This window comes from Lactobacillus sp. PSON, assembly GCF_052615405.1.
This window is the reverse complement of sequence record NZ_JBQXFW010000008.1, coordinates 115343-169169: the sequence shown is the minus strand read 5'-3', so window position 1 is coordinate 169169 and position 53827 is coordinate 115343. Positions and strand designations below refer to the sequence as shown.

Here is a 53827-nt window from a genome sequence, read left to right as displayed (position 1 = left end):
CCATTATAACGACGTTCTTCCTTGTACTGCACGCTTTAACGTGATTGAATTTGCATATTCAATATCACTACCAACAGCAAGTCCTGCAGCTAAGCGAGTTACTTTAATACCAGCTGGCTTAATAAGCTTACTAATATACATCGCTGTTGCTTCTCCTTCTGGAGTGGAATTAAGCGCTAAAATTATTTCTTTAACTTGATCTTGTTTTTGTAAACGAGTAATTAAAGACTTAATATTAACTTCTTCTGGTCCTATTCCATCCATTGGAGATAACACACCATGCAAAACATGATAAAGCCCGCTATACTCTCCCATTTCTTCAAAAGCCATCACATCTTTAGGTTGTTCAACTACCATAATAGTTGTTTGATCACGCTCCGAACTTGCACAAATATCACAAATTTCTTTTTCTGTAATATTGCCACAAATTTTACATTGATGAATATCTTCCTTAACTTCTTTTAATGATTTAGAAAAATCTTCTACATCTTGCTGAGGCATATCTAGAGTATAAAAGGCTAATCTAGTTGCAGTTTTTTCACCAATTCCTGGCAGTTTCATGTATGAATCAATCAAACGAGCAATTGGTAATGGATATTGCAAATTACATCAAACCTTTCGTATATTTACCCAAGCTTGCTTGAGTTGCTTCATCAATTTGAGATAATCCCTTATTGACAGCATCAATAATTAAGTCTTGTAACATATCTGGATCTTCTGGATCAATTGCTTCTTCATTGATTTTAATATCTTTTAACTTACGGTCACCACTAAAGGTTGCAACTACTAAGTCATCTGCAGATTTTCCAGTAAAAGTTTGTGCAGTGATATTTTCTTGTTCTTCTGCCATTTGAGCTTGAAGCTTCTTTGCTTGCTTCATCATTTGTTGCATATTCATGCCGCCCATACCACCAAAATTAGGTCTTCTACTCATAATATCTTTCTCCTTTAATCTTTAATTTTAACTGCATCCCCAAAAAGTGCTTTTGCTTTTTCAACAACTTCTTTATCTTCTTGAGAATCAGCTTCAATTTCATTTTTAGCTAGTTCAAGTTTTTTCTTCTTCTTTGCAAGAAGTTCTTCTTTATGACTTTTTACAAATTCTTTTCTAACTTGAAGCCAATCATTATCTGGTACTAATACAATACCATAAGATTGCTTTGTAAACTTTTCAATATTATCTTTAACTTTAACTATAAATTCGCTGTCAGTAGTATTTTCAAACCACAGCATGTACTTGCATTTTAACACTACTTTATCAGAACTGGCAGCAACTGGTTCCAATACATCTAAAATTGCCCTTTCTGACACTTCTAGAATAGAACGTAAATCTGGCCAGACATCCTTGACGGTTTGTAAGTCTTTTCTTGTAGCATTTTCTAGAACTTGATATACTTCTTTGCGATTTTTTTCTTCAGATTGTTTAACTTTTTTAGCAGGTTTACTTTTAACTGCATTTTCTGGTTTAGATTTAGTTGTCTTTTTTGAGATAAACTTAACATCATCAATTGAATTATTTGAAGCTTTTACCTGCTGAGTTGGTAAATTATTAAGCCTTTCAGTTAACTGCACAACTTGTTGACGCAAGTCTTTCACTTCTTTATCTAAATCAGAATTTACTGGCGACTTCGTTACTTCATCTTCTGTAGACAACGTACATGCTTCAACCAAAAATACTTCAAGTGGTATTTGTTGCTGATTGGTATAACGTAAATCTTTTAAAGCAGTATTGGCAAGATTAATCAAATCAAAATATCTTTTTTCTGGAATATTTTTAATTTGTTCAACAAAATCCTCAGTCAAAAAGTTACTTTCATTTTTTTCATTCGTCTTGATTATCATCAAGGCATTTGTAGTCATATCAATTAATTCATCTAAAATATTTTTAGAACTAGCTCCATCTTGAAGAGATAGTCTTGCTTCAGATAAAGCTTGAGCTACATTTTTAGATAAAATTGCTAAAAGAATTTTTTCAATTCTTTCTTTTGCAGCGAATCCTGTAATTTGCAAAGCATCTTCATAATTTATTTTACCTTTTTCATAACTTAAAAGCTGGTCTAAAATACTGAGAGAATCTCTCATTCCCCCATCAGCTACTTGAGCAATTACAGAAAGGGCTTTTTCTTCATATGAAATATTTTCTTCATTAAGAATAAACTCCATCCTTTGCTCTAAGTCATGCTTAGAAATTCGCTTAAAATTATATCTTTGAGTTCTTGAAATAATCGTAGCTGGGACTTTTTGCAATTCTGTAGTCGCCAAAATAAAGACCACATGTTCAGGCGGCTCTTCTAAAGTTTTAAGAAGCGCATTAAATGCACCCATTGAAAGCATATGGACTTCATCAATTATATAAACTTTATACTTTCCTTGGGTTGGAGCATATTTTACTTTATCGCGAATATCACGAATTTCATCAACACCATTGTTAGAAGCAGCGTCAATTTCCATAATATCAGGCATTGAACCATTATCTGCTGCTAAGCAATTTTCACATTTATTACATGGTTCCCCATCTTGCAAATTTGTACAATTTAATGCCTTTGCAAAAATCTTAGCACAAGAAGTTTTTCCTGTTCCTCGAGGTCCTGCAAATAAAAAGGCATGTGAAATAGTTCCACGTTTAATTGCATTTTTAAGAGTATCGGTGATAGCTTCTTGACCAACAACACTATCAAAGGTATTTGGTCGCCACTTCCGATATAACGCTTGATAAGCCATTAATTCTCTTTCCTTATAAAAAATCTAACAAAAAAAGGCACATGCCTGAACAACCTTAGTGCTGCTACCTTCCGGTCCTGACACAATTCAGAGGTCAAACATTGCCCAACAAATATAATAACGTATTTTAAACAATAATACCAGTAGAAAATAATAAAAAACTATTTTTCTTTACTTTCTTCTTTTTTTAATTGTTTAGCTAATTTTTGCTTATGTCTGATTTCTCTAAAAAAGTTCTTTAACATTTGACTAGCTTGTTCACGAAATAAACCACGAATTACATGTGGATGATGGTTAAATTTTTCTACACTAAATAAATCAACAACACTACCACATGCTCCTGCTTTTGGATCAAGAGCTCCAAAATAAACATCCTTAATTCTGGAATTAATAATTGCTCCTGCACACATTGGACAAGGTTCTAGTGTTACAAAAAGACTACAATCTATCAAACGCCACATACCTAAGTTCTTGCAAGCTTCACGAATAGCAATCATTTCTGCATGTTGCGTTGCATCTTGATCAAGCTCACGTCGATTATAACCACGACCTATTACATTACCTTCAGGATCAACAATAATAGCACCAATGGGAACTTCATCTTGATTTTCTGCTTTTTTTGCCTCTTCAAAAGCTAACTCCATGTATTTTTTCTTCTCTTCTCCTGTCACAAATTTTTCTCCTTAAATTATTATTTATTATTGTAACAAAAAAGAAGCACCTTTGTGCTTCTTTAATTATAAAGGACCTATATTGGGATTTCTGAAATAATGATAGAAAAATATTCCTTCAATTATCATATATAGACAAGTTAAACCAAATGGAGTACAAGTTTCATTATCTCCAAAAATCCAGCCAAGCATATAAACTCCACCTAAAATGAATAATACTGCAAATAAATATTTTATAAATTTTATCATGATAAACGCCTTCTTTTTGTGAATTCGTTTTCATTATATAATATTATTTACTTATCTGACACCATTTTAACTTTAATCTAATTATGCCTTTTTGACAGCTTTTAAAATGTAGTATCCCTTATCTCTAGTTACTATTTCACAATTACCATAAACTTCTTTCATGAGTTTACGGGCACTTGGTTCACCTTGTTTTTTCTGGATTACAACTAACAAAACACCACCATTGGTTAAATAGTTATTCGCATCAGCAATAATTGACGAAACTACTTTTTTACCTGCTCTAATTGGGGGATTAGTGATAATCAAACCGAAATTCTTACCATGTATATTTGAATAAACATCTGAAGAGTGGATATCTACATTAGTTATCTGATTGGTTTCAGCATTTCTTTTAGCTAAAGCAAGACCACGTTCATTAACATCTACCATTTCTACTTGTTGATTAGGCCAAAATTTTGCAGCAAATAATCCCAGTGGTCCATAACCAGTTCCTACATCAAGAATATTTTCTTTTGGAAAATTTAAGTCTCTCATAGCTTTAATCAAAACCCCTGAGCCATAATCAACTCTCATTTTTGAAAAAACACCAGCATCAGTTGTAAATTTTAAATTAATTCCATCAACATGATAATCAACTAAATGCTCATCATGTTTAGCATTTGGATCTACTGCAAAGTACATTTGATTTTTTTCACCCATTATCGTTTCCTCCTTTCCAACACATTAACACTTATCACAATCTATTTTACCTTAAAATAATTATTGCTTTTTATTTTTTTCTAGCCAATTTTTGAATTTTTGCCACTCAGTTGAATTTTGCTTATTTTTTAAACTATTGATTTGAAATTGCATTTCTTTATTTTGCTTAGCAAGTTCATCATTTTGTTTTTCAAGCTTTTCAAGCTTTCTCAAGATTAATTGTAAATCATTCTTGCTTTCATTAGTAGTCGGCCATGAACTTCGTCGCATGAAATAAGCAGTAAGCGAACTTGTAATCATTCCCATTACTCCTACTCCAATCAAAATCATCACTAAGATGACACCTTTTCCAATTAAAGAATGCGGTGAAATGGTATATGTTGAAATATCGCCATATCCTACTGTACTTGCTGTAGTAATTGCCCACCAAAAAGCTCTATCAAGTGATACATGTTCTGTAATAGAAATTGCAATTGAGCCTAACATCAAAAAAGTAATCATGAAATAAATCACATATAAAATTCCATTAGTATGTAATATTTCACGTAATTTTCCTACTAAGCCAGCTAATCTAACTAAGCGAATTAATCTAAAATATAGTGCCATATTGGCAATTTGAGCTTCTAACATCCAAAATGAGATAACACTCACGGGAATAATTGCTAGAAGATCAAAGATATGAGTTTTAAAATATTGCTTTCTATCAGTTGACTTATACAAATGATAGAAATAGTCATATGCTAATAAAATTAAAATACAATTATTTATCCAAAACCATTTATTATTTGGACTATTAATATTAATTATTGCAGCAAAATCTAAAATTATTAAAATAATGGAAATAATTGCTAAACTAGCAATAATCCATTTATATGTTTTTTTTCGATTAAATTTTTCCATAATTAATCACTGTTAAAAAAATAGGGCTCTGAAATTCAGAGTCCTATTTTTATATAATAGTTGCCCAGTTGGGCGGTAACTATTTAAGGGTTACAGTTGCACCAACTTCTTCAAGCTTAGCCTTGATGTCGTTAGCTTCGTCTTCTGAAACGCCTTCCTTAACGTTCTTAGGAGCACCATCAACGAGGTCCTTTGAGTCCTTAAGGCCAAGACCAGTGATGTCACGTACAACCTTAATAACCTTAACCTTTTCTTGACCTGCTTCAGTCAATTCAACATCGAATTCTGACTTAGCAGCACCTGCGTCTGCAGCACCTGCAGCAGCAACTGGAGCAGCAGCAGTAACGTCAAATTCATCTTCGATAGCCTTTACAAGGTCGTTTAATTCAAGGATAGTAGCACCCTTTAATTCTTCAATAATCTTATCAGTATCTAAAGCCATTTATATATCCTCCGAAAATTTAGAATTTAGATATTAGTTATGATAATTACTTATCAATAATTATTCAGCTGATTCGTCCTTTGATTCAGCAACAGCTTTAACAGCATATGCGAAGTCGCGTACTGGAGCTTGCAATACAGAAACAAGCATTGAAAGCAAACCTTCGCGACCTGGGATAGAAGCAAGTTCCTTGATTTCTTCCTTTGAAGTCAACTTACCTTCAAGCATACCACCCTTGATTTCAATAACGTCGAAATCATCTTCGTACTTAGAAACAATACGAGCAGGTTCAGTAATGTCGTCAGCGTTATCAGTGTAGATAACAGCAGTTGGACCAACAAAAGTATCTTCAAGACCTTCGATACCAGCCTTAGCAGCAGCACGTCTTAAGTAGGTGTTCTTGATAACCTTCATCTTAACGTCGTTGTCACGAAGTTCCTTACGCATAGCAGTAACTTCTTCAACAGTTAAACCTAAGTAGTTAATTACCAAAATAGCCTTAGCATTCTTAAGTTCTTCAGCAAATGCGTTAACGAGCTTTTCCTTTTCAGCAATAGCAGCTTTACTCAATCGAATTCACCTCCACGAAAACTTTAATAAATTCTATAAGGCCTAATTAAAAAATCTCCATGCCATAAGAGACACAGAGAGTTGAAATTCATCATCATCTTCTGGCCTCGGCGGGATTTTGAGGCGTCATGCCACCCGAGTCTTAGGTAGAATTTACTTTAATTAGTATAGCAGGCTGGTACAATTCATGCAAGAACTAATTTACATTTTTTCTAAAAATCTGTATCATTAATGACAGAAGTGAGGGTTGCATAATGACTAATCAAGATAGAAAAAAACAAATTCTAAATCGTTTAAGGGCTATTATTTACCTTGTATTAGGAATTACGGTTTTATTTTTAAGCATTCAAAGTATTGCTCAGTCTAACGGAAAACTTGGAACTATTTTTATTAATTTTATTTGGTTGTTTTTAAGTTTGATTATAATTATCGAAAGTGGATTCGTTATTAAGAATATACTCTTAGAAATCAATCCCAAAAAGCGTCTTTTCCAGTTGAGCGATTGGTGCATTATTATCGCAGGAATCATTATTACAAATGCCGGTTACATAAATAATAGCAAAACCTTTTTATTAATTGGAATTGTAATTTTTATAGCTGGTTGTATTCCTATCAAAGAAATTCCTATAAAAAAATAAATAGTAGATTCAAGTAAAAATCTTGAATCTACTATTTTTTAAATTGTTTGATTTTCTGTAGGATTAGTTAATTCACTTAACTCTCCAGTAGTTTTGTATACGACCCACATTGCCAAGTTAACAATATGGTCTCCAATTCTTTCAAGCAAACGCGTTACTACAAAGTAACTAGAAGATGCCATAGCAGCGCTTGGATCTTGTTCAATGCCATCTACAATCAATTGGCGTGCTTTTACATAAGCTTTATCAATCTCTTCATCACGACTAGCTACATCTTTAGCCATTTTTTCATCATCTTGCACATAAGCTGTCAAAACTTGAATAAGCATATGACGAACACTATGAGTCATTTCACCAATAATTTTTTCTACTTCCGGAATTCTAGGATTTCCTTTAACTCGAACTGTTTCTAAAGCAATACTCATTGCATTTTCACCAATTCGTTCAAGATCAGTAGTAGCCTTTAAAATGCTAATCACTACTCTAAAGTCGGTAGCTACAGGCTGTTGCAACGCCATTAGTTTTAATGCCTTTTTCTGAATATCAAGAGATTCTTCGGGAATCTTTTCTTCATTATCAACCATGGATTGGGCAGTTTTTTTATCATGATCTACGAAAGCGCGTGTTGCATGGTCAATTTGATCATTTACAAAAACACCCATCTCCATAAACTGCGTATTTAATTTTTTTAATTCATCTAAAAATATTTCGTGCATCTTTTTACCTCACAATTAACCAAAACGACCATTAAGGTAATCACTAGTGATTTGCTTTTTAGGTGCTAAGAACATTTCTTCAGTTGGACCAGCTTCAATTAAATTACCATTCATTAAAAATGCAGTTTGATCAGAAATTCGACCAGCTTGTTGCAGATTATGTGTAACCATAATAAATGTATACTTACGCTTTAATTCCATCAAAGTTTCTTCAATTTCACTACTTGAAATTGGATCAAGTGCACTGGTTGGTTCATCTAATAAAACAACCTTTGGTCTAATTGCTAAAGCTCGTGCAATACAAATACGTTGTTGCTGACCACCCGAAAAAGCTTGAGCATTTCTATTTAAACTATCTTTAGTTTCTTTCCAAATTGCGGCTTGTTTTAAACTTTCTTCAACGCGCTGATCTATTAATTCTTTATCTTTAACCCCAGCAATTTTTAATCCATAAGCTACATTATTATAAACTGAAAAAGGAAATGGTGTTGGCTGTTGAAATACCATTCCAACTTCTTTTCTGAGCTTTACCAAGTCCATCTTCGGACTATAGATATTTTGTCCTTCAAAATCAATTTCACCAGTGATTTTAATATTATCAATATCGTCATTCATTCTATTTAGACAACGTAAGAATGTCGACTTTCCACAACCCGATGGACCAATTAATGCAGTCAATTCTTTTTCATGAAAATTCAAACTAATTCCATGAAGAGCTTCATAATCACCATAGCTCAATTTAACATCTTTGGCAGTAATAATTTCTTTCATACTTTTTCCTTTAACCAAAACTACCTTGAATATACTCTTCTGTAATTTTTCCTTTAGGATTAGTAAAAATATTTGCAGTTGTATCATATTCCATTACATGACCTAAATGGAAAAATGCTGTATAATCGCTAATTCTAGATGCCTGTTGCATATTATGTGTAACCATAATCATCGTATATTCGCTTCTGAGCTGCTTTAAAGTATCTTCAAGCTTAGATGTTGAAACTGGATCCAACGCACTTGCTGGTTCATCTAGAAGCAATATTTCGGGCTTTACCGCTAAAGCTCTAGCAATACATAATCTTTGCTGCTGACCACCAGAAAGTGCCAAAGCACTTTTATCAAGCTTATCTTTAACCTCATCCCAAAGAGCTGCAGCGCGTAAACTTTCTTCAACGATTCTATCTAATTTTTTTGTATCTTTTTCACCATCAGCTTTTAAAGCATAGGTAATATTTTCTCTAATAGACTTTGGAAATGGATTCGGACGCTGAAACACCATTCCGATATTTTTACGTAATTCATAAACATTAATGTTTGCTTGGTTAACATCTAAGCCATGAAACATAATCTTACCATTAATTGTAGCAACTCGGTCATTCATGCGGTTAAGAGAACGTAAAAATGTTGACTTTCCAGATCCTGATGCTCCAATCAAAGCAGTTATTGTATTCTTTTTAAAACCCAAACTTGCATCAAAGAGTTTTTGAACTGTTCCTCCATATAAGACACTAAGATCATTAGTTGAAAGAGCTAACTCATCTTTAGGAAAAGTTTTAATAAAACTTGGCTGATTTAAATTTTCCATAAAACCACCTTACTTAGCTGCTGTAAGTTTCTTGTATAATTTATTACCCAAGAAACGCGCACTAAGGTTGAATATAATTACTACAATTACCAAAAGAGCAGAAGTTGCAGCAGATACAATAGTTGCATCAGAAACTATTCCTTCAGTATTTACTTTCCAGATATGAACAGCTAACGTTTCTGCAGGGCGCATTACATTTAAAAAACTAGTTGGACTTAAAGGATTCCAATTTGAATAATCAATCGTTGAACCACTTTGACCAGCTGTATAAATAAGAGCGGCTGCTTCACCAAAAATTCTCCCTGCACTTAAAATAAGTCCAGTTAAAATTCCAGGTAGTGCAGCTGGTAAAACAATACCACGAATTGTTTTCCAATTTGATAAACCTAGTGCAAGCCCTGCTTCGCGTTGAGATTGAGGAACACCTTTTAAAGCTTGTTCAATATTACTAGTTAAAATTGGCAAATTGAAAAAAGTGAGTGCTAATGCACCTGAAATAATCGAAAAACCAAAACCAAATTGAACTACAAATAACAAGTACCCAAACAAACCAACAACAATTGATGGAAGCGAACTTAAAATTTCAATAGTGGTTCTAATCAAGTTAGTAATCCAATTATCTTTAGCATATTCAGCTAAATAAATTGCAGCTCCTAAAGCAATAGGTAAAGAAATAATAGTTGTTAAAACTAATAGATATAATGAATTAAATAGCTGATCTCGAACTCCTCCGCCAGCTTTATATGATGAAGCTTCAGAAGTTAAAAAGCGCCATGATAAATGCGGAACACCTGTAATTAAGATATTTCCTAAGATTCCGACAAGAATTAAAACTACAATTGCTACCAAAATATGAATAATTATTGTAGCAATTTTATCGTTTCTTTTTGCTTTCATCTATTTTTGCCCTTTCTTTCCAACTAAACGCACTAAGAAATTAAATACTAATGACATTATCAAAAGTAGTAATGCCAAAGACCATAATGCATTATTAGGCAATGTTCCCATAACTGTATTTCCCATTTGACTAGTTAATTGACTAGTTAGAGTTGCAGATGGACTGACTAAGTTATAAGGCATTAATACAGCATTACCAATAACCATTTGAACTGCTAATGCTTCACCAAAAGCTCGCGCCATACCAAAAATTACTGCAGTTAAAATTCTTGGTGTAGCAACTGGTAATATAACCTTGGAAATTGTTTGCCAATGCGTAGCTCCTAAAGCTGAAGAAGCTTTTCTAAAGTGTTGAGGAACTGCATTTAAACTATCAACTGTTAATGAAGTTATGGTTGGTAATACCATTACAAATAACACTAAAGTTGCTGCTAGGATACCAAATCCTGTTCCACCAAAAATATTTCTAATTACCGGAACAATTATTGTTAATCCCAAAAAACCATACACTACAGAAGGAATCCCAACCAAAAGTTCCATAACAGATTGTAAAAATTTAGCACCTTTTTTAGAAGTATATTCTGTCATAAAAAGTGCTACTGAAATTGCAAACGGAGTTGCTACTAAAGCAGACAAAATGGTAACAGCAAATGAAGTTACAATCATAGCTGCAGCACCGACGTGATTTTTACCATCACTTGGATCCCAATCAGTAGAAGTTAAAAAGTGAAAAACATTAACATGATCACTAAAGAACGTTGCTAAACCATGAACTCCTACAAATCCAATAATAGAAACTACTAAAACAATAATTAATCCAATTGCAAAATATGTTAGACCTTTGCCCCAATATTCTTGCCTTGTTTCTTTTGATGGCTTAGTTAATTTATCAATATCGACATTAGCTGGTTCCATTTTTTTAAGTTTAACATGTGGAACCTCTTGATCAGCAATTGCTTGGTTAACGATATCTTTTAACCTATCTTTTCTTTTGCTCATTAATTCTTCCTTATTGTTGAAACTCTGTTATTACTATCGCGAACTACTTTCATATCGTTAATACTCAAGTAGCCTATTTCAGGAACTAAATCTTCTTGAACTTTTTTACCTAACATATACTTAATAAACTTAGTTGTTGCTTGATTAGGCTTACCTTTAGTATACATATGTTCATAAGACCATAATTGCCATTTATTAGTCGTTATATTTTTATTTGTAGCTTGAACATGATCAATACTTAACTTTTGAATATGCTTGTCATTAGCATATGGAAGTGAGATATAGCTAATAGTACCTGGAGTTGAACTAACGATTTTCTTAACTGTACCATTAGAATCTTGTTCTTGAGATTTAACTGCCTTTTTATTTTTTAGGACAATATCTTCAAAAGTAGTTCTAGTTCCACTCCCCTTGGATCTATTAATTACTGTAATATTTTCATCTTTTCCACCAACTTGTTTCCAGTTAGTTATTTTACCTGTAAAAATATCACTTAACTGTTTCATTGAAAGATTTTTAACACCAACATTTTTATTGGCAATTGGAACGATACCAACTACTGCAATAGGATAATTTTGTAATTTTTTGGCATCTATTCCCTTTTGGGTCTCAGCATAAACATCAGAAGTACCAATTTCAACGGCTCCTGCTTGAACTTGACTAAGACCTGTACCAGATCCTCCACCCTGAACAACAATATTGCTATTTGGATGGGCTAAACGATAATCATTGCCAGCTTGCTCAGCCAAAAGTTGCATTGCACTTGAGCCAACAATTGTAATTTTAGAACTATTATTATTTCTACACCCTGTTAAAAATAATAGAACAAACAACAACGGAAATAATATCCTTTTCAAGAGATGTTTATGCATACCCTTTCTCCTTATAGTGCTTAAATCACCTAATGATAACACATAAAAAAAAGCGTCTCGCAACATTGCGAGGCGCTTTGTTAAGTCTAATTTATAAATTAGTCCAAGTTTAATGGATCAAGCTTGATCCCTGGGCCAAATGTTGCAGCAACGGCAACACTCTTAATGTATTGACCCTTAGCTGATGCAGGACGTGCACGTAAAATTACGTCACGTAAAGCGTCAAAGTTTTCAGTTAATTGTTCTTCAGTAAATGATACCTTACCGATAGCAGTGTGAATAGCTGCTTGACGGTCAACACGGTATTCTACTTGACCAGCCTTAACGTTCTTAACAGCCTTTTCGATGTCCATAGTTACAGTACCGGTCTTAGGGTTTGGCATCAAGCCCTTAGGTCCAAGAATACGACCCAAACGACCAACCTTAGCCATCATCATAGGGGTTGCAACAACAACGTCAAAGTCCAAGTAACCGTTTTGAACTTTTTCTACTAATTCGTCTGAACCAACTTCGTCAGCACCTGCTGCCTTAGCTTGTTCTGCTTGAGGACCTTCAGCAAATACGATAACCTTTTGGGTCTTACCAGTACCGTTAGGTAAAACAAGTGAACCACGAATTTGTTGGTCAGCTTGCTTAGGGTCAACACTCAAGTTGTATGATACTTCAACTGAAGCATCAAAGTTTGCATATGAAGTTTCCTTTACAAGTTCCATAGCTTCTTTTACTGAGTAAAACTTGTTTGGATCTACTTTCTTAGCAGCTTCTAAATATTTCTTACCATGCTTTGGCATGTGATTTCCTCCTTATACCTGTGGTCAAACGAGCTTTCTCTGTAGCTCTCCCACCTAATATTGTTAAAAATAACAGGATTAGTCTTCGACTTCGATACCCATACTTCTAGCGGTACCTTCAACCATGCGCATAGCAGCTTCAATATCAGCAGCGTTAAGGTCCTTCATTTTAGTCTCGGCAATTTCCTTAACTTGGTCTTTGGTTACCTTACCAACCTTCTTGGTGTTAGGTTCACCAGAAGCCTTTTGAATCTTAGCAGCTTGCTTAAGAAGCACTGGAGCTGGTGGAGTCTTAGTAATGAATTCGAATGAACGATCTTCATATACAGTAATGACTACAGGAATAATCATACCCTTTTGGTCAGCAGTTCTAGCATTGAAGTCCTTAGTAAAGCCTACAATGTTAATTCCTGCTTGACCCAAAGCTGGACCAACTGGAGGTGCAGGGGTTGCAGCACCAGCTGGGATTTGTAATTTAACTACGTTAATAACTTTTTTTGCCACGGTCAAAACCTCCTTGATTCCGTGATGCGGTTAAAATGGAGAAGCTACCTACTTCTCCTCCCACAATAATAAGTACTTTATGTATGTTACCATCATTTAACCGCAATTACAATATTTTTTATTAGTTTTCGAATTTCTTAACTTGATCGTAATCAAGCTCAGTAGTAGTTGCTCTACCAAACATATCTACTGAAACATAAAGCTTATGCTTATCTGGTTGAACATCAGTGATCTTACCAACCATATCTTCAAATGGACCATCAGTAATTGTCACAGTTTCATCAATTTCGTAATCTGGCAAATCTTCTTTTGCAGGTTGACCTTGACTCTTCAATAAACGATTAACTTCTTCTTCAAGAAGTGGAGATGGCTTAGAGCCACCACCATGTGAACCAACAAATCCAGTTACGTTAGGAGTGTTTCTTACAATGAACCAACTTTCATCAGTCATTACCATTTCTACTAAAACATAACCTGGGAAGATTTTTTCTTCTACTTCTTGCTTTTTACCGCGAACAGTTTCCACTTTTTCTTCTTCTGGAACCATCACACGGAAGATATAATCTTGCATCCCCATACTTTGTGCACGTGATAAAAGGTCTGACTTTACCTTATCTTCGTATCCAGAATAAGTATGCAAAACGTACCATTTCTTTTGTGTAGTTTCGACCATAATAAAAAATTCTCCTTAAAAATTGGCAAACAAAAAAACCTCACTCGAGGTCTTTCTCTTCTTCATGATTCAAGTATACCACGCTTAGGCAGTATTTGCTATCAATATTACATAACTACTTGAGTTAAAGCACTGAATGCCCAATCAAGTGCGCCTAAATATGCAGCGAACAAGACTGAAGATATGATAACAATACCTGTATCATGGCGATTTTGTTTAGCGGTTGGCCAAGTTACTTCCTTCATTTCTTGGACAACGCCTTTAAAAAACTTGATCATCTGCTTTTACCTCGTTTCCTTATGCAAAGTCATTTTACCGCAATGTTTACAAAACTTTTTCAATTCAAGTCGCTGAGTGCGATTCTTGTTTGCGGTGATTGAATAATTGCGTGACCCGCATACGCTGCAGGCTAATGCTGCTTTTTTCACTGCCATAATCTCACTTCCAAACTCCCGCTATTGTACCAAAAAAGCTTCTTTTATGCAATAAAAGACAGCTACTGGAGAAGCAGCTGTCTTCTGGTGGTCAAACATGCGTGACCACTGTGCGTAGAACATCGTTTTTTAGTCGGAAATTACTTCTTAAGATTTTCGTCGACAAAGGCTTCGATCTTTTCATCAGAATCCTTCAAAAATGGAAGCATATCTTCCTCCGTCTTCATGGTATCTCTACCATTCTTTTCCATAAAGTAGTCCCAAAGGGCATCTCTAACTGGCATATCTGAATCACTCCAGTCAAAAACTTCCTTCATGTGACGGTCCAACAATGCAGTTTTAATAACTTCTGCCATCTTAAATTACCTCCTAAAATATTCTACAATTCATATTATACCGCAAAATAAAGCGGTTAACTAATTTTTTATTCTAAGATAGACTTACGAATTTTTTGAAAAGCTCTAAATCTTGCTCTACTTATTGTTTTGGAAGTTACACCTAAACTTGTTTTGACGTATTCTTCATCAACTTTACCTAAATTAATCAATAAAGAAGCTAATTCTAAATCAGATAATTCTGCCAGCCATTCTTCATAACTAGCGGAAGTTGGTAGATTGAAGTCAATGCTTTTAGGCTCTTGAACCATATTACTTCCATCAAATAATATTTTTTCCCAAGAAACAGAATTATTATTAATTATTCTTTTAGCAGAAAGCTGTTTACGTAAAATACTAATCGCATGATTATTTAAGCATCGTTTAAAATAACTACCAAATCTACCTCTTTTAGTAGAGAAATCTAAAGCTGACTGATAACAAACAATCATTGCTTCTTGCTCCCAATCTTGTTCATCATAAAGTCTTAAATAATATTTTCTTTTTACTGTGTTAATCATTGGTTGATAAATTTTACACAACTTTTTTATTGCTAATCCGTCAGATTCTTTTTGGATTCTCTTAATTAATTCTAGTTCATAATTAGGATCTGATTTATTCATCATTTTTTCTCCTCAATGGTGAATTTTTAACAATGAATAAGATATGAACTTTCTTTACAACTGAAAAGAGAATTTTTATTTTATTTAACTAAAAAGAGATTTTAATCCAGTTTTTATAACTGTTAAAATCTCTTTTGCTTAATTAAGTGGATTACGACTATTCATCATTTGATAAAGCATAATTCCTGTCGCAACACTGGCGTTTAATGATTGTACATGTCCTACCATAGGAAGGGTTAATGTTTGATCCATTTGTTTTTTCAGAAGTGGGGCAATGCCTTTTCCTTCATTTCCAATTACTAAGACAGTCTTACCATTAGCATTCCATTTACGATAATCAGTACCTTTCATATCAGTACCAAAAATCCAATAACCGCGCTTTTTTAGCATTTTAGTTGTTTGGACTAAATTGTTTACTCGAGCAACTGGTACATAATCAATTGCTCCTGTTGAAGTCTTTGCAACAACTGAAGTAAGACCAGTTGCATGACGCTTAGGAATAATAATTGCATCTACTCCTGTAGCATCTGCAGAACGTAAAATTGAACCTAGATTGTGTGGATCTTCAATTGAATCCAGCATTAATAAAAATGGTTCTTTTCCTTCGTTATCAAATTTATCAAGTAGTTCGTCAAGATCAGCATATTCAAAACTTGAAATAGCTAAAACTAAGCCTTGGTGATTTCCACCTTGAACAAGTTTATCCAACTTATTTTTAGGTACGGTTTGAACTACCAAGCGTTTTTTCTTGGCTAAACCATAAACTTGATTAGCAAATTCGTCTTGAACACCATGCTGCAAAAAAACTTTATTGATACGATCAGCATCTTGCGTTTTTAAGAAATCAATTCCAGCATGACGACCAAAAATAAAATCTTTATCTTGACTCATATTTTACCTCGCCATTTTCTACCGTTTTAATACACCATTCAGTTAATTCTTTTACACGCTCACCTTTACCTGCTAAATCTAAATATCCCCACACTGCTTCAAAACCAGTTGACAATTGATAAGTTTTAAGACTAGTATTCTTTGCCTTGGTGTGGCTTTTAGCATTGCGTCCGCGTTTAAACGCTGCTAATTCTTCATCTGTTAGCATTTTTTCTTCTTGAAGCTTTGTAATTAAACCAGCTTGGGCTTTTGCAGAAACATAATGAGTAGCATCTCTTTGTAAAACTTGTGGCTTAACAACTCCACCTTTAATAAGATGCCTACGAATATAAATTTCATATACAGCATCCCCCAAATAAGCAAGTGTTTGACCACTTAATGTATTTGGATCAACAGAAGTTTCAGTTAATTTTTTTATTTTAATCACGAGTCCACCTAGTTCCTTGCGGAGTATCCTGAATAGTTACTCCCATATCCTTTAATTGATCACGCAACTTATCACTAGTAGCCCAGTCTTTATTTTTACGAGCTTCATCACGCTTTTTTACTAACTCATCAATTTTTGTATCATTTGAATTTTCAATTTTTGCGGTTAAGTTTTCAGAATCAATTCCAAAAATTTTTAACCATGAACCAAGTAAATCCTTAAACTCCTTAAGAGTTTCTTTATCTGCCAATTCTGAATTACTATTACTGTTAACTGTTGGCAAAACATTATAAATAGCAGTTAAAGCATTTTGAACATTAAAGTCATCATCCATTGCATTTTCAAAGTCATGCTTAGTTTTCTCAATAGCTTGCTTTAAATTATCATCCACTTTAGAAGCAGTATCATCTTCTAAGCGATAATCAATATTCATCAAAGTGTTCTTGAAACGGTTTAAAACATTTTCAGCTTGCTTTAAATTTTCTTCAGAATAGTTGATTTGACGACGGTACTGCACACTTGCCATGAAAAAGCGTAAAACTTGTGGGTCGACTTCTTCGATAATGTCATGAACTGTAACAAAGTTATGAAGAGACTTAGACATTTTTTCTTCATCTTTACCAACAGTTACAAAACCATTGTGCATCCAGTAATTGACAAATTTTTTACCAGTTTTAGCCTCACTTTGAGCAATTTCATTTTCATGATGAGGAAACTCAAGGTCTTGTCCTCCGCCGTGAATATCAATAGTATTACCAAGATACTTAGTTGACATTACAGAACATTCAATATGCCAACCTGGGCGCCCTTTACCCCATGGAGAATCCCAAGCAATTTCATCACTAGTTTTTTGTGCTTTCCAAAGTGCAAAATCAATTGGATCTTCTTTACGACTTTGTTCAGTATCGTTAATATGCTCAGAAGCTCCTTCTTCAAGTTGTTCAATATTTTGGTCGCTTAATTCACCATAATTTTTGAATTTTTTAGCGCGATAATATACATCTCCATCAACTTCATAAGCATAACCTTTATCAATTAAATCCTTTACAAAGTTAATAATTTCTGGAATTTCTTCTGTTGCACGTGGGTGCAGTGTAGCTGGTTCAATATTTAAAGCATTAGTATCTTCTAAATAAGCATTGATAAAACGTTTAGCAAGTTCAGGTACAGTGATGTTTTCTGCACGTGCTTCATTAATCATCTTATCATCAACATCAGTAAAATTAGAAACGTACTTAACTTTATATCCCTTATATTCAAAGTATCGTCTAATCGTATCAAAGGCAATTGCACTTCTGGCATTACCAATGTGGATATAGTTATAAACCGTAGGACCGCAGACATACATGCTGACCTCACCTGGCACAAGAGGTTTAAATTCTTCTTTTTTTCGTGTTAGAGTATTAAAAACTTTCACGGTTTACTTGTCCTTTCTTAGTATTAGTTAATTTTATTTTACCAGAAAACTCAAAAGATACTAAAAAACTGCTAGAACTTTTACGCTCTAACAGTTTGAAAAATTTAATTAAAGACCATTTTCTTCCATTTGCTTCAAAGTAAGGTCTAAGTGATTCATAACTCTTTCCTTACCCATAAGTTCCATAGCTTCACCAACGCCTGGTCCAACCATTGAACGAGTACCAGCAATACGGATTGGCATAAAGAGCTTACGTCCCTTAACGCCAGTAGCCTTACGAGTAGCTTGGATTGCATTCATAATTTGAACTGCAGTAAAGCGTGGAATCATATCCAATTGCTTCTTGAATTCTTCAATTACTACGCGGCCATCGTCTTTCTTGATTTCTTCGATTTCTTCATCAGTTAAATTCTTAGCTTCTTCAAAGAAAATCTTAGTCATCTCAACAATTTGATTAGTGTATGACATTTGAACTGAGTAAATGTTAACTAATTGACGAATCCATTCCATCTTTTCTGGAGTTGGATTTTCTTCAACAAGACCTGCTTCTTGCAAGTTGTTAAGTGCCAAATCAAGAAGAGTATCACGATCAGCCTTCTTAATGTATTGGTTATTGATCCATTCAAGCTTCTTTTGGTCAAAGGCTGCAGGAGATTTTGACAAACGCTTAGGATCAAATAACTTAATAAATTCACGTTGTGAATAAATTTCGTTTTCACCTTCTGGAGACCATCCAAGAAGAGTAATGAAGTTAAACATTGCATCTGGAAGGTAGCCAAGGTCACGATATTGTTCAATAAATTGAAGAACTGATTCATCACGCTTAGAAAGCTTCTTACCAGTTTCAGCATTGATAATCAAAGTCATATGACCAAACTTAGGTGCTTCCCAGCCAAGTGCTTCATAAACAACCAATTGCTTTGGTGTGTTTGAAACGTGGTCATCACCACGAAGAACGTGAGTAATTTCCATTAAGTGGTCATCAACTACAACGGCAAAGTTGTAAGTTGGCATACCATCACGCTTCTGAATAACGAAGTCGCCACCAATAGTATCACTTTCAAAACTCAAGTGACCCTTAACGATATCGTCCCATTCATAAGTTTCCATTTCTGGAATGTGAATACGAACTACTGGCTTAAGGCCCTTTGCTTCTGCTTCTTCTTGAGCCTTTTTAATTTCATCAGCAGTCATGCCTTCATATTCGTAAGTGTAGTGAGGTGCAATACCCATTGCACGTTGTTCTTCACGTTGTTCTTCAAGCTCTTCTTCAGTCTTGTATGAGTAGTAAGCCTTACCCTCATCAAGAAGTTGTTGAATATACTTGTTGTAAATATCTTTTCTTTCTGATTGACGGTATGGACCATAGTCGCCACCCTTATCAGGACCTTCATCCCAGTCAATACCTAACCAGTGAAGGTTTTCCATTTGAGATTCAGAACCACCTTCAACGTTACGTTTCTGGTCAGTATCTTCAATTCTCAAAACAAAAGTGCCCTTATTGTGACGAGCAAACAAATAGTTAAAAAGTGCAGTACGTGCGTTACCAATGTGTAAGTGACCAGTTGGACTTGGTGCATATCTTACACGAATCTTTTTTTTAGCCAAATTTCATGCCTCTTTCAAAAATAGTAGATTTTAACATTCTTAGTTTACGCGTTCTAGCTAAAAAGTTCAACGTCTAGCCAAAAAGCAGTTTTAAAGTTTGTGGCACACTAGAAACTGGAACTACTTCAATACCAAATTCAGTCAAATTTTTATGCATATTATGACGAGGAATAAAAATTCTTTCAAATCCGGTTTTAGCAGCTTCTTTAACTCTAGCTTCAATTTTATCAACTCGGCGAATTTCACCAGTTAAGCCAATTTCTCCAACAAAACAGTCAGTTGGAGAAATTTCTTTATTTGAATAACTAGATGCCACAGACATTGCTGCAGCTAAATCAATTGCAGGTTCATTTAACTTAATACCGCCGGTTGCAGTTAAATAAACATCTTGATTTTGAAGCATTAAGTTGCCCCGTTTTTCAAGAACTGCTAATAAGAGAGCCGCACGATTATAATCAATCCCCGAAGTTGTACGTTTAGCATATCCAAAAGCAGTAGGTGTAACTAAAGCCTGAATTTCTGCTAAAAGTGGTCTTGTCCCTTCCAAAGACACTACTACTGCAGATCCCGTTGAGTTGGGCAGACGTTCATCAAGAAAAATTGAGGATGGATTAGTAACTTCTTTTAACCCCTCATTAATCATTTCAAACATTCCTATTTCGTTAGCTGCACCAAAACGATTTTTTACTGAATGCAAGATTCGATAAGTATGATGTTCATCCCCTTCAAAATAAAGCACCGTATCTACCATATGCTCTAATATCTTAGGTCCTGCAATCGCACCTTCTTTTGTAACATGTCCAATAACAAAAACAGTAATTGCATCCATCTTAGCAATTTTCATCAATTCACTTGTTACTTCGCGTACTTGTGAAGCTGAACCTGTCATTGAATCAAGACTAGGTTCGTTCATGGTTTGAATTGAGTCAATCACAATAAAATCAGGCTTTACATCATTAATTTGTTCTCGAATATCATGCATATCAGTTTCTGGATATAGCAACATACTGCTTGAACCTACACCTAGCCGATCTGCACGCAATTTTATTTGATTAGCAGATTCTTCTCCTGAAACATATAATACTTTATATTTTTCAGCTAAGTCACTCATAATCTGTAGCATTAGAGTTGATTTTCCAATACCAGGATCTCCACCAATCAAAACTAAAGACCCTGGTACAATTCCCCCACCAAGAACACGATTAAGTTCTTCTGACTTAGTTAAAATCCGTTCTTCTTTTTCAGCTTTAATTGTATCAAGCTTTACTGGTTCATTAAGACCAGTTTTTTTAATCAATCTACTTGCTGTTGCTTTGGTTGAACGTTTTTGCACTTCTTCAGTTTCTTTTTCAAATTGATTCCATGCTCCACAATTTGGGCAACGGCCTAAGTAACTCGCTGAAATATAGCCACAAGAACGACATTTATACTGCGTCTTAATTCGAGCCATTAATTTTCCTTTCTTTCATTTGTTGAGCCAAATCCACTTACACGCGGTCTAGTAATTGGATTATCATCATCAGTTTTAAGATATTTCATAAAAATCCCCTGAGCAATCCGATCACCCTTTTTGATATGAAGAGGACGAACTCCATAATTCAATACTTGTACAAAAAGTTCGCCTTCATTATTAGGATTATTGTAATAATCTGCATCAATTACACCAATTCCATTTGGCAAGCTTAGGTTCTTTTTAAAAGTATTAGAAGAACGATTGGCAAGAATTAATACTTCATCTTCTGGCATATAAACTTTCAATCCAGTCGGAACCAGAATTGGCTTTAAAATACTTTCTGCTAATTCATAATCTTTTTCATAAAGTTCATGACCATTACGAATCAAGCGAAAAATCCTCACAAAATTCAATCTCCAAATACTTGGAATCACAATATCCTTTGCTGCTTCAATGTCATACCCAGCACTAGCAATCGTTTGTCTTCTAGGCAAATTAATTCCTTTATCTTTATACTTAGTAACAATTTCAAAACCACGTGTCTTCATTATTATTTCCTACTCTTTTTTAAAACTTTATTTTAATTTGTCAGAAAACTATTTTACAATTATTTTTAACGAAAATGAATTATAGTCTCTAAATATTAGTTACGCAAAAGAAAGGCATTATTATGAAAAAAGAAGTTTTTGAAATAAAAATTGGAGATATATTAACTTCTAGAACTGACATAGATTTAATCAAGAAAGCTAATCAACAAATTTGGGTAATGAACCACATTTTTATAAATCCTACTAACCATGACAAACATGAAATTAGCTTACTAATGGAAAAAGTAACAAGTTTTGTCAAACACTCTGGATTTTCAATTTGGGTTTTAGATCCAATTGCTATTGAATATTTTAAAATGCATCCCGAATTAAATGATATTTGGACTGAGCAGCCTTTTAGCATTTGATAGACAAAAAATTATTTTTGCATTAAAATAAAATTAGGTTAATGTAAAATAAAAGGGAGGAAATTTTACATGGCAAAAGAAATTACTAATGATAATATTGCTAAATTTGAACAAGATTTAGCAAACCACCCAGCTTATGGTGTAGCTAGTCGTGCTGCTCAAGAAAATGGAATTTTTAAAGCTAGTCAAAACTTACAAACTAAAATTGACTTGGATCCAACATTTTCAATTGAAATTGAAACTGGCAAGCCCGCTGATCAAAAGCAGTCTGGTCGTTGTTGGATGTTCAGTGCTTTGAACACTATGCGCCATCCACTTCAAAAGAAGTTTGCTTTAAAAGATTTTGAATTATCTCAAAATTACACCAACTTCTGGGATAAATTTGAAAAGAGTAACTGGTTCTTTGAAAATGTAATTGCTACAGCTGATAAGGATTTAGACGATCGTAAAGTTTCATTCTTATTTGCTACTCCTCAACAAGATGGTGGTCAATGGGATATGCTCTGCGGCATCATTGAAAAATATGGTATCGTTCCCAAGAGTGTCTATCCAGAAACTGCCAACGCTACTAACTCAAGCGCCTTAAATGATACTTTAAACCATCTTCTTAGAAAAGATGGTCTTGAACTTCGTCGTATGATTCAAGATGGTAAATCAATGGATGAAGTTGAAAGTCGCAAGGAAGAAATGCTTAACGATGTCTTTCGCGTTCTTGCAACTTCACTTGGTGTTCCACCAAAGAAGTTTAATTTTGAATATCGTGACGATAACAAAAATTACCACATTGACAAAGATATTACTCCAAAAGAATTCTTTGATAAGTACGTTGGAATGGATCTTGAAAATCATATTTCAACTATTAATGCTCCAACTAAGGACAAGCCATTCCACAAAGTATTTTCAGTAGAATACCTTGGAAATGTCGAAGGTGGTCGTCAAGTTCGTCACCTAAACTTAAAGGTGGATGAAATGAAGGACCTAATTATTAAACAACTCAAAGATGGTGAAGTTGTTTGGTTTGGTTCAAACGTTGTTAAAGACTCTGAACGTCGTGCAGGTCTTCTTGATACTGACCTTTATAAGCGTGATGAATTATTTGATGTAGACTTTACTATGTCAAAGGCTGATATGCTTGACTCTGGTGAAAGTATGATGGACCACGCAATGGTTATTACTGGAGTTGATATTGTTGATGGCAAGCCAACTAAATGGAAGATTGAAAACTCTTGGGGTGAAAAACCTGGCTTTAAAGGTTACTTCGTAATGAGTGACAAGTGGTTTGACTCATTTGTTTACCAAGCTGTTATTAACAAGAAATACTTACCAGAAGAACTTAAAAAAGCTTATGAAGATGGCAAGGAAAATCCAATTCAATTATTACCATGGGATCCAATGGGTGCTTTAGCTTTTGAATAAGTTGACTTATTAATAATAAAAATACCCACTGACTAAATTTGTCAGTGGGTATTTTTACTTATTTATTTTTTCGCCATTTATTAAAATGATGATCGCATAAATCAATTCCAATGAATATTATGAAAGCGATAATACTCAAAATTATAATTCCACCATACATCTTTAGGTATTCCATTTTTGACCATTCATCCATAATGTAATACCCTAATCCGTACTGCGTTCCATAAACTTCTGTCATGAATAAAATTGCAAATGAAGCTGAAAGCTCAATTCTCATTGCAGAAAAAACTCCCGATAAAGATGCTGGCCAAGTCACATAACGAAATAAATCCCAATTATTAGCATTTAAAACTTGAAGATTACGATAATAGCTTTCTGGAACTTGCTTTACTTGATCTCTAACTGAAATAATTACCTGAAAGACATTCGCTAAAAATAGCATCCCTATCTTAGATACTTCTCCTAAACCTAAAAACAACATCAAAATAGGTAAAAGAGAAATTTTAGGAATTGGATACAAAAAGTATAGAATTGGATCAGCAATCTTAGCAAAATTTTTACTTCGTGCTAATACTACACCTAAAATAATTCCTATTCCTGTTGCACTAATCAATCCCCAAAATATTCGATATAATGAAGCATAAATATCTAACCCTACATTACTTGATTTTAATAATTCTGGTAAAACTTGATATACAGCTAAAGGATTTGGCAAAATATCTTTATTGATACTTACTGCAGCTAAATACCATAATACATTCAAAATCAAAATGGCAATTATAAAATTTTTTACTTTTTTTACCATGATTTCTCAATTCTATTTTTAAACTTGGTTAATATCTTAAAAAATTCCCCATTACTTTCTCGGTTTAATGGTGCAATCCCTTTTAATGGATTAGAAGATATTTCAAAGCCTGACTTTGATAATATTAAAATTTGATCACTAAAAGTTAAGGCCTCACTTAAATCATGCGTAACCATAATTGTTGTGGTTGGTTGCTTTTTTAACTCCATTAACATTAATTTATGTGCTTTATTTTTAACTACTGTATCTAAAGCAGAAAATGCCTCATCTAGTAAAATCAAATCAGGCTTCATTGCAAAAGCTTTAGCTATAGCTACTCTTTGTTTTTGACCTCCGCTTAATTCACTAGGATATTGATTAAGTAACTCTGTAATTTTTAAACTTTCAATTACTTCATGAAGATGGTCAATATTTTTTGAAGATAGCTTATTTTTATTACGTATTTTTAATCCTAATAAAATATTTTTTTGAACCGTCATCCAAGGAAATAAACCATAGTCTTGTGGAACAAGAGCAATAGTTTCATTTTTTAGAGACAGTAATTCTTTATTAAATAAAATTTTACCTTCGTAATTTATCTGCTGGCAAATCGCAGCTAAAAACGTTGACTTTCCAATTCCAGATGGTCCAATAACTGCAGTTAAGCTATTATCAGGAAAAGTAATATTCAGCTTATCTATAACTATCTTTTCATCAAATTTGACAGTTAAGTCTTCAATCTTAAGCATTAGTCTACCGGTACAATATAATCAGAAGCGTTAACTTTCTTAGTAAAAATCTTTTGTTCATCAGCAAACTTTAAAACTTGCTTCATTCTCTTTACATTTGGAGTTTTTGCTTGATTATATCGTGGGAAATCTTTTGGAGCACGTTTAACTACAGGAAGTGGCATTGATAAATCTTTTTGTAAAACTTCTTGTAAATCTTTTGGATGATTATTAATATCATCAACTGCTTGATTATAAGCTTTAAGGAATTTAGTTCTCATAGCTTTGTTTTTAAGTAGTTGACCTTTAGCAGCCAAAGCAGTTACTTGAAAATCTGGCTTACTTGTTGTCAATACTTTGCATCCTTGAACACTAGCCAAAGTTAAAAATGTTTGTGGTAAAACAGCAGCTGCCGCTTGATTATTCTTAATCATTTCAACTCGTTGCGGAATTTGAGGTGTATTAATTATCTTTACTGTATCTGGATTTACTCCATGTTCTTTTAAAGTTTGGTACATGTAATATTGAGTAACTTGGTGTGACATATTTGCAACCTTAGTTCCCTTTAAATCCTTAACTGTTTTTATTGAAGAATCTTTAGGAACTGCAATTCCAAATCTACCAGTCATTTGAGTAATTAATTTCCAATCAATTTTTTTAGAACGCATATATGGTGTAAAAGACAAAAAGTCTACTACGGCAGCATTAATCTGACCTGCACTAGCTGCAGCATCACGTTTATTTGGATCTTTGAAAAGTTCAACTTTTACATTTAAACCTTCATCTTTAAAATATCCTTTTCGTTCTGCTACATACAACGGAGCGCTATCTGGAGCTGCCATGGCACCAATTGTGATTTTTGAACTCTTAGTTGTATTATTATCTGAAGACTTGCTTTCTTTTGGTGCACAAGCCGACAATACCATCAATAAACTTACTCCCAATAATACTAATAAGGTTTTCTTTTTTAGTTTCATCTTTTCTCTCCGAATCATATAAAAATTTTCCTTTTCTATAATACCGCTTTCTTAAAAAATGTACTATAGTAACTTAAATATTATTTTGCTTTTAACAAAAAATAACTAGTTAGTTCAAAAATACAACTAACTAGTTATTAATTTTTACCAAATATGAAGTAATCTTGTTGGATCAAGCTTACTTAAATTAAATTGATGTACATGGGGATTCTTATTTTCTGGGAATTGCTTTACAAAATCAGCCACATTATAAAGTCCTGTTGAATAAGTCCAAACCCCTTTAACTTTTCTAATTGGATCCAGCATTTCATTTCTAATTGGATACGCTGAAATTAAAAAGTGTTTATGATGAAACTTAAATACAAAATATGGTAATTTAAAATCTTCAACTGCTTCTTCTGGCGTTGTTGCAATCGTTACAACATTACGATAAGTACCATATTTTTCAGTGAATTTTTTATTAAATGAAAAATAAAAATTCGAAATGTGAACATGAGGAAAATCTTCCTCTTTTACCTTATCTGGAACGGCAATAACATGAGAATACCGGTCTAAATTACTCTCACGTTGTGACAATGCCTTTTCCATTTGATTAGGTACAATTCCATGTGCCCATTCTGGAACTTCAGGGTGAGTCTTATATGAATGATACATTTGCTTAATAACTTCTGGTTTAACCCAATCATAATGCATTCGTGTTTCATTACGCTTAAGTAAACTTTCAAGAGTGTTATGCTGCATCAAATCAACTACAAATAATTCATAGTGATATTTATCCACCCATGGTTTAAAGTGCTCAATTGCACTAGGAACAATATGCGTGCCGTCAACAATAACTGTTTCACCATACGACATTTTATGTTCCACTAAATTATCCACCATCTGCTCGGTACGAACGGTTACGTGCCGTGGAATTACTTGGTGTAAGTAATCCTCATCCTCTTCATAATAAACTGTTAAGTCCGCCAATAATAACCGAATTTCATCACGACTTATCGCGTACGGTTGTAAGTGATGACGAGCAATAAAAGAAGATTTACCTGAGCCTGGTGCACCTCGCAATAAAAATATTTTACGCATGGTCTTAACTCCAAACTAAGAAATCTAAAAACTCTATTTCCTATAAATTTTACCACAAATAACCGCCCTACCTAATTATAAGCACAAAAAAAGTGCATCAATGTGCACTAGTTTAATATTTTCTTATCTAAAATATTCAATTTTTCATCCATTGTATAAACTATCGGCTCAGCATTTGGAACTTCTAGTTTTACAATATCATGATCGTTAATGTTTTCAATTTTTTTAATTAACGCTCTTAAACTTGAGCCATGAGCTACAATTAATTGATCTTGCCCCATTAACATTCTACTTGCTATCTGGTCATAATAATAAGGCAAAAGTCTAACTTGAGTTTGATAAAGGCTTTCTGCTCTTGGCATTAGATGTTGATCACAAAATTTATATCTTCTATCAACCATTGGAGAGCCTTGCTTTGGCGGAATAGAATAAAATCCGCGTCGCCACTCTAAAACTTGCTCTGCACCAAATACTTTTCGAGAAATATCTTTATTAAGCCCTCGTAAAGCTCCATAATGACGCTCATTCAATCGCCATGTTTTAGTTATTGGCAAATATAAAAAATTACAAACATCTGCCACAATATTAGCTGTTACAATTGCTCGCGATAAAACTGAAGTATGAATATGCGTAGGATAAAAATCTTGTAATTTCTTTATTCTATTTCCAGCTTCTTGAGCTTGCTGCTTCCCTTTTTTTGTTAAGGGAACATCATTCCATCCAGTATAGACATTTGCGGCATTTGCTTTACTTTCACCATGTCTTACTAAAACTAATTTTACCATTTTCACTATAACCTCGTTAATAACATAACTATTCCACCAATAGTAAAAATCATCCCTAAAATGGCAAATGCTCGTATCCCACCACGATTGTTTGGCTGCTTACGTCTATTCCAGGCATACGCTAAATCATAAAGTCCTACAATGATAATAATTATTGCTGTAAAAACATTTACTTGAAAATTCATCCGTATCTCCTAATTTTCTTTACCGGGACCGGGAACAATCATTTTGTCATTTCTTCCTCGTTCACATTCCGGTTGTAAATTTACATGATTAATATCCAACTTCTTTTTTAATTGTTGAGCTATTTCTTCAGTCAACTTTTCAAATTGAACTGCCTTCAAATCTTTACTAACATTAACATGTGCATCTAGCATAATATAATCATCACTGTAACGCCAAACATGCACATGATGAATATTTTTAACTTCTGGATAAGAAAGTACAATTTTATTAATTTCATTCAAATCAATATTAGGATTAGACTCCATTAAAACATTTGCTGCTTTCATTGTAATTTCATATGCTTCATACAATACAAAAAGTGAAACCAACATTGTAAGTACTGGATCGAGCCAGGTAACATTCCAGAAATAAATAAAAATTGCTCCAATTACAACTGCTACGCTTGAAAGGGCATCACTTAACATATGAACAAAAGTTGAACGTACATTAAGATTATTCTTTGCATCTTTATGCATTGCAAACATCGAAATAAAGTTTGCAGCAAGTCCAATAGCAGATACTATTAACATAATTCCGCCTTTAATATGTTCTGGCTGCCAAAACCGCTGAATTGCTTCTACAAATAATAATAGACTGATAACAATTAAAATCACACCATTAGTAAAAGCGGCTAATGTTTCTGCTCTTTGATAACCGAAAGTTTTATTAGTGTTACGACTCTTACGACTAATTAAATGGGCAACAAAAGATAAGACAATTGCTCCTACATCACTTAAATTATGCACTGCATCAGATAGCAATGCCAATGAACCTGATACAATTCCACCAACAAATTCTGCAACAGTAATAATTACATTTAATAAAGTTACAAAAACATATCTCCCAGTTGTATTATCTTTATTATTCATTATCACTTTTCCTTTCAAATTATAGTCTACCAAAAAAGGCCATGCCTTTTCAGCACGGCTTTATAAATTTTCAGCATTCATATTATAATCAATAATTTCAAACTTACCATCATCATGAAGTAGTCCACGAGTTACACTACCATTATCTGGAAATGGAATATCATGCAAACCGTCACTCTTATTCCAATATTTTATGGATAAAGTTTTAATAAAGTCTCCATGTGAAACCAATAAAACTCTTTTTTCATTTTTGGTTAATTCATGCAACACTTCAATAGCTCGAACCATCCTATCATCTAGTTCTTCTTTGTTTTCTGCTAAATGTCGTGGGTCCGCTTTTTTGGTGGCTTCACGGAAATTATAGATTCCAACAGTATTAATGATATTACGAACGTCATCTTCATGACCTATTCCAGCAGCTACCGCAACTTGGTCCCACGTTTCATTAATATCATCTCCTTCAAAACTACCAAAAAACACCTCACGAAATTCTGGTAGTTTTTTAATTTTTCCAATTTTTGATACTAAGTTAGCGTTTTTCATTAAGTGAACAGTATCAATAGCACGTTTTAAATCTGACGAATACATATTATCAAAGTGTACTTGTGCTAAAGCATTAGCTGTTCTTTTTAAATCATCGATTCCCTTAACAGTTAATGGGGAATCACACCATCCTTGAACCTTATTCAGCTGATTAAACATTGTTTCACCGTGACGAACTAAATAAACTTCTGTTGACATATGCAACTTCCCTTCTTTTTTATGATTATGTATATTTTAGCAGATTTAAAGGATATAAGCCGTATAAAACAAATAACTTGCCAAAATTACTGAAAATCCTGCCGTAATCCATCTAACTGTTTTTGCAGAAAGATAGTGAATACTCTTTTGTCCTAAAAATCCCCCAATAAATAAGCCTATTGCCATCGGAACAACCATTGACCACATAATTTTTGAACCAAAAATGAAAACAATTAATGCTACTAAATTACCCAAGGAACCAATAATATTTTTCATGGCATTGATAACCACAAAATTATCATTGCTAATATAAGTTAAAAATATTAGCATTAAAACTCCCGCAGCAGCACCAAAATACCCTGTATAAACACCTGCTACTATTAAACCTAAATATGCACCAAGGGTTCCTTTTTTAGAACGATTTTTTGATAAATCAAAAAATTTCTTACTCCCACTCAATAACAGCATTCCCGCTGAAAACAAGACAAAAAATGGAACTAACTTTTCAAAAACAGTACCTGGAAATCTTAATAAAAGTAAGCTTCCTCCTAAGGCTCCAATTAAAATAAAAACAGAATACTTAGCTGTCTCTAACCAATGCCCTCGCAAATCTTTAAGAGAAGACATTGCGCTACCTGCTCCAGTAAAAATAAGGGAAGCAGTATTGGTGATATTTGCAGTTACTGGTGGCACTCCCACAATAAGAAGAGCAGGGTAAGAAATAAGTGAAGCCATACTTGCAACTGCTGATACAATTCCTGCTAAAATCCCAGCTACAATTAAAAATATAAATGTTCCCATTAAAATCATCAAATTCTTTCTAAAAAGTTCTAGTCATAAGTTTATAATAAAGGTAATTGATACAGAAAGGAAGATTTTATGACAAAAGTTGCTGTAGTTTTCGCAGATGGTTGTGAAGAAGTTGAAGGACTTAGCGTAGTTGATGTTTTACGTCGTCTTAATGTTAAAACTGATATGGTTGGTCTTACCAGCAAAGACGTAATGGGCGATCACAAAATCAAATTAACTTGTGATAAAGTAGTTGATAACAGTTTATTAGATTACGACTTAGTTGCTTTTCCTGGAGGAAAGACTGGCGCAATTAATTTACGTGATAATAAAAAATTGCGTGATTTAATGGTTAAGCGTCATCAAGAAGGTAAATGGGATGCGGCAATGTGTGCTGCTCCTATTGCTTTAGGTCGATATGGCGTTTTAGACGATGCAAATTACACTTGCTATCCAGGTTTTGAAGCAGAAATTCAAAAAGATTCTCCTACTAGCCATTTTAAAGAAACCATTACGGTTACTGATACAAAACATAAAGTTATTACTAGTCGTGGTCCCGCTACTGCGTGGGCATATGCTTATGCAATTGCGGAGGCTTTAGGAGTAGATACTAGTGAGCTTAAAAAAGGTATGCTATATGATTATCTAGCTCAAAATATTCAAGATAGCCTTTAAAAAAATTATAAGCGAAGAATATCTCTTCGCTTATTTTTTATATAAAAAAGTCAAGAAGTTGGAACTTCTTGACCTCAGAAACATGTCGATCTTTAATTTTTCAATTTTTTGCGTTTATTTATGTAATTAAATTCAAAAGCCTTTCAAAATTAAGTTCATTCAAAAATTTAGCTTTAATTATCAAGTATAGGAATTTTAAGCAGTTTTTCGTCGTCATAATTTTTAACTAACAATCGAACTGAAGGAGGAATAATGTAATAATATTCTTAATTGCTAGTTTAAAATCGGGGTCAAACATTAATTGGTATTAGCTTTTACGGATCGGATAACATTTCATGTCAAACATTATAAGCCAATTCTGCTGATAAAATTAAATAAGCTTCTGTAAGTGGAATAATAGCCTTCATAATCATCAACGTCTAAAGCTAAATCCTAACAAGTAAAATATCCTTAATCTGAATTTTTTGATTTAATTAATTGATTATTATTTATAGCAAAATAAGCTGTTCGAATTTTTTAAGCAAATACTTAATATGAGAAGGAGTTATCAAGATTTAAATTGCTTTAAGTATAATACCAATCCTAAAATAAGTATGGAGTAAAGATAGGGGTATAAATGTTATAAGGATATCTCAGGATTGTAAATGCTACAAATAATAATTCCTTTAAGACTTAAGTGGGTATCAGTCTTGCGGTAAACATAAAAAATATCGCAACGTTCGGAATAATATTGCAAAGTAATCTACGAATTTTCACTCGAGATCGAAAAAGGCCATTTGGTCTTTTTTTAAGACCTCCCTTCTATATATTAAGAACACTATGAATATAGTGTAAAAAATAGCTTTAATTCGAACTCTTACGTTTTTCATCGAAGTTATTTTTTAATAATAAAACTGATTCTAGAATCAATGCTAGTAAGCTCTTACATCTTTTACTATACCACGATATTAGTTATATTAAAAGTAAAATGGTAAATAAAATGTTTACTTTGTATTAAATGATTTTTGCATTATTTTAACATTTAAATGTTGCTTTTTGAGAAATCTGTAAATACTGAATTTTTTTAATTAAGAAAATAAAAAAGCGTCCCTGTTTGGAACGCTTTTTTGTATAAACGTAAAATCTGATGATTAACGCTTTGAGAATTGAGAAGCTTTGCGGGCTTTCTTCAAACCTGGCTTCTTTCTTTCCTTCATTCTTGGGTCACGAGTTAAGAAACCTGCCTTCTTAAGTGGACCACGGAAATCTGGGTCTACTTCAAGAAGTGCACGAGCAATACCGTGACGGATTGCACCAGCTTGGCCAGAGAAGCCACCACCGTTAACATTAACAACTACGTCGTATTGACCTTCAGTTTCAGTTAATGTTAAAGGTTGCTTCAAGTCCTTAACCAAGTTAGGGAATGGAATGTATTGATCAACATCTTTATTGTTAACAGTGATCTTACCGTTACCTGGTACTAAACGAACGCGCGCAACTGAATCCTTGCGGCGACCAGTACCTGCGTATGCAGCTTGTTGTGCCATTATTTAACCTCCTAGATTAATTTGTTAATGTCTAACTTTTCAGGCTTTTGTGCTTCATGCTTGTGATCAGCATCAGCATAAACATGCATCTTCATGAATTCTTGGTGACCAAGAGTATTCTTTGGAAGCATACCTTTTACTGAAATTTCAACCATCTTAACTGGGTTATTAGCAAGCAACTCGCCGTATGAAACAGCCTTTAAGCCACCACGCCATGATGAGTGGTGGTAATGGATCTTGTCAGTAGCCTTCTTACCAGTCAACTTAATCTTTGAAGCATTGATGACAATTACATTATCACCAGTGTCAACATTTGGTGTATATTGAGGCTTGTTCTTACCTCTTAAAATAGTGGCTACAGCAGTTGAAAGACGACCTAATGATACGCCTTCTGCATCAATAATGTACCACTTACGTTCAATTTCGCTAGATTTAGCTAATGGTGTTGTACGCAATGTAAATTCCTCCGTTTATTTGCAGTTTGAAAACAATAAGTTTCCGGGGCCTATCGTGGACAAACATACTATACTAGAGTACGTCCTTTTGCCCAAAATGTCAATTATAAATCACGATCCTGACGGTATTTATTTGGTAATTCTTCATAAAAAACATGGTAAAGATACAATCCATTTGCTTGAGCTGTTTCACGAACTTCTTCACGATTCTTAGCTTTTATCACTCTTGGAAAATCATCTACAGGTCTTTTACCATTACCAATTTCAAGTAAAGTACCGACTAAAATCCTAACCATATTATACAAAAAGCCAGAACAAATAAAATCAAAAATAATTTCATTATTTTCTTTATCTTCTTGCACATTAACATAGTACATCGTTCTAACTTTATTTACAATCTGTCCTCCACTAGCTGCAAAACTAGTAAAATCATGTGTCCCGATTAGATCTTGAGCTGCTTTTTGCATTTTATTTATATCTAATGGATAAGGAAAATGTCCAGTATAAAAACGTCTAAATGGATCAACAAACCGATCTTGACTAACTCGATAGCGATACCACTTTCCTTTAGCAGAATAGCGAACATGGAAATCTTCTTCTACTATTTCACAATCTTTAAAGACAATATCAAGCGGCATCATAGAATTTAATGCCAAAATCATTTTTTCAGCTGGAATTTGTTTGCCTGGATAATCAAAATGAATTACCTGTCCAATTGCATGAACTCCAGCATCTGTTCTACCTGATCCTTCAACAATTACTCGTTTTCCCTTAGTCATTTTACTAAGAGCTTCTTCAACTGTACCTTGAACTGTTCTTTGATTTGGCTGCATTTGAAAGCCATGAAAAAGATGGCCATCGTAAGCCATCGTCATTTTATATCTTGTTGTCATTATCTCATCCTAAAAATTAATAATAATCCTACTAATAATACAAAATATCCTAAACAATATAAATCATACTTTGACCATTTTAAAATTCTAAATTTCGTTCTACCTTCACTGCCGCGATAACCACGAGATTCCATAGCCGTTGCTAAGTCTACTGCAGTTTGTAAAGAACTTATAAATAGCGGAACTAGAAGTGGTGCAATAGCTTTTGCTCTTTTTATTAATCCCCCATCATTAAAGTCAGCTCCACGCGAACGCTGTGCATTCATGATTTTTACGGTTTCATCAAAAAGAGTTGGCACAAATCTTAAGGCAATTGACATTACTAAAGCAATTTTATCAACTGGTACTTTTAAATATTTTAAAGGTGTAAGAATCCATTCCATAGCATCAGCTATTTCTAATGGCATTGTTGTTACAGTTAAAACTGTTGAAATTAATATAATTAATGTAAACCTAATAAAAATATAGATTGCATTTATAATTCCAAAGCTAGAAATTGTAAATATTAACCATTTCCAATACACATGCCCACCAGTGGTAAACAAAAGCTGCAATAAAGATGTAAATAAAATCAACCAAACTAACGGTTTAATTCCATTCCAAAATACTTTGAGCTTTAATTTAGTTTCAAATACAGCAAACAAGCTAAATAACGTGATAATCGCATATGTAATCCAATTATTAGCCAAGAAAATTACAAAAATAAAAGCAATACAGGCTAATAATTTTCCCCTAGGATCCATTTTATAAATAATTGAATCTCCTGGAATATATCTACCTATTAAAATTTTACTCACGTTATCACCTCTTTAAATTTTTAGAAATATCTGTAACTAACTTATCTAAAGTTAACGGCTTTTTATCAAAAGTAAAATTAGATAATTTATCAGCAAAAGTTGCTGCGGTTGGTTTTAGGACTTGATGTTTTTGAAGCCAGTCATTATCTTCAAAAACTTTATCAGGACTGGCATGTTTTATCAAGTTTCCATTTTCCATTACTAACACATCATCCGCATATTCTGCTACATCGTCCATATTATGAGTAACTAAAATAACAGTATGACCTTCTTGTTGATACTCTTTAAATAATTTCATCATTTGCTCTTTAGCTTGAGGATCTAAGCCCGCAGCTGGCTCATCTAGACATAGAATATCTGGTTCATAAGCCATAACACCTGCAATTGCTACTCGCCGCATTTGGCCGCCAGATAAATCAAAGGGTGATTTTTGAGAAATATCCTCTGGCAATCCTACTTTTTTAAGCCACTTTTTGGCTAAATTAATTGCTTCTTCTTCACTATAGCCAAAATTTTTAGGTCCAAATGAAATATCATCAATAACAGTATTTTCAAATAACTGTGCTTCTGGAAATTGAAAAACTAAACTTACATGCTTCCGCAGCTTTTTTAAATGCTTGTTTGAAGTCTGATTATCAATATTATATCCAGCAATAGAAATTTTTCCACTGGTTGGCTTAAGTAATGCATTAAAATGTTGCATTAAGGTAGATTTACCACTACCAGTATGTCCAATAATTGCTATAAAATTTCCTTCTGTTAATTCAAAACTTACATCATTTAATCCTCTTTTTTCAAGGGGTGAACCAAGTGCATATATATAATTTACTTTGCTAAATTTAATTGACATAAATATTTCACCAGATCTTTCTCAGATTTCACAGTATTAGGAATTGGAATATTATTTTCTAACAATCTTTGTTTGAGTTTGAATACAAAAGGGATATCTAATCCTAATTCATTTAAAAGTTTACTTTTTGTAAAAATAATATTCGGTTTATTCTGAGCAACAAGCTTTCCATCATTCAAAATTACAACTTGATCTGCCATTAAAGCCTCATTAACATCATGAGTAATCGAAATTACAGTTAAATCATTTTGTGTCTTCATTTTTTGAATGATGCTTAATATTTGATTTCTGCCTTCTGGATCTAACATTGAAGTTGATTCATCTAAAATAATTATTTTTGGTTTTACTGCTAAAATTCCAGCTATCGCTACACGCTGCTTTTGACCACCTGACAGAGTCGATGGCTCTGAATTAGTATAATTAGACATACCAACCTCTTTTATTGCTTTAGGAACGATTTTTAGCATTTTAGCATGTGGAACTCCTCTGTTTTCAAGTCCAAAAGCAACATCATCAGCTACAGTGGCTCCTACAAATTGATTATCAGGATTTTGGAAAACTATACCTACTTTATCTCTAATATTCCAAACTGTATTTTTAGTTAGTTTTATTCCATCAACTTCAATATAAGTATCATTATTGTCATCTGGAATTAATAATCCATTAATTAATCTAGTAATCGTAGATTTACCACTACCATTGTGTCCAATGATTGTAGTCCAAGAGTCCTTTTGAATATTTAAATTTATATTATCTATAGCTGGTTTACTGCTATCTGGATAAGTGAAAGTTACATTATGTAACTGAATTATATTTTTGTTAGACATTTTATCCACCACCTTGAAATATATTTTATTGTACCAAAAATTGCGTAAAAAAAAATCACCCATGAAGAGGGATGATTTTTCATCATCTAAGCTAGACTAAGCTTTCGCCATCATCATCGCGCTTATTCTCACTTTCATGGATAATTCTTAATAGCTATTAAGTTTTTTGTTATTCTTTCAATTAAACTAATTCAAGAATAACCATTGGAGCAGCATCACCTTTACGAGCTAATGCTAACTTCATAATTCTGGTGTAACCACCATTACGATCCTTGTAACGAGGTGCAATATCGCTGAAAAGCTTTTGCAATGCTGATTTAACAACAACTGCATCTTTTTCTTCCTTAACATCAGCAATTTCATCACGTACAAATGCAGCAGCCTTTCTTCTAGCAGCTAAATCGCCACGCTTACCTAAGGTAATCATTTTTTCGGCTGTCTTACGAATTTCTTTGGCACGTGCTTCAGTAGTAACAATGCGTTCGTTAATGATCAATTGAGTAGTCATTTCTCTAAGCATTGCTTTTCTATGTGCACTATCGCGACCTAATTTACGGTATGCCATGAGTTTGCCTCCTTTATTTGCCTACTTAGTTAATCTTCTTGACGAAGTGAAAGTCCTAAGTCTGCTAATTTGTTCTTAACTTCTTCCAATGATTTACGTCCCAAGTTACGTACACGCATCATATCTGCTTCAGTCTTATCAGTTAACTCTTGCAAAGTATTAATACCTGCACGCTTTAGGCAGTTATATGAACGAACTGAAAGATCAAGCTCTTCAATTGTCATTTCAAGCTTCTTCTCTTTCTTATCGTCTTCTTTTTCCACCATTACTTCGCTGAACTTAGCATTTGCGTCAGCAGATTCAAACACCTTAAAGTGTTCTACTAAAATTTTAGCAGCAAAACTGAGGGCGTCATTAGGGTTGATTGAACCATCAGTCCAAATCTCTAAAGTGAGCTTGTCAAAGTCATCTCTCTTACCAACACGAGTTGATTCAACTTGGTAATTAACTTTCTTAATTGGTGAGAAAAGAGAATCAACTGGAATAACACCAATTGGCATGTCTTCACTCTTATTGTCACTTGCAGGAACATAACCGCGGCCATTTTTAACAGCAATTTGCATATGCAAGTGTCCACCTTCAGCAATGGTACAGATATATTGATCAGGATTCAAAACTTGAACATCCGCATCAACTTTAAGATCATCAGCAGTTACAGTGGCAGGACCTTCTACGTCCAACTCAATAACCTTTTGTTCATCTGAAAAAGACTTTAATTCAAGCTTCTTCAAATTAAGAATAATCTTGGTTACATCTTCTCTAACGCCAGGAACTGTTGCGAACTCGTGTAAAACGCCATCAATTTGAACGTAAACAAGTCCTGTACCCGGAATCGAAGTCAATAAAACTCTACGTAAAGAATTACCTAAAGTTGTACCAAAGCCTCGTTCAAGTGGTTCAACAACAAACTTACCGTAAGAATTTTCTTGTTCAACAACGGTAATATTTGGTTTTTCAAATTCAATCATTACTAGGCCCCTTTCAAAACGCAATGTCCCATATGAAGGACAAAATTAAACACGACGACGTTTTGGTGGTCTGGAACCATTGTGGGGAACTGGCGTAACGTCACGAATTGCAGTAATTTCAAGACCAGTTGCTTGAAGTGATCTAATAGCAGATTCACGACCAGCACCAGGACCTTTAACAGAAACTTCAACATGTTTCATGCCTTGGTCCATTGCACTCTTAGCTGCTGCTTCAGCTGCCATTTGAGCTGCAAATGGAGTAGACTTACGGCTACCCTTAAAGCCCAATGCACCAGCTGATGACCAAGCAACTGCATTACCTTGAACGTCAGTAATCATGACTAAAGTATTATTAAACGTAGAATGAATATGAGCAACGCCGCTTTCGACATGCTTCTTCACACGACGCTTACGTGCTGTTTTAGGCATCAATAAACCTCCCTATAACTTATTAACGATTTCTCTTAGTACCCTTACGAGTACGAGCATTGTTCTTAGTGTTTTGACCACGAACTGGAAGTCCACGGCGGTGACGCATACCACGGTATGAGCCAATATCAACTAAACGTTTAATGTTCATGCTGATTTCACGACGCAAGTCACCTTCAACACGGTATTTATCAACTTCTGAACGAAGCTTTTCTTGATCTTCTGGAGTTAAATCCTTTGAACGAATGTCTTCAGAAACACCTGCAGCTGCACAGATCTTCTTAGCTGTTGGTTCACCAATACCAAAAATGTATGTTAATGCAACAACAACTCTTTTGTCTCTTGGTAAGTCAACACCAGCAATACGTGCCATAAATTGCACCTCCTATTTTATTTTTAACCTTGACGTTGCTTGTGCTTTGGATTTGCTGGGCAAATAACCATAACACGGCCATGTCTCTTAATAACTTTACAATGTTCACACATTGGTTTAACAGATGGTCTAACCTTCATGTTTACCTCCGTTATTACTTTATAAACCGATACGTAATTCTACCTTTAGTTAAATCGTATGGAGACAATTCCACAGTAACACGGTCTCCAGGTAAAATACGAATATAGTGCATTCTAATCTTACCGGAAACATGTGCTAAAATAATTGCTCCATTTTCCAATTCAACTTTAAACATAGCATTAGGTAAGGTATCTACTACCTTACCTTCTACTTCAATGACATCATCTTTTGCCAAAGTTGTTCCTCCGCAATTAAACAGTCATACTTTGAAATTATAACACGGAATAGTAAATATACAAGTATTAATTACTTGTTCTTACTTAATACCGCATCAATATCTTCAAAGACTTTTTCTGGAGTTTGTTCACCATTAATTACAGTAAGCAAACCTTTTTCTTTATAAAAGTCCTTCAAAGGTGCATTCATCTTTTCATTAACTTCAAGACGATTCTTAACTACTTCTGGTTTGTCATCTTCACGTTGATAAAATTCATGACTACCACAACGATCACAAGTACCTTCTACTTTTGGCTTCTTAGAAATCTTGTTATAAGTAGCTCCACAATTTTTACACATGTATCTTGCTGACAAACGGTCAATCAAAGTTTGTTCATCTACTTCAAGTGAAATAACATTAGTTAATGGCTTGTTAAGACGTTTAGTAATACCTTCTAAGAGTTCTGCTTGTACAGTTGTTCTAGGAAAACCATCTAAGATAAAACCTTCTTTAATATCAGGTTGACTTAAACGCTCCTCAACCAGCTTTGCAGTAACTTCATCTGGTACTAAATTACCCTTGTCGATATAACTTTTAGCTTCAAGACCAACTTTGGTCTCATTAGCCATTGCTTCCCTAAACATATCCCCAGTTGAAATATGAGTTAAGTGATATTTATCAACAATTCGCTCTGATGCTGTACCTTTACCAGCACCTGGCAAACCTAAAAGAATTAAGTTAATCATTTTTACGTTCCTATCTGATGAATCCAACATATTCTCTCTTCATTAACAATCCGTTAATTTGACGAGATAATTCAAGAACTACACCTATTACAATTAATAGACTAGTTCCTCCTAACCCTATAGAACTTGGTAAGTTCCAGAAGTTAGTAGCCAACTGTGGTAAAAGTGCAACTAAACCTAAGAAAACTGAACCAACAGTTGATAATTTCATTAACATTTTTGAAATATAATTCTGAGTATCTTTACCTGGCCAAACACTAGGAATATATGCGCCTTGTTTTTGTAAGTTTTCTGCTAGCTTCTCAGGGTTAACCTGAACAAAAGCATAGAAGAAAGTAAATAATATAATTAAAAGCGTATAAATAATTACTCCAGGAGTTGTTTGCAAGCTAAAGATGTTAGTTAACACTTTAAACCATTGTTGATCGCCATGACTTCTTTGAAAGGCCATTAAGATTGTTGCTGGTGTAATAATAAATGAACTGGCAAAAATTACCGGAATAACTCCAGAAACATTAACCTTTAATGGTAGAAAACTTTCTGAACCACTAACTGTCGCTCTTCTTGTATATTGAATTGGAATGCGACGTGTAGCTTGTTCAACCCATGTAACAAGTTGCGTTACTATAAGGATTGCTATGATTACTCCCACGAAGAACAAAATACCTTGCCAACGATCACTAGCACTATTATTAATAATTTCTTCTTTATAAATTTGCCATAAACCCGCAGGTAATCTTGCAATAATACCTGCAAAAATAATTACTGATACTCCATTACCTAAACCTTTATCGGTAATTTCATCACCAAGCCAAGTAAGTAACATTGTACCGGCAGTCATAATAATAGCAATTTCAATATAGGTTTGTGGAGTTTGATTCTTAACTAAACCCATTTGAGTTAAAGCGTTAAATCCGAGAGTAATACCAATACTTTGTACAAAAGCAACAACCAATGCTAACCATCGGGTTACTTGATTGGTTTTACGTCTACCAACTTCACCTTGTTTTCCCCATTCAACCAGCGTAGGAACAATGTCCATCTGCAATAATTGAATAACAATTTGTGCAGTAATATATGGAGAAACACCTAATGAAAAAATTGAATAGTTGTCTAGTCCACCACCAGATACGGTATCCAACATTGGGACCAAACCTGTTTGCGCAACTTGAGTGATCGCCTTCGCATTAACACCTGGAACTGTAATATTAGCACCGATGCGATATAGCAAAAGAATAAATAGAGTAAACCAGATTTTATTTCTGATTTCTTTATCCTTAAAGGCGTTCTTCAAGGTCGAAAACATTAGATCACCTCAACAGTTCCGCCAGCGGCTTCAACTGCTTCTTTAGCAGCTGCTGAAACTTTGTTAACCTTTACAGTTACCTTAGTCTTTAATTCACCGTTAGCAAGTAACTTAACACCTGATAATTCTTTATTTACCAAGCCATTTTCCTTAAGAGTTTTAACAGTTACTTCACTGCCATCTTCAAACTTGTTTAAGTCATCTAAATTAATAATTGCGTATTCCTTACGGTTAACGTTCTTAAAACCACGCTTAGGCATAGTTCTGAATAATGGCATTTGACCACCTTCAAAACCTAAACGAGTATGGCCACCTTGACGAGCTAATTGACCCTTTTGACCACGACCAGAAGTTTTACCGTAACCACTTGAAGTACCACGACCAACACGCTTTCTAGCGCGACGTGAACCTTCAGCAGCATGTAATTCATGAAGCTTCATTAAATCGGCACCTCCTTGATAATTCTTATTTATTAATCTCTTCAACTGAGATTAAGTGAGCAATTTTCATTAATGCACCACGTGTAGCAGCGTTATCTGGAAGAACAACTGTACTGCTTACTCTACCCAAACCAAGGGCTTTAACAACTTTTCTTTGGTTTGGAAGACGGTGGGCAACACTTCTAATTAAAGTAACTTTTAAATCAGTCATCTAAAATCTCCCTAATCTGCGCTCTTTACTTGGCGAAGCTTATTAACTTCTTCGCTAGTTCTAAGCTTCTTTAAACCGTCAATAGTTGCACGAACAACGTTGATTGGAGTGTTTGAGCCAAGTGACTTTGAAGTTACGTCTGCAATACCAGCCATATCCATAACGATACGTACAGCACCACCAGCAGCAACACCAGAACCAGCTTCAGCAGGCTTCAATAAAATGTTACCTGAACCGTAGTGACCAATTACTTCGTGAGGAATAGTAGTACCAACCTTAGGAACGTTGATCATATTCTTTTTACCAGCTTCAACAGCCTTACGGATTGCTTCAGGAACTTCTTGTGCCTTACCGGTACCAAAGCCTACACGACCCTTTTTATCACCAACGACTACCAAAGCAGCAAATCTCATACGTTGTCCACCTTTAACAACCTTGGTGACACGATTGATTGCTACTAATTGATCTTCGATATCGTCCTTGTTTCTACGATTATTACGAGAATCGTTGCGGTTTGCCATGTGTTATTCTCCTTTCCTAGAAATCTAATCCGTTTTCACGTGCGGCATCTGCCAAAGCTGAAATACGGCCGTGGTATAAGTAACCACTTCTATCAAATACAACGTTTGTAATGTTCTTAGCCTTAGCTGCTTCAGCAATTGCTTTACCTACAGCTGCAGCTTGATCCACTTTGTTTGCGTCTTCAGATACAGACTTATCCAAAGTTGAGGCACTTGCAAGCGTTACACCCGCTACGTCATCAATTAATTGAGCGTAGATGTTTTTGTTAGAACGAAAAATACTTAAGCGTGGGCGCTCAGCAGTACCAGAAATCTTACCACGAATACGTTTATGACGCTTTAAGCGTAATTTGTTTTTATCTGGTTTAGAAATCACAATTTCACCTCAAAAATTAACTATTACTTACCAGTCTTACCTTCCTTACGACGTACATATTCGTCAGTGTAACGAATACCTTTACCCTTATAAGGTTCTGGTGGACGTACATCGCGGATTTCAGCTGCAAATTGACCAACAGCTTGCTTTGAAATACCTTCAACTTCAATATCAGTTGCTGAAGTTGCCTTTACTGAAACACCTTCAGGAGCGGTCATTACAACTGGGTGTGAATAACCAACATTCAAAGTTAATTTGTTACCTTGAGCTTGTGCACGGTAACCAACACCGATTAACTTCAAAGTCTTCTTGTAGCCATCAACTACACCTTCGATCATAGAAGCCAAGTTAGCTCTTTCAGTACCGTGAAGTGCTTTATCACTTTCACTTGAACGAGTAAAGTTAATTTGACCATCTTCTTGATTAAAAGTAATCTTTGGATCGAAATATCTAGTTAATTCACCTTTAGGACCCTTAACAGTAATGTTGTCGCCTTCCTTGGTAACAGTGACACTGTCAGGGACTTCAATAGTCTTTAAACCGATACGGCTCATTGATTGTTCTCCTTTCTGTCAGAATTACCAAACGTAAGCGATAACTTCGCCGCCAACGTTCTTTTGTCTAGCTTCTTTATCGGTAATAACACCAGCAGAAGTAGAAACGATGGCAATACCTAAACCATTAAGAACTTTAGGTAAGTCTTCAGCACTTACGTAGTTTCTAAGACCTGGCTTAGAAATACGCTTTAAGCCTGAAATGACACGTTCTCCGTTTGGACCATATTTCAAGAAAACTTTGATGATACCTTGCTTGTTATCATCTGCAACTTCATAATCGCGAATGAAACCTTCATTCTTCAAAATTTCTGAAATAGATTTCTTCATGTTTGATGCAGGAATTTCAACTGAATCGTGCTTTGCCATGTTAGCATTTCTGATTCTAGTCAAGTAATCTGCGATCGGATCTGTCATGACCATTTATGCTATCCTCCTAACCGTATACTACCAACTAGCCTTTTTAAGACCAGGGATTTGACCCTTGTGTGCTAATTCCTTTAAGCAAATACGGCATAAACCGAATTTACGGTATACGGAGTGTGGACGACCACATCTCTCGCAACGTGTATATTCGCGTGAAGAGAACTTAGCAGGACGATGATTTCTAATTTTTTGTGATGTTTTAGCCATTAATGTCCTCCATTACTTTGCAAAAGGCATACCAAATTGACCTAAAAGTTCACGAGCTTCTTCATCAGTGTTGGCAGTAGTAACAATAACAACATCTAAACCTCTAGTACGGTTTACCTTATCGAAGTCGATTTCTGGGAAAATCAATTGTTCCTTGATACCTAAAGTGTAATTACCACGACCATCAAATGAACGAGATGAAACACCGCGGAAGTCACGAACACGTGGAAGAGAAACATTGATTAACTTGTACAAGAAATCGTACATTCTATCACCTCTAAGGGTTACCTTAGCACCGATAGACATACCTTCACGTAAACGGAAGTTAGCGATTGATTTCTTAGCCTTAGTAATCATTGGCTTTTGACCTGAAATCAAAGTTAATTCTTCAACTGCTTCATCTAAATTCTTAGCGTTGGAAACAGCATCACCAACACCCATGTTCAATACGATTTTATCAATCTTTGGTACTTGCATTACAGACTTGTAATTAAACTTTTCTTCTAATGCAGGCATAACCTTTTCTTTGTATTCTTGAGCTAAATAACTTGCCATGTGTGTCCTCCCCTCTATTACTTACTTTCTGCCTTTGAAATAACCTTAACGTTTGATGCGTGAATTGAACCTTCAGATTCAACTACTCCACCATTTGCGTTGGTTTGTGAAGGCTTTTGGTGTTTCTTAATCATATTAACGCCCTTAACAACTACACGGTTCTTTTTAACGTTAACTGAAAGAACAATACCTTCTTTACCTTTATCTTTTCCGGCAATAACTTTTACCTTGTCACCAGTTTTAACAAACATCAGTGCACCTCACTAACAATTATAAGACTTCAGGAGCAAGAGAGACGATCTTCATAAAGTCGTGCTCACGTAACTCACGTGCAACTGGCCCAAAGATACGAGTACCGCGTGGGCTCTTATCTGCATTAATAACTACGCCAGCATTTTCGTCGAACTTGATGTATGAACCATCTTCACGACGTGCGCCTGATTTTGTTCTGACAATGACAGCTTTTACGACGTCACCCTTTTTGACAACGCCACCTGGTGTTGCTTGTTTAACAGTGGCTACAACAATGTCACCAATGTTACCAGTCTTACGCTTTGAACCACCTAAGACTCTAATAACTAAAAGTTCTCTGGCACCAGAGTTATCAGCAACCTTTAAACGAGATTCGTTTTGAATCACTGTATAATCCTCCCCTCACTAAATCCGCAAAATTAAACAGATTTCTTAACAATCTTAACTAAACGGAAGCGCTTTGTACGAGATAATGGACGGGTTTCCATGATACGAACAGTATCGCCAACTTTAGCTTCATTATTTTCGTCTTGTGCATAGTACTTCTTTGAGTACTTAATACGCTTATTGTAAACAGGGTGGTTCTTGTAAGTGTCTACGACAACAGTAATTGTCTTATCCATCTTATCAGAAACTACACGTCCTTGATATACGTGACGACGATTTCTTTCGTTTGATTCGCTCAAGTTAATAGCTCCCTTCCACTAATTTTCTTCTAACGCTTTTTCGCTAAGAATAGTCTTAATTCTTGCGATATTCTTGCGGACTTTGCTCAAGCGAGCGGTATTTTCTAATTGACCCGTTGCTTGTTGGAAACGCAAATTAAAAAGTTCTTCTTTGTATTGCTTTTCCTTTTCTAACATTTGATCAGTGGTTAATGCTCTGATATCTTTAGCCTTCATTAGAATTGCCACCTACTTCCGAACTTCTAGTCACAAACTTAGTCTTGATTGGCAACTTAGTTGAAGCAAGTCTTAAAGCTTCACGAGCAACTTCTTCAGAAACGCCACCAATTTCAAACAAAATCTTTTCTCTCTTAACTACAGCTACCCAACCAGCTGGTGCACCTTTACCAGAACCCATACGTACACCTACACCTTTAGCAGTGTATGACTTTTGAGGGAAAATTCTGATCCAAACCTTACCGCCACGCTTCATGTAACGAGTCATTGCAACACGGGCAGCTTCGATTTGACGGTTAGTAATCCAGTGGGATTCGAGAGCTTGTAATCCATATTCACCAAAGGCAATAGTCTTACCACCTTTAGCAGCACCACGCATCTTACCACGGAATTCACGACGGTGTTTTACTCGCTTTGGTACTAAAGGCATTACTTATTTCCTCCCTTCGCTGGCTTTGAAGTATTCTTAGTAGGTAATACTTCACCACGGTTGATCCATACTTGAACACCAATTTCACCATAAGTAGTGAATGCGTTAACCCAAGCATAATCAATGTCAGCTCTTAAAGTTTGTAATGGAACACGTCCTTCTGTGTGCCATTCTCTTCTAGCCATGTCGGCACCGTTCAAACGACCTGAAGTTTGAACCTTAATACCCTTGGCACCAGCACGCATAGATCTTTGAGTAGCTTGACGCATAGCACGTCTAAATGCAATACGAGCTTCAAGTTGACGAGCAATGCTGTCAGCAACTAACTTAGCATCAAGATCTGGCTTCTTAATTTCAACAATATTGATGTGAACTTGCTTATTAGTTAAAGCATTTAATTGCTTTCTTAAAGCTTCAACTTCAGAACCACCTTTACCAATAACCATACCTGGCTTTGAAGTATGAATTGAAATGTTAATTCTGTTAGCTGCACGTTCAATTTCTACAGTAGAAACAGAGGCATCCTTCAATTTATTTGAAATGAACTTTCTAATACGAAGGTCTTCATTTAATGTTTCTTTGTATCCTCTGTCAGCATACCATTTTGATTCCCAATCACGGATTACGCCGAGACGAAAACCATTTGGGTTAATCTTTTGACCCATTAATATACCTCCCTTTAATCGTTCTTTTCTGAAACTACTACAACCACATGGCTGGTTCTCTTGTTAATTGGAGAAGCCATACCCTTAGCACGTGGACGGAATCTCTTCAAAGTTGCACCTTCGTTTACGTAAGCTTCTGAAACGTAAAGATTAGCACTTTCAAGATCGTAGTTGTGTTCTGCATTAGCAATAGCTGAACGCAAAACCTTTTCAACGATTGGGGAAGCAGCTCTAGGCGTAAATTCCAAGATTGCTAACGCTTCAGCAACGCTCTTGCCACGAATTAAGTCAACGACTAAACGTGCTTTTCTTGCAGCGATACGAACAGTTCTTGCTTCAGCTCTAGCTGAACTAATTTGTTCTGCCATTTAGATGTTTCTCCTTCCTCTATTTTGCTGTAGCCTTATCATCAGCGGCTTTATGTCCGTGGAAAGTTCTAGTTGGAACAAATTCACCTAATTTGTGACCAACCATGTCTTCAGTAACATAAACTGGGACATGCTTTCTACCATCGTAAACAGCTATAGTCAAACCAACAAAAGAAGGGAAAATAGTTGAACGACGTGACCAAGTCTTAATAACTTGCTTCTTATCTGCGTTTTGTTGTGCATCAACCTTCTTTAATAAAGATGCATCAGCAAATGGACCTTTTTTAATACTACGGCTCATTAATTAACCCTCCTTCTATTACTTGCTACCCTTACGGTGACGAATAATTAACTTTTCACTAGCCTTCTTGGTGTTTCTAGTCTTAATACCACGAGACTTCTTACCCCATGGAGTCATAGGTTGTGGACGACCAACAGGAGCTTTACCTTCACCACCACCATGTGGGTGATCGTTAGGGTTCATTACAGAACCACGTGATTGAGGACGTCTACCTAACCAACGACTACGACCAGCTTTACCTAATTGAATCAATGAATGTTGTTCGTTACCAACTACACCAATAGTTGCACGGCAAGTTGATAAAATCTTACGAACTTCACCACTTTGTAATCTTACCAAAGTGTAGTTGCCATCTTGACCCAAAACTTGTGCACTAGTACCAGCACTTCTAACAAGTTGGCCACCCTTACCTGGTCTTAATTCGATATTGTGAATTGAAGTACCAGCTGGGATGTTCTTCAAAAGCATTGCATTACCTGGCTTGATATCTACAGCTTCACCAGATTCGATTACAGTACCAACCTTTAAGCCCTTAGGTGCTAAAATGTAAGCCTTAATACCATCAGTGTAGTGAAGCAATGCAATGTTTGCAGTTCTATTTGGATCGTATTCGATTGCCTTTACAACTGCCTTTGCGTTGTCCTTGTTACGCTTGAAATCAATGATACGGTACTTTTGCTTGTGACCACCACCACGGTGTCTACTAGTAATGTGACCATATGAGTTACGACCTGCAGTATGTGATTGTGATTCAAGCAAGGTACGTTCTGGCTTGCTCTTAGTAATCTCAGCAAAGTCGGAAGAAGTCATATTACGGCGACCGTTTGTGGTTGGCTTGTAAATCTTAATAGCCAATTGACTGACCTCCTATTACTTGTTGTCTTCTTTAGTTTCGTCTTGGAAAATCTTGATGTCGTTTGAATCGTCAGTTAAAGCAACGATTGCCTTTCTACGGCGAGCAGTCTTACCAGTGTAACGACCAACACGCTTGTCCTTACCGCGAACATTCATGATGTTTACGCTCTTGACCTTAACATCAAAGATTTCTTCAACAGCGTTGCGAACTTGAGTCTTGGTAGCAGTTAAGAGCACGTCAAAAGTGTACTTCTTATCATCCATTAAGTTCGTTGACTTTTCAGTAATGACAGGTCTTAAAATGATATCGCGTGCGTCCATTAAGCCAATACCTCCTCAATCTTCTTTACAGCATCTTGAGTTAAGATTAACTTTTCGTAGTTAACTGCGTCTTCAACATTCAAACCGTTAACTGGAACAACCTTAACATTAGCCAAGTTTCTTGCAGAAAGCTTTACGTTTTCGTCATCAGAAACAACTAAAACCTTACCTTCAACCTTCAAGCTGTTTAACATTGATACAATTTCCTTAGTCTTAGGTGCTGACATAGTCAACTTATCTAAAACAATTAAATCTTCATCAATCAACTTTTGGGAAAGAACTGACTTAATAGCCAAACGACGTTGCTTTCTTGGCATACTGTATGCGTATGAACGTGGAGTTGGACCAAATACAACACCACCGCCACGCCATTGTGGAGATCTGATAGAACCTTGACGAGCACGACCAGTACCCTTTTGTCTCCAAGGCTTCTTACCACCGCCGCGAACAGCAGATCTATTCTTAACCTTTGAAGTACCTTGACGCTTACCTGCTCTTTGTCTAATGATTGCGTCAAAAATTACGCTTTCGTTAGGTTCAATAGCAAATACTTTATCGTTTAAAGTAACTTCACCAGATTCCTTACCGTTTTGATCGATAACCTTTAAATTAGCCATTCTAGTCCTCCTTCCTATTTATCAGCTTTAACAGCCTTTGAAGCAGACTTAACAGTGATTAATGAGTTCTTGGCACCTGGAACGTTACCCTTAATCATTAATACATTTTTATCTGCTACAACTTTTTCAATTACTAAGTTTTCAATAGTAACTGTCTTAACGCCCATGTGACCTGGCAAACGCTTGCCCTTAGGCACACGGTTAATGATTGAACCCATTGAACCAGGAATTCTGTGGTATCTTGAACCGTGAGTTTCTGGACCTCTGGATTGACCCCAACGCTTAATGTTACCTTGGTATCCATGACCTCTAGTAGTACCAGTAACGTCTACAACGTCACCTTCCTTAAATGTATCCACAGTAACTTCTGAGCCGACTTCATAGTCCTTAAGCTCAACACCGCGAATTTCTCGAATGAAGCGCTTAGGTGAAGTCTTTGCCTTTGCAGCATGACCTTGTTCTGGCTTGTTGCTCAAAACTTCACGCTTATCTTGGTAACCTAATTGAACTGCTTCGTAACCGTCTGATTCAACAGTCTTAACTTGCATAACAACGTTAGGAGTTGCTTCAACAACAGTTACAGGAACAAGGATACCATCTTTAGTAAAGATTTGAGTCATACCAACTTTTCTTCCTAAGATTCCTTTGGTCATGATTACACCTCTTTCTATTTTTTAGTTATTATAATTTAATTTCGATGTCTACGCCACTTGGAAGATCAAGTTTCATTAATGAATCAACAGTCTTAGGTGTTGGATTCAAAATGTCGATCAAACGCTTGTGAGTACGCATTTCAAATTGTTCACGTGAGTCCTTGTTCTGGTGTGGTGAACGAAGAACAGTAAACAAAGTTCTTTCTGTTGGAAGAGGAACTGGACCTGAAATTTCTGCACCAGTTCTCTTTGCAGTAGCTACGATCTTAGCAGCTGATTCATCGAGAATACCATGTTCGTATGACTTAAGTCTAATACGAATTGATTGACTTGCCATTAAATTACCTCCTTAACGTCTTCTTTAATAAGATGACTAGCTCGGCAAAAATTCCCCGCACGCCTCTGTGGCAATGCAGCCTGGCGTGCCGCAACCTTTTACGTCAACGCTTTACAACAAATTAAGCATTAGGGTACTTATTTAACCCTCAAATGCACAAAGACTATTGTACTTGCTACAGCCGCAAATATCAAGGGGGTTAATCTATTTTTCTGATTTTTTTGCAAAAAAAGATTGCCGGCTAAACCGACAATCTTTTTAATTAATAATATTAAGCTTCGCCACCGCGCTTCTTAATAATTTCATCTTGAATTGACTTAGGAGTTGGTGAGTAGTGGTCAAATACCATAGTGAAAGTACCACGACCTTGAGTTGATGAACGCAAAGTAGTTGCGTAACCAAACATTTCAGAAAGTGGAACCATAGCGTTCAATACCTTAGCACCTGAACGATCTTCCATACCATCCATAGTACCACGACGTGCAGTAACTGAACCCATAACGTCACCTAAGTATTCTTCTGGAGTAATTACTTGAACCTTCATAATTGGTTCAAGAACTACAGCACCAGCCTTAGAAGCAGCGTTCTTCAATGCAAGTGAAGCAGCAACCTTGAAGGCAGCTTCTGATGAGTCGACTTCGTGGTAACTACCATCATAAAGCTTAGCCTTAACGTCGATCAATGGGTAACCTGCAAGAACACCATTCTTCATAGCTTCTTGAAGTCCAGCGTCAACTGAAGGAATAAATTCACGAGGAACAACACCACCAACGATAGCGTCTTCAAATTCGTAACCTTTACCTTCTTCATTTGGAGTAAAGTCAATCCATACGTCACCGTATTGACCCTTACCACCAGATTGACGAACGAACTTACCTTGAGCCTTAGCTTCCTTAGTGAATGTTTCACGGTAAGCTACTTGTGGTTCACCAATAGTTGCTTCAACGTGGAATTCACGCTTCATACGTTCAACCATGATTTGAAGGTGCAATTCACCCATACCAGCAATTAAAGTTTGACCAGTTTCGGCATTAGTTTCAGCCTTGAAAGTTGGATCTTCTTCAGTAAGCTTTTGAAGAGCAACATCAAGCTTGTCACGGTCAGCCTTTGACTTAGGTTCAATTGAAACTTGGATAACTGGGTCTGGAATTTCCAAACTTTCCAAAATAAGTGGACGCTTAGGATCAGTTAATGAATCACCAGTAGTAGTGTTCTTCAAACCAATAGCACCAGCAATATCACCTGAGAATACTTCTGAAATTTCAGTTCTTGAGTTAGCGTGCATTTGAAGCAAACGACCAACACGTTCACGAGTATCCTTTGAAGCGTTCAATACATATGAACCTGATTGAAGTGAACCAGTGTAAACACGAATGAAAGTCAAACGACCAACGAATGGGTCAGTAGCAATCTTAAATGCTAAAGCTGCAAATGGATCTTTGTCGTTAGCCTTAAGTTCTACTTCATCACCGGTCTTTGGATCATGAGCAACATATGGCTTAACGTCTAATGGTGATGGCAAGTAGTCAATAACACCATCAAGCATCATTTGAACACCCTTGTTCTTGAATGCTGAACCAGCAAATACTGGGAAGAAGTCTAAGTTGATAGTTGCCTTACGGATAGCAGCCTTCAATTCTTCATTAGAAATTTCTTCACCGCCAAGGTATTTTTCCATAATGTCGTCATCAACGTCAGCAACAGCTTCAATTAATTCACCACGACGCTTTTGTGCTTCTTCTTTGTATTCATCAGGAACTGGAACAGTATCCCACTTAGAACCAAGCTTATCTTCATCGTAGATATCAGCAACCATGTCGATCAAGTCGATAACACCTTCAAAAGTATCAGCTGAACCGATTGGCATTTGAACTGCATGTGCATTAGCATTCAAACGTTCATGAAGAGTTTCAACTGAGTGATCAAAGTCAGCACCGATCTTATCCATCTTGTTAATGAAAACAATACGAGGAACACCGTAAGTTTCTGCTTGACGCCAAACATTTTCAGTTTGTGGTTCAACACCAGCTTGTGCATCAAGAACAGTTACAGCACCATCAAGAACACGAAGTGAACGTTCTACTTCGATAGTGAAGTCAACGTGTCCTGGGGTATCGATAATGTTAATTCTGTAATCTTTCCATTGAGCAGTAGTAGCTGCTGAAGTGATAGTAATACCACGTTCCTTTTCTTCTTCCATCCAGTCCATTTGTGAATCACCTTCGTGAGTTTCACCAATCTTGTGGATCTTACCAGTGTAGTAAAGGATACGTTCAGTAGTAGTAGTCTTACCCGCATCAATGTGGGCCATGATACCGATATTACGTGTTTTTTCTAATGGAAATTCACGCTTATTAGCCATAAATATATAATCTCCTTAAAAAAATAAAAGAACAAATTAGAAGCGGTAGTGTGCAAATGCACGGTTTGCTTCAGCCATGCGGTGAACATCTTCACGTTTCTTAACTGCTGAACCAGTGTTATTTGATGCATCGATGATTTCGTTAGCTAAACGTTCATCCATAGTGTGTTCATTACGTAAACGTGCGTATGAAACAAGCCATCTTAAACCTAAAGTAGTTCTTCTTTCTGGACGAACTTCTACTGGGATTTGGTAGTTTGAACCACCGATACGACGAGCTCTAACTTCCAATACTGGCATAACATTGTTCATTGCTTCTTCAAAAACATCGAGTGGTTCTTTGCCAGTCTTGTCCTTAACAATAGTGAAAGCATCGTAAAGGATTGAAGAAGCCTTTGCGCGCTTACCATCAAGCATTAAGTGGTTGATGAGCTTAGTAACAAGCTTTGAGTTGTAAACTGGATCTGCTAAAACGTCTCTTTTAGTTACATGTCCTTTTCTAGGCATTATTTAACTCCTCCTTAACCTTTCTTAGTACCGTACTTAGAACGGCTTTGCTTTCTACCATCAACACCAGCAGTGTCAAGAGCACCACGGATAATGTGGTAACGTACACCAGGAAGGTCTTTTACACGACCACCACGAATTAAAACAACAGAGTGTTCTTGCAAGTTGTGGCCTTCACCTGGAATGTATGCAGTAACTTCAATCAAGTTTGAAAGACGTACACGAGCATACTTACGTAAAGCTGAGTTAGGCTTCTTTGGAGTCATAGTACCCACACGAGTAGCAACCCCACGCATTTGTGGAGCTGGGTTGAATACTAATTCCTTCTTCATACTGTTGTAACCGTAGTTCAAAGCTGGTGACTTTGATTTAGTCGTCTTTGAGTGACGACCTTTTCTTACCAATTGGTTAATGGTTGGCATTAAAAATTTCCTCCTAAAATTATCTATTTTGTTCACACATCCGGGAGTTTCTTTTTACTCACGGAAAGACTGTTCAAAACATACAACAACCATTGTACTCGGTTTTTTTCAGAAATCAAACCCATTTCCAAGATTTTTTTGATTTTTTACGTATTTATTTTAAGGAGGTAAGTCGATGAATAATATTTTTTTAATTAGTAATTTTTTCATTGGGAGTTGCTTGGCTTCGCACTCGTATGTAATTTATGAGCGTTTTAATCAAGCAAATTATATTTTTGAA

Annotated in this window: 81 protein-coding genes, 1 other RNA gene and 1 other annotated feature (2 of these 83 cut by a window edge); of the genes, 5 read left to right on the top strand and 77 right to left on the bottom strand. The window is 35.2% G+C overall.

What is annotated here, in order from left to right; translation table 11 throughout:
* From ACTHPI_RS08435 to rplJ, 11 genes are all read right to left on the bottom strand, one after another.
* Window positions 1-4: the 5' portion of a YaaL family protein gene (locus ACTHPI_RS08435; RefSeq protein ID WP_445353694.1), read on the bottom strand. It extends 230 nt beyond the left edge of the window; the window shows 4 of its 234 coding nt (coding positions 1-4); its start codon is at window positions 2-4; its stop codon lies off the left edge, out of view.
* On the bottom strand, window positions 4-603 hold the full coding sequence (gene recR, locus ACTHPI_RS08430) for a recombination mediator RecR (RefSeq protein ID WP_445353693.1): 600 nt from the start codon (window positions 601-603) through the stop codon (window positions 4-6). The genes ACTHPI_RS08435 and recR overlap by 1 nt, the downstream gene beginning before the upstream one ends.
* Before the next feature lies 1 nt (window position 604).
* Window positions 605-934 carry a YbaB/EbfC family nucleoid-associated protein gene (locus tag ACTHPI_RS08425; protein WP_144354854.1) on the bottom strand — a complete coding sequence of 110 codons (330 nt, stop codon included), beginning with the start codon at window positions 932-934 and terminating at the stop codon, window positions 605-607.
* Between the two features lie 14 nt (window positions 935-948).
* Entirely contained in the window at window positions 949-2721 is a 1773-nt protein-coding gene (dnaX, locus tag ACTHPI_RS08420) for a DNA polymerase III subunit gamma/tau (RefSeq protein WP_445353692.1), read from the bottom strand.
* A gap of 19 nt (window positions 2722-2740) precedes the next feature.
* Window positions 2741-2839: signal recognition particle sRNA small type (gene ffs, locus ACTHPI_RS08415), an RNA gene on the bottom strand.
* Between the two features lie 43 nt (window positions 2840-2882).
* The gene (gene tadA, locus ACTHPI_RS08410) at window positions 2883-3392 is read right to left on the bottom strand and encodes a tRNA adenosine(34) deaminase TadA (protein WP_445353691.1); all 510 of its coding nucleotides are present in this window, start codon (window positions 3390-3392) and stop codon (window positions 2883-2885) included.
* 66 nt (window positions 3393-3458) lie between these two features.
* Window positions 3459-3641, bottom strand: a complete 183-nt coding sequence (locus ACTHPI_RS08405; RefSeq protein ID WP_445353690.1) for a hypothetical protein — start codon at window positions 3639-3641, stop codon at window positions 3459-3461.
* Window positions 3642-3722: 81 nt separating this feature from the next.
* A complete protein-coding gene (locus tag ACTHPI_RS08400; RefSeq protein ID WP_445353756.1) occupies window positions 3723-4343 on the bottom strand; it encodes a class I SAM-dependent methyltransferase in 621 nt (206 codons plus the stop codon).
* Window positions 4344-4400: 57 nt separating this feature from the next.
* Window positions 4401-5240 carry a potassium channel family protein gene (locus tag ACTHPI_RS08395; RefSeq protein WP_445353689.1) on the bottom strand — a complete coding sequence of 280 codons (840 nt, stop codon included), beginning with the start codon at window positions 5238-5240 and terminating at the stop codon, window positions 4401-4403.
* Between the two features lie 79 nt (window positions 5241-5319).
* Window positions 5320-5682 carry a 50S ribosomal protein L7/L12 gene (rplL, locus tag ACTHPI_RS08390; protein WP_144354849.1) on the bottom strand — a complete coding sequence of 121 codons (363 nt, stop codon included), beginning with the start codon at window positions 5680-5682 and terminating at the stop codon, window positions 5320-5322.
* A gap of 60 nt (window positions 5683-5742) precedes the next feature.
* Window positions 5743-6252 (bottom strand): 50S ribosomal protein L10, encoded by a 510-nt coding sequence (rplJ, locus tag ACTHPI_RS08385; protein WP_144354848.1) that lies wholly within the window; start codon window positions 6250-6252, stop codon window positions 5743-5745.
* A 39-nt stretch (window positions 6253-6291) separates the two neighbouring features.
* Window positions 6292-6417: a sequence feature (ribosomal protein L10 leader region), on the bottom strand.
* 89 nt (window positions 6418-6506) lie between these two features.
* Here rplJ and ACTHPI_RS08380 point away from each other — a divergent pair.
* Window positions 6507-6890 (top strand): hypothetical protein, encoded by a 384-nt coding sequence (locus ACTHPI_RS08380; RefSeq protein WP_445353688.1) that lies wholly within the window; start codon window positions 6507-6509, stop codon window positions 6888-6890.
* Between the two features lie 38 nt (window positions 6891-6928).
* On the opposite strand, the gene phoU is transcribed toward ACTHPI_RS08380, so the two are convergent.
* From phoU to ACTHPI_RS08285, 19 genes are all read right to left on the bottom strand, one after another.
* A complete protein-coding gene (phoU, locus tag ACTHPI_RS08375) occupies window positions 6929-7606 on the bottom strand; it encodes a phosphate signaling complex protein PhoU (RefSeq protein ID WP_445353687.1) in 678 nt (225 codons plus the stop codon).
* Window positions 7607-7621: 15 nt separating this feature from the next.
* Window positions 7622-8377: a phosphate ABC transporter ATP-binding protein PstB gene (gene pstB / locus ACTHPI_RS08370; protein WP_445353686.1), complete on the bottom strand. Its 756-nt coding sequence runs from the start codon at window positions 8375-8377 to the stop codon at window positions 7622-7624.
* 10 nt (window positions 8378-8387) lie between these two features.
* Window positions 8388-9185, bottom strand: a complete 798-nt coding sequence (gene pstB / locus ACTHPI_RS08365) for a phosphate ABC transporter ATP-binding protein PstB (RefSeq protein ID WP_445353685.1) — start codon at window positions 9183-9185, stop codon at window positions 8388-8390.
* Window positions 9186-9194: 9 nt separating this feature from the next.
* The gene (gene pstA, locus ACTHPI_RS08360; RefSeq protein ID WP_445353684.1) at window positions 9195-10082 is read right to left on the bottom strand and encodes a phosphate ABC transporter permease PstA; all 888 of its coding nucleotides are present in this window, start codon (window positions 10080-10082) and stop codon (window positions 9195-9197) included.
* A complete protein-coding gene (gene pstC / locus ACTHPI_RS08355; RefSeq protein WP_445353683.1) occupies window positions 10083-11081 on the bottom strand; it encodes a phosphate ABC transporter permease subunit PstC in 999 nt (332 codons plus the stop codon).
* Window positions 11081-11953: a phosphate ABC transporter substrate-binding protein gene (locus ACTHPI_RS08350; RefSeq protein WP_445353682.1), complete on the bottom strand. Its 873-nt coding sequence runs from the start codon at window positions 11951-11953 to the stop codon at window positions 11081-11083. Before ACTHPI_RS08350 ends, pstC begins: the two co-directional genes overlap by 1 nt.
* A gap of 98 nt (window positions 11954-12051) precedes the next feature.
* Window positions 12052-12744 (bottom strand): 50S ribosomal protein L1, encoded by a 693-nt coding sequence (gene rplA, locus ACTHPI_RS08345; protein WP_445353681.1) that lies wholly within the window; start codon window positions 12742-12744, stop codon window positions 12052-12054.
* 78 nt (window positions 12745-12822) lie between these two features.
* Window positions 12823-13248, bottom strand: a complete 426-nt coding sequence (gene rplK, locus ACTHPI_RS08340; protein ID WP_004045505.1) for a 50S ribosomal protein L11 — start codon at window positions 13246-13248, stop codon at window positions 12823-12825.
* Window positions 13249-13369: 121 nt separating this feature from the next.
* Window positions 13370-13921: a transcription termination/antitermination protein NusG gene (gene nusG / locus ACTHPI_RS08335; protein WP_445353680.1), complete on the bottom strand. Its 552-nt coding sequence runs from the start codon at window positions 13919-13921 to the stop codon at window positions 13370-13372.
* Between the two features lie 107 nt (window positions 13922-14028).
* Window positions 14029-14199, bottom strand: coding sequence for a preprotein translocase subunit SecE (gene secE / locus ACTHPI_RS08330; protein WP_144354838.1), 171 nt, complete (start codon window positions 14197-14199; stop codon window positions 14029-14031).
* Window positions 14200-14205: 6 nt separating this feature from the next.
* Entirely contained in the window at window positions 14206-14355 is a 150-nt protein-coding gene (rpmG, locus tag ACTHPI_RS08325; RefSeq protein ID WP_445353679.1) for a 50S ribosomal protein L33, read from the bottom strand.
* Between the two features lie 140 nt (window positions 14356-14495).
* Window positions 14496-14711 carry a P8 family protein gene (locus tag ACTHPI_RS08320; protein ID WP_144354836.1) on the bottom strand — a complete coding sequence of 72 codons (216 nt, stop codon included), beginning with the start codon at window positions 14709-14711 and terminating at the stop codon, window positions 14496-14498.
* 68 nt (window positions 14712-14779) lie between these two features.
* Complete coding sequence (locus tag ACTHPI_RS08315) at window positions 14780-15352, bottom strand: sigma-70 family RNA polymerase sigma factor (protein WP_445353678.1); 573 nt, start codon at window positions 15350-15352, stop codon at window positions 14780-14782.
* A gap of 138 nt (window positions 15353-15490) precedes the next feature.
* Entirely contained in the window at window positions 15491-16243 is a 753-nt protein-coding gene (rlmB, locus tag ACTHPI_RS08310; protein ID WP_445353677.1) for a 23S rRNA (guanosine(2251)-2'-O)-methyltransferase RlmB, read from the bottom strand.
* Window positions 16230-16670: a Mini-ribonuclease 3 gene (locus ACTHPI_RS08305; RefSeq protein ID WP_144354833.1), complete on the bottom strand. Its 441-nt coding sequence runs from the start codon at window positions 16668-16670 to the stop codon at window positions 16230-16232. Before ACTHPI_RS08305 ends, rlmB begins: the two co-directional genes overlap by 14 nt.
* A complete protein-coding gene (gene cysS / locus ACTHPI_RS08300; RefSeq protein ID WP_445353676.1) occupies window positions 16663-18087 on the bottom strand; it encodes a cysteine--tRNA ligase in 1425 nt (474 codons plus the stop codon). The genes ACTHPI_RS08305 and cysS overlap by 8 nt, the downstream gene beginning before the upstream one ends.
* A 108-nt stretch (window positions 18088-18195) precedes the next feature.
* Window positions 18196-19695, bottom strand: a complete 1500-nt coding sequence (gene gltX / locus ACTHPI_RS08295) for a glutamate--tRNA ligase (RefSeq protein ID WP_445353675.1) — start codon at window positions 19693-19695, stop codon at window positions 18196-18198.
* A 73-nt stretch (window positions 19696-19768) separates the two neighbouring features.
* On the bottom strand, window positions 19769-21145 hold the full coding sequence (gene radA / locus ACTHPI_RS08290) for a DNA repair protein RadA (protein ID WP_445353674.1): 1377 nt from the start codon (window positions 21143-21145) through the stop codon (window positions 19769-19771).
* Window positions 21145-21696 (bottom strand): dUTP diphosphatase, encoded by a 552-nt coding sequence (locus ACTHPI_RS08285; protein WP_445353673.1) that lies wholly within the window; start codon window positions 21694-21696, stop codon window positions 21145-21147. The genes radA and ACTHPI_RS08285 overlap by 1 nt, the downstream gene beginning before the upstream one ends.
* A gap of 122 nt (window positions 21697-21818) precedes the next feature.
* Between ACTHPI_RS08285 and ACTHPI_RS08280 the strand changes: the two genes are divergently transcribed.
* Window positions 21819-22103 (top strand): hypothetical protein, encoded by a 285-nt coding sequence (locus tag ACTHPI_RS08280; protein ID WP_445353672.1) that lies wholly within the window; start codon window positions 21819-21821, stop codon window positions 22101-22103.
* Window positions 22104-22172: 69 nt separating this feature from the next.
* Window positions 22173-23519 (top strand): aminopeptidase C, encoded by a 1347-nt coding sequence (gene pepC, locus ACTHPI_RS08275; protein ID WP_445353671.1) that lies wholly within the window; start codon window positions 22173-22175, stop codon window positions 23517-23519.
* A 58-nt stretch (window positions 23520-23577) separates the two neighbouring features.
* On the opposite strand, the gene ACTHPI_RS08270 is transcribed toward pepC, so the two are convergent.
* From ACTHPI_RS08270 to ACTHPI_RS08230, 9 genes are all read right to left on the bottom strand, one after another.
* Complete coding sequence (locus ACTHPI_RS08270) at window positions 23578-24324, bottom strand: ABC transporter permease (RefSeq protein ID WP_445353670.1); 747 nt, start codon at window positions 24322-24324, stop codon at window positions 23578-23580.
* Window positions 24318-25052 (bottom strand): ATP-binding cassette domain-containing protein, encoded by a 735-nt coding sequence (locus tag ACTHPI_RS08265; RefSeq protein WP_445353669.1) that lies wholly within the window; start codon window positions 25050-25052, stop codon window positions 24318-24320. Before ACTHPI_RS08265 ends, ACTHPI_RS08270 begins: the two co-directional genes overlap by 7 nt.
* Entirely contained in the window at window positions 25052-26008 is a 957-nt protein-coding gene (locus ACTHPI_RS08260; RefSeq protein ID WP_445353668.1) for an ABC transporter substrate-binding protein, read from the bottom strand. Before ACTHPI_RS08260 ends, ACTHPI_RS08265 begins: the two co-directional genes overlap by 1 nt.
* A gap of 144 nt (window positions 26009-26152) precedes the next feature.
* The gene (locus ACTHPI_RS08255; RefSeq protein ID WP_445353667.1) at window positions 26153-27088 is read right to left on the bottom strand and encodes an AAA family ATPase; all 936 of its coding nucleotides are present in this window, start codon (window positions 27086-27088) and stop codon (window positions 26153-26155) included.
* A gap of 107 nt (window positions 27089-27195) precedes the next feature.
* Complete coding sequence (locus ACTHPI_RS08250; protein ID WP_445353666.1) at window positions 27196-27873, bottom strand: 2,3-bisphosphoglycerate-dependent phosphoglycerate mutase; 678 nt, start codon at window positions 27871-27873, stop codon at window positions 27196-27198.
* A gap of 5 nt (window positions 27874-27878) precedes the next feature.
* The gene (locus ACTHPI_RS08245; protein ID WP_445353665.1) at window positions 27879-28058 is read right to left on the bottom strand and encodes a hypothetical protein; all 180 of its coding nucleotides are present in this window, start codon (window positions 28056-28058) and stop codon (window positions 27879-27881) included.
* Between the two features lie 9 nt (window positions 28059-28067).
* Complete coding sequence (locus tag ACTHPI_RS08240; protein ID WP_445353664.1) at window positions 28068-28967, bottom strand: cation diffusion facilitator family transporter; 900 nt, start codon at window positions 28965-28967, stop codon at window positions 28068-28070.
* A 60-nt stretch (window positions 28968-29027) separates the two neighbouring features.
* Window positions 29028-29708: a histidine phosphatase family protein gene (locus ACTHPI_RS08235; RefSeq protein WP_445353663.1), complete on the bottom strand. Its 681-nt coding sequence runs from the start codon at window positions 29706-29708 to the stop codon at window positions 29028-29030.
* A 45-nt stretch (window positions 29709-29753) separates the two neighbouring features.
* Window positions 29754-30518, bottom strand: coding sequence for a sulfite exporter TauE/SafE family protein (locus tag ACTHPI_RS08230; protein WP_445353662.1), 765 nt, complete (start codon window positions 30516-30518; stop codon window positions 29754-29756).
* Between the two features lie 69 nt (window positions 30519-30587).
* Between ACTHPI_RS08230 and ACTHPI_RS08225 the strand changes: the two genes are divergently transcribed.
* Window positions 30588-31172: a DJ-1 family glyoxalase III gene (locus ACTHPI_RS08225; protein ID WP_445353661.1), complete on the top strand. Its 585-nt coding sequence runs from the start codon at window positions 30588-30590 to the stop codon at window positions 31170-31172.
* A gap of 1130 nt (window positions 31173-32302) precedes the next feature.
* Here the strand turns inward: ACTHPI_RS08225 and rpsI are convergent.
* The 38 genes from rpsI to rpsL form a co-directional block, all read right to left on the bottom strand.
* Window positions 32303-32698 (bottom strand): 30S ribosomal protein S9, encoded by a 396-nt coding sequence (gene rpsI / locus ACTHPI_RS08220; protein WP_144354818.1) that lies wholly within the window; start codon window positions 32696-32698, stop codon window positions 32303-32305.
* 11 nt (window positions 32699-32709) lie between these two features.
* On the bottom strand, window positions 32710-33153 hold the full coding sequence (gene rplM, locus ACTHPI_RS08215) for a 50S ribosomal protein L13 (protein WP_144354817.1): 444 nt from the start codon (window positions 33151-33153) through the stop codon (window positions 32710-32712).
* A gap of 104 nt (window positions 33154-33257) precedes the next feature.
* Window positions 33258-34046 carry a tRNA pseudouridine(38-40) synthase TruA gene (gene truA, locus ACTHPI_RS08210; RefSeq protein ID WP_445353660.1) on the bottom strand — a complete coding sequence of 263 codons (789 nt, stop codon included), beginning with the start codon at window positions 34044-34046 and terminating at the stop codon, window positions 33258-33260.
* Complete coding sequence (locus ACTHPI_RS08205; protein WP_445353659.1) at window positions 34046-34843, bottom strand: energy-coupling factor transporter transmembrane component T family protein; 798 nt, start codon at window positions 34841-34843, stop codon at window positions 34046-34048. Before ACTHPI_RS08205 ends, truA begins: the two co-directional genes overlap by 1 nt.
* A 4-nt stretch (window positions 34844-34847) precedes the next feature.
* Window positions 34848-35693 carry an energy-coupling factor transporter ATPase gene (locus ACTHPI_RS08200; RefSeq protein WP_445353658.1) on the bottom strand — a complete coding sequence of 282 codons (846 nt, stop codon included), beginning with the start codon at window positions 35691-35693 and terminating at the stop codon, window positions 34848-34850.
* On the bottom strand, window positions 35669-36520 hold the full coding sequence (locus ACTHPI_RS08195) for an energy-coupling factor transporter ATPase (protein WP_445353657.1): 852 nt from the start codon (window positions 36518-36520) through the stop codon (window positions 35669-35671). The genes ACTHPI_RS08200 and ACTHPI_RS08195 overlap by 25 nt, the downstream gene beginning before the upstream one ends.
* A gap of 181 nt (window positions 36521-36701) precedes the next feature.
* Window positions 36702-37085, bottom strand: a complete 384-nt coding sequence (gene rplQ, locus ACTHPI_RS08190) for a 50S ribosomal protein L17 (RefSeq protein WP_144354813.1) — start codon at window positions 37083-37085, stop codon at window positions 36702-36704.
* A 29-nt stretch (window positions 37086-37114) separates the two neighbouring features.
* Window positions 37115-38053 (bottom strand): DNA-directed RNA polymerase subunit alpha, encoded by a 939-nt coding sequence (locus ACTHPI_RS08185; RefSeq protein ID WP_445353656.1) that lies wholly within the window; start codon window positions 38051-38053, stop codon window positions 37115-37117.
* A 45-nt stretch (window positions 38054-38098) separates the two neighbouring features.
* Complete coding sequence (gene rpsK, locus ACTHPI_RS08180; RefSeq protein ID WP_004045557.1) at window positions 38099-38482, bottom strand: 30S ribosomal protein S11; 384 nt, start codon at window positions 38480-38482, stop codon at window positions 38099-38101.
* Between the two features lie 22 nt (window positions 38483-38504).
* Complete coding sequence (gene rpsM, locus ACTHPI_RS08175) at window positions 38505-38855, bottom strand: 30S ribosomal protein S13 (RefSeq protein ID WP_445353655.1); 351 nt, start codon at window positions 38853-38855, stop codon at window positions 38505-38507.
* Window positions 38856-38878: 23 nt separating this feature from the next.
* Window positions 38879-38995, bottom strand: coding sequence for a 50S ribosomal protein L36 (rpmJ, locus tag ACTHPI_RS08170; RefSeq protein WP_002878160.1), 117 nt, complete (start codon window positions 38993-38995; stop codon window positions 38879-38881).
* 14 nt (window positions 38996-39009) lie between these two features.
* Window positions 39010-39231 carry a translation initiation factor IF-1 gene (infA, locus tag ACTHPI_RS08165; RefSeq protein WP_004045559.1) on the bottom strand — a complete coding sequence of 74 codons (222 nt, stop codon included), beginning with the start codon at window positions 39229-39231 and terminating at the stop codon, window positions 39010-39012.
* 71 nt (window positions 39232-39302) lie between these two features.
* The gene (locus ACTHPI_RS08160) at window positions 39303-39959 is read right to left on the bottom strand and encodes an adenylate kinase (protein ID WP_445353654.1); all 657 of its coding nucleotides are present in this window, start codon (window positions 39957-39959) and stop codon (window positions 39303-39305) included.
* Between the two features lie 10 nt (window positions 39960-39969).
* The gene (gene secY, locus ACTHPI_RS08155) at window positions 39970-41265 is read right to left on the bottom strand and encodes a preprotein translocase subunit SecY (protein WP_445353653.1); all 1296 of its coding nucleotides are present in this window, start codon (window positions 41263-41265) and stop codon (window positions 39970-39972) included.
* Window positions 41265-41705 carry a 50S ribosomal protein L15 gene (gene rplO / locus ACTHPI_RS08150; RefSeq protein WP_445353652.1) on the bottom strand — a complete coding sequence of 147 codons (441 nt, stop codon included), beginning with the start codon at window positions 41703-41705 and terminating at the stop codon, window positions 41265-41267. The genes secY and rplO overlap by 1 nt, the downstream gene beginning before the upstream one ends.
* 25 nt (window positions 41706-41730) lie before the next feature.
* Window positions 41731-41916, bottom strand: coding sequence for a 50S ribosomal protein L30 (gene rpmD / locus ACTHPI_RS08145; RefSeq protein WP_144354807.1), 186 nt, complete (start codon window positions 41914-41916; stop codon window positions 41731-41733).
* Between the two features lie 11 nt (window positions 41917-41927).
* Entirely contained in the window at window positions 41928-42437 is a 510-nt protein-coding gene (gene rpsE / locus ACTHPI_RS08140; protein ID WP_144354806.1) for a 30S ribosomal protein S5, read from the bottom strand.
* Between the two features lie 16 nt (window positions 42438-42453).
* Entirely contained in the window at window positions 42454-42813 is a 360-nt protein-coding gene (rplR, locus tag ACTHPI_RS08135; RefSeq protein ID WP_445353651.1) for a 50S ribosomal protein L18, read from the bottom strand.
* 23 nt (window positions 42814-42836) lie between these two features.
* Window positions 42837-43367: a 50S ribosomal protein L6 gene (gene rplF / locus ACTHPI_RS08130; RefSeq protein WP_445353650.1), complete on the bottom strand. Its 531-nt coding sequence runs from the start codon at window positions 43365-43367 to the stop codon at window positions 42837-42839.
* A gap of 24 nt (window positions 43368-43391) precedes the next feature.
* Window positions 43392-43790, bottom strand: coding sequence for a 30S ribosomal protein S8 (gene rpsH / locus ACTHPI_RS08125; RefSeq protein WP_445353649.1), 399 nt, complete (start codon window positions 43788-43790; stop codon window positions 43392-43394).
* A 24-nt stretch (window positions 43791-43814) separates the two neighbouring features.
* On the bottom strand, window positions 43815-44000 hold the full coding sequence (locus tag ACTHPI_RS08120; protein ID WP_103660821.1) for a type Z 30S ribosomal protein S14: 186 nt from the start codon (window positions 43998-44000) through the stop codon (window positions 43815-43817).
* A gap of 12 nt (window positions 44001-44012) precedes the next feature.
* A complete protein-coding gene (rplE, locus tag ACTHPI_RS08115; RefSeq protein WP_445353648.1) occupies window positions 44013-44555 on the bottom strand; it encodes a 50S ribosomal protein L5 in 543 nt (180 codons plus the stop codon).
* 17 nt (window positions 44556-44572) lie between these two features.
* Window positions 44573-44806, bottom strand: coding sequence for a 50S ribosomal protein L24 (gene rplX, locus ACTHPI_RS08110; RefSeq protein ID WP_445353647.1), 234 nt, complete (start codon window positions 44804-44806; stop codon window positions 44573-44575).
* Between the two features lie 19 nt (window positions 44807-44825).
* On the bottom strand, window positions 44826-45194 hold the full coding sequence (gene rplN / locus ACTHPI_RS08105; protein ID WP_090092306.1) for a 50S ribosomal protein L14: 369 nt from the start codon (window positions 45192-45194) through the stop codon (window positions 44826-44828).
* A gap of 32 nt (window positions 45195-45226) precedes the next feature.
* The gene (gene rpsQ / locus ACTHPI_RS08100) at window positions 45227-45493 is read right to left on the bottom strand and encodes a 30S ribosomal protein S17 (protein ID WP_004045575.1); all 267 of its coding nucleotides are present in this window, start codon (window positions 45491-45493) and stop codon (window positions 45227-45229) included.
* Window positions 45494-45511: 18 nt separating this feature from the next.
* Entirely contained in the window at window positions 45512-45709 is a 198-nt protein-coding gene (rpmC, locus tag ACTHPI_RS08095; RefSeq protein ID WP_008472651.1) for a 50S ribosomal protein L29, read from the bottom strand.
* Window positions 45699-46139, bottom strand: a complete 441-nt coding sequence (rplP, locus tag ACTHPI_RS08090) for a 50S ribosomal protein L16 (protein ID WP_144354800.1) — start codon at window positions 46137-46139, stop codon at window positions 45699-45701. Before rplP ends, rpmC begins: the two co-directional genes overlap by 11 nt.
* On the bottom strand, window positions 46139-46804 hold the full coding sequence (rpsC, locus tag ACTHPI_RS08085) for a 30S ribosomal protein S3 (protein ID WP_445353646.1): 666 nt from the start codon (window positions 46802-46804) through the stop codon (window positions 46139-46141). The genes rplP and rpsC overlap by 1 nt, the downstream gene beginning before the upstream one ends.
* A 14-nt stretch (window positions 46805-46818) precedes the next feature.
* Window positions 46819-47172, bottom strand: coding sequence for a 50S ribosomal protein L22 (gene rplV / locus ACTHPI_RS08080; RefSeq protein ID WP_144354798.1), 354 nt, complete (start codon window positions 47170-47172; stop codon window positions 46819-46821).
* Between the two features lie 19 nt (window positions 47173-47191).
* Window positions 47192-47473, bottom strand: a complete 282-nt coding sequence (gene rpsS, locus ACTHPI_RS08075; protein WP_445353645.1) for a 30S ribosomal protein S19 — start codon at window positions 47471-47473, stop codon at window positions 47192-47194.
* Between the two features lie 18 nt (window positions 47474-47491).
* Complete coding sequence (gene rplB / locus ACTHPI_RS08070; protein ID WP_445353644.1) at window positions 47492-48328, bottom strand: 50S ribosomal protein L2; 837 nt, start codon at window positions 48326-48328, stop codon at window positions 47492-47494.
* Between the two features lie 15 nt (window positions 48329-48343).
* Window positions 48344-48649, bottom strand: a complete 306-nt coding sequence (gene rplW, locus ACTHPI_RS08065) for a 50S ribosomal protein L23 (protein WP_144354795.1) — start codon at window positions 48647-48649, stop codon at window positions 48344-48346.
* Window positions 48649-49266 (bottom strand): 50S ribosomal protein L4, encoded by a 618-nt coding sequence (gene rplD, locus ACTHPI_RS08060; RefSeq protein ID WP_445353643.1) that lies wholly within the window; start codon window positions 49264-49266, stop codon window positions 48649-48651. The genes rplW and rplD overlap by 1 nt, the downstream gene beginning before the upstream one ends.
* 14 nt (window positions 49267-49280) lie before the next feature.
* On the bottom strand, window positions 49281-49919 hold the full coding sequence (gene rplC / locus ACTHPI_RS08055; protein ID WP_144354793.1) for a 50S ribosomal protein L3: 639 nt from the start codon (window positions 49917-49919) through the stop codon (window positions 49281-49283).
* 28 nt (window positions 49920-49947) lie between these two features.
* Window positions 49948-50256, bottom strand: coding sequence for a 30S ribosomal protein S10 (gene rpsJ, locus ACTHPI_RS08050; RefSeq protein ID WP_445353642.1), 309 nt, complete (start codon window positions 50254-50256; stop codon window positions 49948-49950).
* A 271-nt stretch (window positions 50257-50527) separates the two neighbouring features.
* Window positions 50528-52618 (bottom strand): elongation factor G, encoded by a 2091-nt coding sequence (gene fusA / locus ACTHPI_RS08045; RefSeq protein WP_445353641.1) that lies wholly within the window; start codon window positions 52616-52618, stop codon window positions 50528-50530.
* Between the two features lie 36 nt (window positions 52619-52654).
* Entirely contained in the window at window positions 52655-53125 is a 471-nt protein-coding gene (rpsG, locus tag ACTHPI_RS08040) for a 30S ribosomal protein S7 (RefSeq protein ID WP_144354790.1), read from the bottom strand.
* A gap of 14 nt (window positions 53126-53139) precedes the next feature.
* A complete protein-coding gene (gene rpsL / locus ACTHPI_RS08035; RefSeq protein WP_004045589.1) occupies window positions 53140-53547 on the bottom strand; it encodes a 30S ribosomal protein S12 in 408 nt (135 codons plus the stop codon).
* 175 nt (window positions 53548-53722) lie between these two features.
* Between rpsL and ACTHPI_RS08030 the strand changes: the two genes are divergently transcribed.
* Window positions 53723-53827, top strand: partial view of a prepilin peptidase gene (locus ACTHPI_RS08030; RefSeq protein ID WP_445353640.1) — the start only. Its footprint extends 573 nt past the window's final position; only the first 105 of its 678 coding nucleotides appear in the window; it begins with the start codon at window positions 53723-53725; the stop codon falls past the right edge of the window.

Excerpts from the sequence above, each read along its gene's own strand:
- rpmJ (WP_002878160.1), bottom strand. The coding sequence starts at position 38,995 with ATGAAGGTTAGACCATCTGTTAAACCAATGTGTGAACATTGTAAAGTT.
- rpsM (WP_445353655.1), bottom strand. The coding sequence starts at position 38,855 with ATGGCACGTATTGCTGGTGTTGACTTACCAAGAGACAAAAGAGTTGTT.
- dnaX (WP_445353692.1), bottom strand. The coding sequence starts at position 2,721 with ATGGCTTATCAAGCGTTATATCGGAAGTGGCGACCAAATACCTTTGAT.
- rpsC (WP_445353646.1), bottom strand. The coding sequence starts at position 46,804 with ATGGGTCAAAAGATTAACCCAAATGGTTTTCGTCTCGGCGTAATCCGT.
- ACTHPI_RS08160 (WP_445353654.1), bottom strand. The coding sequence starts at position 39,959 with ATGATTAACTTAATTCTTTTAGGTTTGCCAGGTGCTGGTAAAGGTACA.
- rplP (WP_144354800.1), bottom strand. The coding sequence starts at position 46,139 with ATGCCTTTAGTACCAAAGCGAGTAAAACACCGTCGTGAATTCCGTGGT.
- rplV (WP_144354798.1), bottom strand. The coding sequence starts at position 47,172 with ATGGCAGAACAAATTAGTTCAGCTAGAGCTGAAGCAAGAACTGTTCGT.
- ACTHPI_RS08185 (WP_445353656.1), bottom strand. The coding sequence starts at position 38,053 with ATGATTGAATTTGAAAAACCAAATATTACCGTTGTTGAACAAGAAAAT.
- secE (WP_144354838.1), bottom strand. The coding sequence starts at position 14,199 with ATGATCAAGTTTTTTAAAGGCGTTGTCCAAGAAATGAAGGAAGTAACT.
- ACTHPI_RS08195 (WP_445353657.1), bottom strand. The coding sequence starts at position 36,520 with ATGTCTAACAAAAATATAATTCAGTTACATAATGTAACTTTCACTTAT.
- pstB (WP_445353685.1), bottom strand. The coding sequence starts at position 9,185 with ATGGAAAATTTAAATCAGCCAAGTTTTATTAAAACTTTTCCTAAAGAT.
- ACTHPI_RS08235 (WP_445353663.1), bottom strand. The coding sequence starts at position 29,708 with ATGTCAACAGAAGTTTATTTAGTTCGTCACGGTGAAACAATGTTTAAT.
- ACTHPI_RS08260 (WP_445353668.1), bottom strand. The coding sequence starts at position 26,008 with ATGAAACTAAAAAAGAAAACCTTATTAGTATTATTGGGAGTAAGTTTA.
- ACTHPI_RS08245 (WP_445353665.1), bottom strand. The coding sequence starts at position 28,058 with ATGAATTTTCAAGTAAATGTTTTTACAGCAATAATTATTATCATTGTA.
- pepC (WP_445353671.1), top strand. The coding sequence starts at position 22,173 with ATGGCAAAAGAAATTACTAATGATAATATTGCTAAATTTGAACAAGAT.
- rplF (WP_445353650.1), bottom strand. The coding sequence starts at position 43,367 with ATGAGCCGTATCGGTTTAAAGACTATTGAAGTCCCTGACAGTGTCACT.
- ACTHPI_RS08425 (WP_144354854.1), bottom strand. The coding sequence starts at position 934 with ATGAGTAGAAGACCTAATTTTGGTGGTATGGGCGGCATGAATATGCAA.
- phoU (WP_445353687.1), bottom strand. The coding sequence starts at position 7,606 with ATGCACGAAATATTTTTAGATGAATTAAAAAAATTAAATACGCAGTTT.
- rplX (WP_445353647.1), bottom strand. The coding sequence starts at position 44,806 with ATGTTTGTTAAAACTGGTGACAAGGTAAAAGTTATTGCCGGAAAAGAT.
- ACTHPI_RS08265 (WP_445353669.1), bottom strand. The coding sequence starts at position 25,052 with ATGCTTAAGATTGAAGACTTAACTGTCAAATTTGATGAAAAGATAGTT.
- ACTHPI_RS08315 (WP_445353678.1), bottom strand. The coding sequence starts at position 15,352 with ATGAATAAATCAGATCCTAATTATGAACTAGAATTAATTAAGAGAATC.
- rplW (WP_144354795.1), bottom strand. The coding sequence starts at position 48,649 with ATGGACGCACGCGATATCATTTTAAGACCTGTCATTACTGAAAAGTCA.
- pstA (WP_445353684.1), bottom strand. The coding sequence starts at position 10,082 with ATGAAAGCAAAAAGAAACGATAAAATTGCTACAATAATTATTCATATT.
- rpsE (WP_144354806.1), bottom strand. The coding sequence starts at position 42,437 with ATGGCAAACCGCAACGATTCTCGTAATAATCGTAGAAACAAGGACGAT.
- fusA (WP_445353641.1), bottom strand. The coding sequence starts at position 52,618 with ATGGCTAATAAGCGTGAATTTCCATTAGAAAAAACACGTAATATCGGT.
- ACTHPI_RS08230 (WP_445353662.1), bottom strand. The coding sequence starts at position 30,518 with ATGATTTTAATGGGAACATTTATATTTTTAATTGTAGCTGGGATTTTA.
- ACTHPI_RS08225 (WP_445353661.1), top strand. The coding sequence starts at position 30,588 with ATGACAAAAGTTGCTGTAGTTTTCGCAGATGGTTGTGAAGAAGTTGAA.
- rplL (WP_144354849.1), bottom strand. The coding sequence starts at position 5,682 with ATGGCTTTAGATACTGATAAGATTATTGAAGAATTAAAGGGTGCTACT.
- pstB (WP_445353686.1), bottom strand. The coding sequence starts at position 8,377 with ATGAAAGAAATTATTACTGCCAAAGATGTTAAATTGAGCTATGGTGAT.
- ACTHPI_RS08320 (WP_144354836.1), bottom strand. The coding sequence starts at position 14,711 with ATGGCAGAAGTTATTAAAACTGCATTGTTGGACCGTCACATGAAGGAA.
- secY (WP_445353653.1), bottom strand. The coding sequence starts at position 41,265 with ATGTTTTCGACCTTGAAGAACGCCTTTAAGGATAAAGAAATCAGAAAT.
- rpmD (WP_144354807.1), bottom strand. The coding sequence starts at position 41,916 with ATGACTGATTTAAAAGTTACTTTAATTAGAAGTGTTGCCCACCGTCTT.
- nusG (WP_445353680.1), bottom strand. The coding sequence starts at position 13,921 with ATGGTCGAAACTACACAAAAGAAATGGTACGTTTTGCATACTTATTCT.
- rpsI (WP_144354818.1), bottom strand. The coding sequence starts at position 32,698 with ATGGCACAACAAGCTGCATACGCAGGTACTGGTCGCCGCAAGGATTCA.
- ACTHPI_RS08255 (WP_445353667.1), bottom strand. The coding sequence starts at position 27,088 with ATGCGTAAAATATTTTTATTGCGAGGTGCACCAGGCTCAGGTAAATCT.
- ACTHPI_RS08350 (WP_445353682.1), bottom strand. The coding sequence starts at position 11,953 with ATGCATAAACATCTCTTGAAAAGGATATTATTTCCGTTGTTGTTTGTT.
- rpsJ (WP_445353642.1), bottom strand. The coding sequence starts at position 50,256 with ATGGCAAGTCAATCAATTCGTATTAGACTTAAGTCATACGAACATGGT.
- ACTHPI_RS08270 (WP_445353670.1), bottom strand. The coding sequence starts at position 24,324 with ATGGTAAAAAAAGTAAAAAATTTTATAATTGCCATTTTGATTTTGAAT.
- ACTHPI_RS08280 (WP_445353672.1), top strand. The coding sequence starts at position 21,819 with ATGAAAAAAGAAGTTTTTGAAATAAAAATTGGAGATATATTAACTTCT.
- ACTHPI_RS08380 (WP_445353688.1), top strand. The coding sequence starts at position 6,507 with ATGACTAATCAAGATAGAAAAAAACAAATTCTAAATCGTTTAAGGGCT.
- pstC (WP_445353683.1), bottom strand. The coding sequence starts at position 11,081 with ATGAGCAAAAGAAAAGATAGGTTAAAAGATATCGTTAACCAAGCAATT.
- rpsG (WP_144354790.1), bottom strand. The coding sequence starts at position 53,125 with ATGCCTAGAAAAGGACATGTAACTAAAAGAGACGTTTTAGCAGATCCA.
- rpmG (WP_445353679.1), bottom strand. The coding sequence starts at position 14,355 with ATGGCAGTGAAAAAAGCAGCATTAGCCTGCAGCGTATGCGGGTCACGC.
- rpsS (WP_445353645.1), bottom strand. The coding sequence starts at position 47,473 with ATGAGCCGTAGTATTAAAAAAGGTCCATTTGCTGATGCATCTTTATTA.
- rpsL (WP_004045589.1), bottom strand. The coding sequence starts at position 53,547 with ATGCCAACCATTAACCAATTGGTAAGAAAAGGTCGTCACTCAAAGACG.
- ACTHPI_RS08285 (WP_445353673.1), bottom strand. The coding sequence starts at position 21,696 with ATGAAGACACGTGGTTTTGAAATTGTTACTAAGTATAAAGATAAAGGA.
- rlmB (WP_445353677.1), bottom strand. The coding sequence starts at position 16,243 with ATGAGTCAAGATAAAGATTTTATTTTTGGTCGTCATGCTGGAATTGAT.
- rplQ (WP_144354813.1), bottom strand. The coding sequence starts at position 37,085 with ATGGCATACCGTAAATTAGGTCGCGATAGTGCACATAGAAAAGCAATG.
- rpsH (WP_445353649.1), bottom strand. The coding sequence starts at position 43,790 with ATGGTCATGACAGATCCGATCGCAGATTACTTGACTAGAATCAGAAAT.
- truA (WP_445353660.1), bottom strand. The coding sequence starts at position 34,046 with ATGACAACAAGATATAAAATGACGATGGCTTACGATGGCCATCTTTTT.
- ACTHPI_RS08405 (WP_445353690.1), bottom strand. The coding sequence starts at position 3,641 with ATGATAAAATTTATAAAATATTTATTTGCAGTATTATTCATTTTAGGT.
- rplA (WP_445353681.1), bottom strand. The coding sequence starts at position 12,744 with ATGCCAAAGCATGGTAAGAAATATTTAGAAGCTGCTAAGAAAGTAGAT.
- rplC (WP_144354793.1), bottom strand. The coding sequence starts at position 49,919 with ATGACCAAAGGAATCTTAGGAAGAAAAGTTGGTATGACTCAAATCTTT.
- ACTHPI_RS08200 (WP_445353658.1), bottom strand. The coding sequence starts at position 35,693 with ATGTCAATTAAATTTAGCAAAGTAAATTATATATATGCACTTGGTTCA.
- ACTHPI_RS08395 (WP_445353689.1), bottom strand. The coding sequence starts at position 5,240 with ATGGAAAAATTTAATCGAAAAAAAACATATAAATGGATTATTGCTAGT.
- ACTHPI_RS08240 (WP_445353664.1), bottom strand. The coding sequence starts at position 28,967 with ATGAATAATAAAGATAATACAACTGGGAGATATGTTTTTGTAACTTTA.
- rplO (WP_445353652.1), bottom strand. The coding sequence starts at position 41,705 with ATGAAGCTTCATGAATTACATGCTGCTGAAGGTTCACGTCGCGCTAGA.
- radA (WP_445353674.1), bottom strand. The coding sequence starts at position 21,145 with ATGGCTCGAATTAAGACGCAGTATAAATGTCGTTCTTGTGGCTATATT.
- ACTHPI_RS08250 (WP_445353666.1), bottom strand. The coding sequence starts at position 27,873 with ATGGTAAAATTAGTTTTAGTAAGACATGGTGAAAGTAAAGCAAATGCC.
- ACTHPI_RS08120 (WP_103660821.1), bottom strand. The coding sequence starts at position 44,000 with ATGGCTAAAACATCACAAAAAATTAGAAATCATCGTCCTGCTAAGTTC.
- rpmC (WP_008472651.1), bottom strand. The coding sequence starts at position 45,709 with ATGAAGGCTAAAGATATCAGAGCATTAACCACTGATCAAATGTTAGAA.
- rpsK (WP_004045557.1), bottom strand. The coding sequence starts at position 38,482 with ATGCCTAAAACAGCACGTAAGCGTCGTGTGAAGAAGCATGTCGAAAGC.
- rplE (WP_445353648.1), bottom strand. The coding sequence starts at position 44,555 with ATGGCAAGTTATTTAGCTCAAGAATACAAAGAAAAGGTTATGCCTGCA.
- rplD (WP_445353643.1), bottom strand. The coding sequence starts at position 49,266 with ATGGCTAATTTAAAGGTTATCGATCAAAACGGTAAGGAATCTGGTGAA.